At 67.6% G+C, this 55,822-nt stretch carries 55 protein-coding genes, 1 tRNA gene and 4 pseudogenes (1 of these 60 cut by a window edge); 32 read left to right on the top strand and 28 right to left on the bottom strand.

Annotation, left to right across the window (positions count from 1 at the left end):
• Positions 1-422: the 3' portion of a hypothetical protein gene (locus tag QR64_RS14440; RefSeq protein ID WP_019290078.1), read on the top strand. Its footprint begins 409 nt before the window's first position; 422 of the gene's 831 nt are visible here — the last part of the coding sequence; the start codon falls outside the window, past its left edge; the stop codon is at positions 420-422.
• Between the two features lie 17 nt (positions 423-439).
• On the opposite strand, the gene QR64_RS14435 is transcribed toward QR64_RS14440, so the two are convergent.
• Together QR64_RS14435 and QR64_RS14430 are read right to left on the bottom strand one after the other, a co-directional pair.
• Positions 440-1,309, bottom strand: coding sequence for a ribokinase (locus tag QR64_RS14435; RefSeq protein WP_006551877.1), 870 nt, complete (start codon positions 1,307-1,309; stop codon positions 440-442).
• Positions 1,310-1,380: 71 nt separating this feature from the next.
• On the bottom strand, positions 1,381-1,992 hold the full coding sequence (locus QR64_RS14430) for a TetR/AcrR family transcriptional regulator (RefSeq protein ID WP_006551878.1): 612 nt from the start codon (positions 1,990-1,992) through the stop codon (positions 1,381-1,383).
• Between the two features lie 134 nt (positions 1,993-2,126).
• Here QR64_RS14430 and QR64_RS14425 point away from each other — a divergent pair, with 134 nt between their 5' ends.
• The 4 genes from QR64_RS14425 (at position 2,127) to QR64_RS14410 (ending at position 3,746) form a co-directional block, all read left to right on the top strand.
• On the top strand, positions 2,127-2,600 hold the full coding sequence (locus QR64_RS14425) for a general stress protein (RefSeq protein ID WP_006551879.1): 474 nt from the start codon (positions 2,127-2,129) through the stop codon (positions 2,598-2,600).
• 180 nt (positions 2,601-2,780) lie between these two features.
• The gene (locus tag QR64_RS14420; protein WP_052227313.1) at positions 2,781-3,023 is read left to right on the top strand and encodes a hypothetical protein; all 243 of its coding nucleotides are present in this window, start codon (positions 2,781-2,783) and stop codon (positions 3,021-3,023) included.
• Between the two features lie 122 nt (positions 3,024-3,145).
• Positions 3,146-3,373, top strand: coding sequence for a hypothetical protein (locus QR64_RS14415; RefSeq protein WP_019290082.1), 228 nt, complete (start codon positions 3,146-3,148; stop codon positions 3,371-3,373).
• Positions 3,374-3,458: 85 nt separating this feature from the next.
• A complete protein-coding gene (locus QR64_RS14410; RefSeq protein ID WP_039585854.1) occupies positions 3,459-3,746 on the top strand; it encodes a hypothetical protein in 288 nt (95 codons plus the stop codon).
• A 32-nt stretch (positions 3,747-3,778) separates the two neighbouring features.
• Here the strand turns inward: QR64_RS14410 and QR64_RS14405 are convergent.
• A tRNA-Thr gene (locus QR64_RS14405) sits at positions 3,779-3,853 on the bottom strand.
• A 145-nt stretch (positions 3,854-3,998) separates the two neighbouring features.
• Between QR64_RS14405 and QR64_RS14400 the strand changes: the two are divergent.
• Positions 3,999-5,396: pseudogene (locus tag QR64_RS14400) on the top strand (threonine/serine exporter ThrE family protein); the annotation flags it as partial.
• 336 nt (positions 5,397-5,732) lie between these two features.
• On the opposite strand, the gene QR64_RS14395 reads toward QR64_RS14400, so the two are convergent.
• The 3 genes from QR64_RS14395 to QR64_RS14385 form a co-directional block, all read right to left on the bottom strand.
• Complete coding sequence (locus QR64_RS14395) at positions 5,733-5,969, bottom strand: MbtH family protein (protein WP_006551884.1); 237 nt, start codon at positions 5,967-5,969, stop codon at positions 5,733-5,735.
• Positions 5,966-7,357, bottom strand: coding sequence for a lysine N(6)-hydroxylase/L-ornithine N(5)-oxygenase family protein (locus QR64_RS14390; protein ID WP_039585850.1), 1,392 nt, complete (start codon positions 7,355-7,357; stop codon positions 5,966-5,968). Before QR64_RS14390 ends, QR64_RS14395 begins: the two co-directional genes overlap by 4 nt.
• Before the next feature lie 220 nt (positions 7,358-7,577).
• Positions 7,578-8,378 carry an alpha/beta fold hydrolase gene (locus tag QR64_RS14385; protein WP_006551886.1) on the bottom strand — a complete coding sequence of 267 codons (801 nt, stop codon included), beginning with the start codon at positions 8,376-8,378 and terminating at the stop codon, positions 7,578-7,580.
• A gap of 195 nt (positions 8,379-8,573) precedes the next feature.
• Here QR64_RS14385 and QR64_RS27060 point away from each other — a divergent pair, with 195 nt between their 5' ends.
• Together QR64_RS27060 and QR64_RS14375 are read left to right on the top strand one after the other, a co-directional pair.
• Positions 8,574-8,783: a hypothetical protein gene (locus tag QR64_RS27060; protein WP_016692417.1), complete on the top strand. Its 210-nt coding sequence runs from the start codon at positions 8,574-8,576 to the stop codon at positions 8,781-8,783.
• An 85-nt stretch (positions 8,784-8,868) separates the two neighbouring features.
• Positions 8,869-10,380 carry a trehalose-6-phosphate synthase gene (locus tag QR64_RS14375; RefSeq protein WP_039585848.1) on the top strand — a complete coding sequence of 504 codons (1,512 nt, stop codon included), beginning with the start codon at positions 8,869-8,871 and terminating at the stop codon, positions 10,378-10,380.
• Positions 10,381-10,390: 10 nt separating this feature from the next.
• Here the strand turns inward: QR64_RS14375 and QR64_RS14370 are convergent, their stop codons facing one another.
• The 12 genes from QR64_RS14370 to QR64_RS14315 all read right to left on the bottom strand — a co-directional run bounded on the left by QR64_RS14370 (position 10,391) and on the right by QR64_RS14315 (position 22,098).
• Entirely contained in the window at positions 10,391-11,032 is a 642-nt protein-coding gene (locus QR64_RS14370) for a hypothetical protein (RefSeq protein ID WP_039585845.1), read from the bottom strand.
• Positions 11,029-11,541, bottom strand: a complete 513-nt coding sequence (locus QR64_RS14365) for a hypothetical protein (protein WP_039585843.1) — start codon at positions 11,539-11,541, stop codon at positions 11,029-11,031. Before QR64_RS14365 ends, QR64_RS14370 begins: the two co-directional genes overlap by 4 nt.
• A complete protein-coding gene (locus tag QR64_RS14360) occupies positions 11,541-12,953 on the bottom strand; it encodes an MCE family protein (RefSeq protein WP_039585841.1) in 1,413 nt (470 codons plus the stop codon). The genes QR64_RS14365 and QR64_RS14360 overlap by 1 nt, the downstream gene beginning before the upstream one ends.
• Positions 12,950-14,167: an MCE family protein gene (locus QR64_RS14355; protein ID WP_039585839.1), complete on the bottom strand. Its 1,218-nt coding sequence runs from the start codon at positions 14,165-14,167 to the stop codon at positions 12,950-12,952. Before QR64_RS14355 ends, QR64_RS14360 begins: the two co-directional genes overlap by 4 nt.
• Positions 14,164-15,492: an MCE family protein gene (locus QR64_RS14350; RefSeq protein ID WP_039585837.1), complete on the bottom strand. Its 1,329-nt coding sequence runs from the start codon at positions 15,490-15,492 to the stop codon at positions 14,164-14,166. The genes QR64_RS14355 and QR64_RS14350 overlap by 4 nt, the downstream gene beginning before the upstream one ends.
• The gene (locus QR64_RS14345) at positions 15,489-16,547 is read right to left on the bottom strand and encodes an MCE family protein (RefSeq protein WP_019290089.1); all 1,059 of its coding nucleotides are present in this window, start codon (positions 16,545-16,547) and stop codon (positions 15,489-15,491) included. Before QR64_RS14345 ends, QR64_RS14350 begins: the two co-directional genes overlap by 4 nt.
• Complete coding sequence (locus QR64_RS14340; protein ID WP_039585836.1) at positions 16,544-17,563, bottom strand: MCE family protein; 1,020 nt, start codon at positions 17,561-17,563, stop codon at positions 16,544-16,546. The genes QR64_RS14345 and QR64_RS14340 overlap by 4 nt, the downstream gene beginning before the upstream one ends.
• 2 nt (positions 17,564-17,565) lie before the next feature.
• On the bottom strand, positions 17,566-18,744 hold the full coding sequence (locus QR64_RS14335; protein ID WP_039585834.1) for an MCE family protein: 1,179 nt from the start codon (positions 18,742-18,744) through the stop codon (positions 17,566-17,568).
• A 10-nt stretch (positions 18,745-18,754) separates the two neighbouring features.
• Entirely contained in the window at positions 18,755-19,603 is an 849-nt protein-coding gene (locus QR64_RS14330; RefSeq protein ID WP_024102955.1) for an MlaE family ABC transporter permease, read from the bottom strand.
• 16 nt (positions 19,604-19,619) lie between these two features.
• Positions 19,620-20,384 carry an MlaE family ABC transporter permease gene (locus QR64_RS14325; RefSeq protein ID WP_006551898.1) on the bottom strand — a complete coding sequence of 255 codons (765 nt, stop codon included), beginning with the start codon at positions 20,382-20,384 and terminating at the stop codon, positions 19,620-19,622.
• A gap of 469 nt (positions 20,385-20,853) precedes the next feature.
• The gene (locus QR64_RS14320) at positions 20,854-21,780 is read right to left on the bottom strand and encodes a 3-oxoacyl-ACP reductase (protein ID WP_039585831.1); all 927 of its coding nucleotides are present in this window, start codon (positions 21,778-21,780) and stop codon (positions 20,854-20,856) included.
• Positions 21,781-21,912: 132 nt separating this feature from the next.
• On the bottom strand, positions 21,913-22,098 hold the full coding sequence (locus tag QR64_RS14315; protein ID WP_006551900.1) for a ferredoxin: 186 nt from the start codon (positions 22,096-22,098) through the stop codon (positions 21,913-21,915).
• Positions 22,099-22,230: 132 nt separating this feature from the next.
• On the opposite strand from QR64_RS14315, the gene QR64_RS14310 reads away from it, so the two are divergent.
• From QR64_RS14310 to QR64_RS14295, 4 genes are all read left to right on the top strand, one after another.
• Complete coding sequence (locus tag QR64_RS14310; RefSeq protein ID WP_039585900.1) at positions 22,231-23,415, top strand: acyl-CoA dehydrogenase family protein; 1,185 nt, start codon at positions 22,231-22,233, stop codon at positions 23,413-23,415.
• A gap of 15 nt (positions 23,416-23,430) precedes the next feature.
• Positions 23,431-24,546 carry an acyl-CoA dehydrogenase family protein gene (locus QR64_RS14305; RefSeq protein ID WP_019290094.1) on the top strand — a complete coding sequence of 372 codons (1,116 nt, stop codon included), beginning with the start codon at positions 23,431-23,433 and terminating at the stop codon, positions 24,544-24,546.
• Between the two features lie 4 nt (positions 24,547-24,550).
• Complete coding sequence (locus QR64_RS14300) at positions 24,551-26,185, top strand: long-chain-fatty-acid--CoA ligase (RefSeq protein WP_039585829.1); 1,635 nt, start codon at positions 24,551-24,553, stop codon at positions 26,183-26,185.
• A 226-nt stretch (positions 26,186-26,411) separates the two neighbouring features.
• A complete protein-coding gene (locus QR64_RS14295) occupies positions 26,412-26,825 on the top strand; it encodes a DUF3253 domain-containing protein (RefSeq protein WP_235367149.1) in 414 nt (137 codons plus the stop codon).
• Here QR64_RS14295 and QR64_RS25905 read toward each other — a convergent pair.
• From QR64_RS25905 to QR64_RS14280, 4 genes and pseudogenes are all read right to left on the bottom strand, one after another.
• Positions 26,791-27,018 (bottom strand): annotated as a pseudogene (locus QR64_RS25905) (nitronate monooxygenase); the annotation flags it as partial. The gene QR64_RS14295 and the pseudogene QR64_RS25905 overlap by 35 nt on opposite strands.
• Positions 27,019-27,111: 93 nt before the next feature.
• Positions 27,112-28,332 (bottom strand): CaiB/BaiF CoA transferase family protein, encoded by a 1,221-nt coding sequence (locus QR64_RS14290; RefSeq protein ID WP_039585821.1) that lies wholly within the window; start codon positions 28,330-28,332, stop codon positions 27,112-27,114.
• Between the two features lie 275 nt (positions 28,333-28,607).
• Entirely contained in the window at positions 28,608-29,720 is a 1,113-nt protein-coding gene (locus tag QR64_RS14285; RefSeq protein ID WP_019290098.1) for an NAD(P)H-dependent flavin oxidoreductase, read from the bottom strand.
• Between the two features lie 8 nt (positions 29,721-29,728).
• Positions 29,729-31,396, bottom strand: a complete 1,668-nt coding sequence (locus QR64_RS14280; RefSeq protein ID WP_019290099.1) for an acyl-CoA synthetase — start codon at positions 31,394-31,396, stop codon at positions 29,729-29,731.
• 45 nt (positions 31,397-31,441) lie between these two features.
• Here QR64_RS14280 and QR64_RS14275 point away from each other — a divergent pair, with 45 nt between their 5' ends.
• Together QR64_RS14275 and QR64_RS14270 are read left to right on the top strand one after the other, a co-directional pair.
• Positions 31,442-32,329, top strand: a complete 888-nt coding sequence (locus QR64_RS14275; RefSeq protein WP_230826402.1) for a crotonase/enoyl-CoA hydratase family protein — start codon at positions 31,442-31,444, stop codon at positions 32,327-32,329.
• A gap of 141 nt (positions 32,330-32,470) precedes the next feature.
• A complete protein-coding gene (locus QR64_RS14270) occupies positions 32,471-34,000 on the top strand; it encodes an AMP-binding protein (RefSeq protein WP_006551910.1) in 1,530 nt (509 codons plus the stop codon).
• A gap of 48 nt (positions 34,001-34,048) precedes the next feature.
• Here QR64_RS14270 and QR64_RS14265 read toward each other — a convergent pair whose 3' ends face one another.
• The gene (locus QR64_RS14265; RefSeq protein WP_039585819.1) at positions 34,049-35,086 is read right to left on the bottom strand and encodes an LLM class F420-dependent oxidoreductase; all 1,038 of its coding nucleotides are present in this window, start codon (positions 35,084-35,086) and stop codon (positions 34,049-34,051) included.
• A 90-nt stretch (positions 35,087-35,176) separates the two neighbouring features.
• On the opposite strand from QR64_RS14265, the gene QR64_RS14260 reads away from it, so the two are divergent.
• From QR64_RS14260 to QR64_RS14230, 8 genes and pseudogenes are all read left to right on the top strand, one after another.
• Positions 35,177-36,148: a Zn-ribbon domain-containing OB-fold protein gene (locus tag QR64_RS14260; protein ID WP_039585816.1), complete on the top strand. Its 972-nt coding sequence runs from the start codon at positions 35,177-35,179 to the stop codon at positions 36,146-36,148.
• Between the two features lie 13 nt (positions 36,149-36,161).
• Positions 36,162-37,223: a thiolase domain-containing protein gene (locus QR64_RS14255; protein WP_006551913.1), complete on the top strand. Its 1,062-nt coding sequence runs from the start codon at positions 36,162-36,164 to the stop codon at positions 37,221-37,223.
• Positions 37,223-38,079 (top strand): annotated as a pseudogene (locus tag QR64_RS14250) (thiolase domain-containing protein); the annotation flags it as partial. The gene QR64_RS14255 and the pseudogene QR64_RS14250, both read left to right, overlap by 1 nt.
• Before the next feature lies 1 nt (position 38,080).
• The coding region (locus QR64_RS27900) for a thiolase C-terminal domain-containing protein (RefSeq protein WP_411908083.1) at positions 38,081-38,398 on the top strand (318 nt) is incomplete at its 5' end.
• A gap of 8 nt (positions 38,399-38,406) precedes the next feature.
• A complete protein-coding gene (locus QR64_RS14245; RefSeq protein ID WP_006551915.1) occupies positions 38,407-39,288 on the top strand; it encodes a TIGR03619 family F420-dependent LLM class oxidoreductase in 882 nt (293 codons plus the stop codon).
• Positions 39,285-39,698, top strand: a complete 414-nt coding sequence (locus QR64_RS14240; protein WP_006551916.1) for a nuclear transport factor 2 family protein — start codon at positions 39,285-39,287, stop codon at positions 39,696-39,698. Before QR64_RS14245 ends, QR64_RS14240 begins: the two co-directional genes overlap by 4 nt.
• A 9-nt stretch (positions 39,699-39,707) precedes the next feature.
• Positions 39,708-40,280: an NTP transferase domain-containing protein gene (locus QR64_RS14235; protein ID WP_039585812.1), complete on the top strand. Its 573-nt coding sequence runs from the start codon at positions 39,708-39,710 to the stop codon at positions 40,278-40,280.
• A gap of 60 nt (positions 40,281-40,340) precedes the next feature.
• Positions 40,341-41,606, top strand: coding sequence for a hypothetical protein (locus tag QR64_RS14230; protein ID WP_039585809.1), 1,266 nt, complete (start codon positions 40,341-40,343; stop codon positions 41,604-41,606).
• An 82-nt stretch (positions 41,607-41,688) separates the two neighbouring features.
• Here QR64_RS14230 and QR64_RS14225 read toward each other — a convergent pair whose 3' ends face one another.
• Positions 41,689-42,942 (bottom strand): cytochrome P450, encoded by a 1,254-nt coding sequence (locus QR64_RS14225; RefSeq protein WP_033096884.1) that lies wholly within the window; start codon positions 42,940-42,942, stop codon positions 41,689-41,691.
• A gap of 180 nt (positions 42,943-43,122) precedes the next feature.
• Between QR64_RS14225 and QR64_RS14220 the strand changes: the two genes are divergently transcribed.
• The 3 genes and pseudogenes from QR64_RS14220 to QR64_RS14210 all read left to right on the top strand — a co-directional run.
• Positions 43,123-44,286 (top strand): steroid 3-ketoacyl-CoA thiolase, encoded by a 1,164-nt coding sequence (locus tag QR64_RS14220; protein ID WP_033096885.1) that lies wholly within the window; start codon positions 43,123-43,125, stop codon positions 44,284-44,286.
• Between the two features lies 1 nt (position 44,287).
• Positions 44,288-44,761: a nitroreductase family deazaflavin-dependent oxidoreductase gene (locus QR64_RS14215; protein WP_006551921.1), complete on the top strand. Its 474-nt coding sequence runs from the start codon at positions 44,288-44,290 to the stop codon at positions 44,759-44,761.
• Between the two features lie 90 nt (positions 44,762-44,851).
• Positions 44,852-45,500: pseudogene (locus QR64_RS14210) on the top strand (GNAT family N-acetyltransferase); the annotation flags it as partial.
• Between the two features lie 37 nt (positions 45,501-45,537).
• Here the strand turns inward: QR64_RS14210 and QR64_RS14205 are convergent.
• Both QR64_RS14205 and QR64_RS14200 read right to left on the bottom strand, forming a co-directional pair.
• On the bottom strand, positions 45,538-46,452 hold the full coding sequence (locus QR64_RS14205; protein WP_024102934.1) for an SDR family oxidoreductase: 915 nt from the start codon (positions 46,450-46,452) through the stop codon (positions 45,538-45,540).
• The gene (locus QR64_RS14200; protein WP_006551924.1) at positions 46,449-47,225 is read right to left on the bottom strand and encodes an SDR family oxidoreductase; all 777 of its coding nucleotides are present in this window, start codon (positions 47,223-47,225) and stop codon (positions 46,449-46,451) included. The genes QR64_RS14205 and QR64_RS14200 overlap by 4 nt, the downstream gene beginning before the upstream one ends.
• Positions 47,226-47,419: 194 nt before the next feature.
• Here QR64_RS14200 and QR64_RS14195 point away from each other — a divergent pair, with 194 nt between their 5' ends.
• The 6 genes from QR64_RS14195 to QR64_RS14170 are packed head-to-tail and all read left to right on the top strand — an operon-like array spanning position 47,420 to position 52,370.
• On the top strand, positions 47,420-47,974 hold the full coding sequence (locus QR64_RS14195; protein ID WP_024102933.1) for a MaoC family dehydratase N-terminal domain-containing protein: 555 nt from the start codon (positions 47,420-47,422) through the stop codon (positions 47,972-47,974).
• Complete coding sequence (locus tag QR64_RS14190) at positions 47,971-48,378, top strand: Zn-ribbon domain-containing OB-fold protein (RefSeq protein ID WP_024102932.1); 408 nt, start codon at positions 47,971-47,973, stop codon at positions 48,376-48,378. Before QR64_RS14195 ends, QR64_RS14190 begins: the two co-directional genes overlap by 4 nt.
• Complete coding sequence (locus QR64_RS14185) at positions 48,375-48,785, top strand: MaoC/PaaZ C-terminal domain-containing protein (RefSeq protein ID WP_039585807.1); 411 nt, start codon at positions 48,375-48,377, stop codon at positions 48,783-48,785. Before QR64_RS14190 ends, QR64_RS14185 begins: the two co-directional genes overlap by 4 nt.
• Positions 48,782-49,966: a lipid-transfer protein gene (locus QR64_RS14180; protein ID WP_039585806.1), complete on the top strand. Its 1,185-nt coding sequence runs from the start codon at positions 48,782-48,784 to the stop codon at positions 49,964-49,966. The genes QR64_RS14185 and QR64_RS14180 overlap by 4 nt, the downstream gene beginning before the upstream one ends.
• A 39-nt stretch (positions 49,967-50,005) precedes the next feature.
• Entirely contained in the window at positions 50,006-51,238 is a 1,233-nt protein-coding gene (locus QR64_RS14175; protein ID WP_039585803.1) for an acyl-CoA dehydrogenase family protein, read from the top strand.
• 1 nt (position 51,239) lies between these two features.
• The gene (locus QR64_RS14170) at positions 51,240-52,370 is read left to right on the top strand and encodes an acyl-CoA dehydrogenase family protein (protein ID WP_039585801.1); all 1,131 of its coding nucleotides are present in this window, start codon (positions 51,240-51,242) and stop codon (positions 52,368-52,370) included.
• Between the two features lie 70 nt (positions 52,371-52,440).
• Here the strand turns inward: QR64_RS14170 and QR64_RS14165 are convergent, their stop codons facing one another.
• Positions 52,441-53,037, bottom strand: coding sequence for a TetR family transcriptional regulator (locus tag QR64_RS14165; protein ID WP_373922192.1), 597 nt, complete (start codon positions 53,035-53,037; stop codon positions 52,441-52,443).
• A gap of 256 nt (positions 53,038-53,293) precedes the next feature.
• Between QR64_RS14165 and QR64_RS14155 the strand changes: the two genes are divergently transcribed.
• Positions 53,294-53,812 carry a flavin reductase family protein gene (locus QR64_RS14155; RefSeq protein ID WP_039585795.1) on the top strand — a complete coding sequence of 173 codons (519 nt, stop codon included), beginning with the start codon at positions 53,294-53,296 and terminating at the stop codon, positions 53,810-53,812.
• A 376-nt stretch (positions 53,813-54,188) separates the two neighbouring features.
• Here the strand turns inward: QR64_RS14155 and QR64_RS14150 are convergent, their stop codons facing one another.
• A complete protein-coding gene (locus QR64_RS14150) occupies positions 54,189-55,766 on the bottom strand; it encodes an ATP-binding protein (protein ID WP_235367148.1) in 1,578 nt (525 codons plus the stop codon).
• Positions 55,767-55,822: the final 56 nt, after the last annotated feature.

Below are 55,822 nucleotides of genomic sequence, written 5' to 3'. Positions count from 1 at the left end.
CGGAAGGGGGTCTGCTCGATCGCCTCACCGCGCACGACGGCCCGCTCGAACGGCTGCTCGCCCAGGACGGCGCGGTGGAACGGCTCACCGCGCCGGGCGGCATCGTCGATGTGGCGATCCGGCCCGGTGGGGTCGTCGAGCGGGCCCTCGCCCAGGGCGGCGTCCTCGACGTCCTGCTCTCCGAACGGGGCGCCCTCGAACGACTGCTCGCCGAGGGCGGTCCGCTCGATCAGATCGTCTCGCTCTCGGAGACCCTCGCGCATCTCACGCCCGGCATCTCGCAGATGAACGCGAGCATCGACATGTTGCAGGAAACGGTCGAGCTGCTGCGCGGGGCCGTCGGTCCGCTCGGCGACCTCGCCGGCCGGCTTCCCGGGCGCTGGTTGCGCAGCGGCAAGGGCGAGCTGCTTCCGCCGCCCTGACGTAGTTCCTCGCCGTGTCAGCGATCGGAGCGGCGGGATGCGACCAGCCGGGCAGCGTCGGCCGATGCCCGGCGCGCTGCCGCGAACAGGTCCTCCCCCGTGCCGAGCAACGCGGCGAGCGTGCCGGCGAAATGATCGCCCGCCCCCGTCGTGTCGACGACCTCGACCTGCGGGACCCGCAGATGTTCGATCGCGTCCTCGGTTCCGACCACGACGTCCTCCCCACCACGGGTGATCACCACGGTGCGCACCTGTTCGAGCAGGCGGGTCACGATCGCGTCGAAGGGGGTCCCTGCGGGAAGACCCGCGTAGTGCAGGGCTTCCTGCTCGTTGAGTACGAGCGGATCGGCGCCGGCGAGGACGTATTCGTCCAGGTCGATCACCGGGCTCGGATTGAGCACGAACCGGCGGTCGTGATCGCGCGCCCACTGGGCGGCGGCCCAGGTCACTGCGGGGAGCAGCTCGAGTTGGGTGAGCACCACCGCGGGATCGAGGGCATCGAGTGCTGCGGTCACGTCCTCGGCCTCGAGCAACGAATTGGCCTCGGGTACGACGACGATCCGGTTCTGCCCGTCGTCGGAGACGAGGATGACGGCCCGGCCGGTCGGGCCCGGTGTGGTGCGCAGATGGGAGGTGTCGACCCCTGCCCTCTGTTGCACGCCGCGCAGTACGTCAGCGGCATGATCGCTGCCCACCGCGCCGACGATGGCGGTGGGAGCCAGGCGGGCAGCACCGATGGCCTGGTTCGCGCCCTTGCCTCCCGGATAGGTGCGCAGATGCCGGCCGAGTACCGTCTCACCTTCTTCGGGAGCACGTGCCACGACGACCGTCAGGTCGAGGTTCAGCGATCCCACGACCGCCACCACGCATCGACTCGACTCGGTCACGGGTCGAGCCTACGACCGATCGACCTGCGGGGCGGGCCTACGATCGATCGACCCGAAGGGCGGGCCTACGATCACTGCGCCTGCGGGTCCGGTTCCAGTTCGGGGCAGACGATGTGGACGACCTCGTCCGCCCAGGACTCCCCCACCTCGCCGTGACGCAGGTAGGCGCCGAGATACGCGCCGACGAGCATCGAGACGGCGGTGTCGACGTCGATGTCCTTGCGGATCGCGCCCGACTCGATCGCGGTGCGGAGCACGTCGGCGACGACCTCGCTCCGGGCGTTGATGATCTCCCGGATCGACTCGGTGAACTCGGGTTCCTGGTCGGTGAGCAGTGCGCCGACACTGCCCATGCCCACTTCGTTCGACAGTCCGCGACGGATCAGCTCGAGGGTCCATTTGACGCGGTCGTAGACGCACAGCCCGTCGGGCACGCACGGGGAGGCGACCTGCGAGTGCAATGCCGCGTCGAGGATCTCCTCACGGTTCGCGTAGCGCCGGTAGATCGTCGTCTTCGCGACGCCCGACAGCGCCGCGACCGCCTCGACGGTGACGCGGTTGGGCCCGTGAAGCCGCAGGATCTCGAGCGCGGCCTTCACGATGCGCGCGTCGGTCCCGGCACGCTCCTTGACGGGGCGCCGCGACGTCAGGGCCACGGATTCCGTCTCGACCTCGCCCACCATGTCTACATCCTCCTCGCGCGGGCATACACCCGCAGGATTCCCGAGTCTCCCCGACAAGGCGACCCCGAATCAAACACTACGAAACGATACGCTACGATGAGCGTATCGTTCCAATCGTCGACGAAGGGGAACGCATGACAGATATCTACGCACCGACACCCGGGCACTACACCGAATCCGAAACCGTCCTCGAGAGCTACCGCACCTACGACGCCGTCGAGAGGGCCATCGACCACCTGTCCGACGAAGGCTTTCCCGTCGAGTACCTGCGGGTCGTGGGCCAGGGAGTCACCACCGTCGAACACATCGAAGGCCGCATGACCAACGGCAAGGCCGCCCTTCGCGGCGCCGCCGCAGGCGTCTGGACGGGCCTGCTCTTCGGTCTGCTCCTGGCACTGCTTCTGCCTGCCACCGGCATGGCCACCGTGATCCTCACCGCTGTCGTCTTCGGCGCGGTGTGGGGCGGATCACTCGGCTTCTTCACCCACTGGAGCACCGGGGGACGCCGCGACTTCGTCTCGAGAAAGAGCATCGAGGCCTCGCGCTACGACCTCATGGTCGATTCCGAGTTCGTCGATCAGGCGCGCGAGAAGCTCGCACTGCGCTGACCGGCCATTGTTTCTCCGATTCGAGAACCTCTTCGCCCACGCCGACCGGCGTGGGCGAAGTCGTTTCTGGTGGAAAGAACAACACGAAAGGGATATTCCACCCGAATCGCCACATTCGTCCGATGCGGATAATCCGTGTTTGCCCGGTCGATTCTTTCCACTGATGGCATGATTCGAGTTATGGCCGGATCGTCGAATACTCCCCCGAAGCCTGCTGTGGGCTCGAAGGTCGTCGTACGCGCGGGTGTCGCGGGCACCAGGGCCTGTCCCGGCACGATCGTCGAAGACTTCGGTCCAGCACAGGAAGCCGTGGGCGACAAGCTGGGTCGCGACTGGGCGCGCGTGCGCCGCTGGGCTGTGGCGCTCGACGACGGACGGCTGATATTCGTCGATATGGACGCATTCGAATCCTCGAAGTCCTGATATCCGATCCATTTCGTCACTTCCGTATTCACACGCCCCTGCAGTGACATGCGGAGGGTGAACAACCGGGTGAACTGCGGCGGATCCGTTGACGCTCCGTGCGCCCGAACCGTTCTCCGGATATGACCTGGATCGGTTGGCCGCTGCTCGGATGGCTCACGGCATCCCCGGTGGTCGCCCTCGTATTCGGGCGCGTCGCCGCGGCGCACGACCTCCACGAGGCGCCGCACACGATTGCGCCGGTGATCGACCTGTCCGAGCGCCGAGCACGCCGCCTCGGTGAACACCACTGGCCGGAGCAGGACGGCAACGGCCCGGCAACCCTCCCGGAGCCCCGTCTTCCGATGTAAATTGTCCTTCTCGCCTTCGACGGGACAGGGATCCGGTCCGGGCGAACACCCGCCCGTGCATGTGTGCCTCCCGGATCGAGGGACGATGACCGCAGACCGCTTGACCCCGGTCCCGCCCCGCAACGGCGCCGGAAACACGGCACTGACCGCAGGGATCGTCGCGCTCGTCTTCGCCTTCGTACCCGTCATCGGCGACTTCGTCGCGATCCCCGCAGGTCTGGTCGCAGTGGTGTGCGGATGGATCGGTCTCGAACGGGTCGACAGGGGCACGGCGACGCATCGCCGCGAAGCTCTGATCGGTGCGTGCCTCGGCGTCGCGGCACTGTTCGCCGTGTTCGTGGTCTTCGCAGCGGTTCACAGCAGCACCGGATGAAACAGGCCCGCGCGGTACGCGACGGGCCCTACTGGAGCCCCCTGTCAGGATTGAACTGACGACCGCTCGCTTACAAGGCGAGTGCTCTACCACTGAGCTAAGGAGGCACAGAACTCGACGGTCGCGGACGACGCGTGAGCGACGCCATCATATAGCGCGTCACACTCTCGGCGCGCACCCACCCGCCTTCGTTACGGTGGATTGCATGCCCACCCTCCCCGTTTCCCCCAGCCGTACCGGAGGCCGCGGACGGTGAGCCGCTTCGACGACTTCCTCGATCGGGTTCTCGGTACCCGCCGCGCGACCATCGACGCGGTCACCGAGGCGCCGGCGCCACTGCAGCCGATCGATCTGACCGACGATGCAGTGGTCGCCGAGGCGCTCGACGTCGCCGTGCGTGTCGGTGAGGTCCTGCTCGCCTCGGGCACCGGCGCGATCGACACCGCCGAACAGGTGCGGTTCGTCGCTGCCACCTACGGTCTGGCGCAGTGCGACGTCGACGTCACCTACAACTCGATCGTGCTGTCGGCCTATCGCGGACCGACCATGCCGCCGTCGAGCACGATGCGGGTGGTGCACTACCGCTCGATGGACTTCACGCGGCTCGCGGCCGTCGACCGTCTGACCCGCCGCGTCCGCCGCGACGCGATCTCCCCGGCGCAGGCGCACGAAGAACTGCTCGCCATCACCACCAAGGCGCATCCGTACAACCGTTGGGTGGCGACGATCGCGTGGTCGGCGATGGCCGCCTCGATCTCCGTGCTCCTCGGCGGCGACGCGCTGGTTGCGCTCGTCGCCTTCGGTTCGACGTTCGTGATCGACCGCGTCAACCGCAAACTCAACGCGGCCGGGTTGCCGTTCTTCTTCCAGCATCTGGTGGGCGGCATCGTCGCGACAGCCCCGGCGATCACGCTGTACGGGATACGGGAGACGATCGGGATCGAAGTGTCACCGGGACTCATCATCGCGGCCGGCGTGACGGTGCTGCTGTCCGGTCTGTCGCTCGTGGGTTCGGTGCAGGACGCCATCACCGGGGCCCCCATCACGGCGTCGGCGCGTTTCTTCGAAGTGCTGATGATGACGGGCGGCATCGTCGCGGGTGTCGCGACGACCCTGCGGGTCGCGTCGGTGTTCGGCGCCGAACTCCCTCTCATCAGTTACGAGGCACTTCCCGACCTCACACAGCTGCCGACGAAGATCCTCGCCGGTGCCGCGGCGGCGTTGTTCTACGCCGTCGCCTGCTACGCCGAACGTCGCGCTCTCACGGTCGCCGCGCTCGCCGGCGCCACCGGCAGCCTCGGCTACCAGCTCGCGCTCGGGTTGTCGCTCGGTCCGATCATCTCGTCGGCGCTGGCCGCGACCGTCATCGGTTTCGCCGGTGGTCTGATGGCCCGCCGCGCGCTCACGCCACCGCTGGTCGTCGCGGTCGCCGGCATCACGCCGCTGCTGCCCGGTCTCGCCCTCTATCGCGGCCTGTACGCGATGCTCCGCAATCAGATGGCTACCGGCATGACGGCGCTGTTCTCGGCGTTCGGTATCGGGTGCGCGCTCGCCGCGGGTGTCACGCTCGGTGAATGGCTCGCCCGCCGCACGCGCAACCCGCGCGGTGTCCTCCGCGTCGGCGCGCTGCGTCGCCCGCAGCTGCGGCGGATCCCCCGGATCCGGCTCGACAAGAGCCGCCCGGTGTGGCGTCCGGCGCCCGGCCCCGCCACGGGCCCCATCCCGGTGGGATCGCTGCACACCGGCCCGATACCCACAGCTCCCGGGACGGGCCCCATCGCGACAGGACCGATCGCCACCGGTCCGATCGCCACCGGCCCGATACCGACGGGCCCGATCGCGTCGGGTCCCCTGGCCACGGGCCCGATACCTCTCGACCCACACGGGTCGTCGTCGGGCCGGGAGGCAGGATCGTCCGTACAAACGACGAGAGCCACGCTGCGCTTTCGGCGCGGGCGTGACTCTCGGCGGATCTGACGGAAGCGTTCAGCTGCCCTGGCGGGCCTTCTCGTCGGCTTCCATTGCGTCGCGAAGGCTCTTCGGACGCATATCGGTCCAATTCTGCTCGACGTACTCGACGCAAGCGGCGCGCGACTCTTCGCCGAATACCACCCGCCACCCCTGCGGAACCTCGGCGAAGGTCGGCCACAGCGAGTACTGCTCCTCATCATTGATGAGGACGTAGAAGCGGCCGTCTTCGTCGTCAAATGGATTCGTGCTCATCTCGCCTCACTTGTTGCGTAGGTGTGATGGTCCGATATCCTACCAAGCTCGTCGATTCCTCCCCCGGCTCCGGGCAGACGGAGCTCTCGGCGTTCGACGATCGAGGTCAGGATCTCACCCGCGCGGATCGCTGCGTTGGACAGCAACGACGCGGTCAGACCGTGTGTCTTCTCGGTTCCGCCCTGCAGGTAGACGTCGGCCGTGACGTTCTCGGGCAGCGGCAGACGGTAGTCGCGGGCGACGGACAGAACGGGTGCCTCGGGCGCGAGATCACCCAGCAGCGGCGCGAGAGGCGTGGGCTCGAAGCCGGTCGCGAGGACCACCGCATCGCACTCGAGGGTCTCGGTGTCGCCTTCGAGATTGTCGCGGATCTCGACGGTGACTCCCGCCTCGCTCTCGATCGCCGACACGACCTCCGAGGCACGACGCATGAACAAGCGGCGACGACCGCTCACCCGTTCGCGGTATTCGGTCGCGTAGAGCGCCTCGATGAGTTCGGGCGAGACGACCGAGTAGTTGGTGCTGCGGTGCAGGGCGAGCAGACGCTCACGCTCGGACAGCGGGGCCGCGTGCAGTTCGTCGACGACCTGCGGGTCGAAGATGCGGTTCGCGTACGGGCTGTCGTCGGCCGGGCTGTACCCGAAGCGGTTGAAGACGTTGTGGACCTCGGCCTGCGGGTAGTGCGTGTGCAGGTACTGCACGACCTCGGCCGCGCTCTGCCCCGCACCGACCACCACGAAGCGCTGGTGCTGCGGCTCCGGCATGTCCTCGATGTGGAAGAGGAAGTGGTGGTTGTGGAAGCAGCGGGCGGACTCGGTCGCCCACTTCGGGAGCCGGGCACGCAGTCCGACTCCGACCACGACGCTGTGCGCGTACACGACGGCGCCGTCGGCGGTCCGCACGGCGAACAGATCGGCGACCCCGTTGTGGTTGCGGACGGTCTCGACCGAGACGACCTCGAGTCCGTAGCGGACGTCGGCGTCGACGCGCGTGGCCGCCCACTGCAGATAGTCCTGGAACTCGTGACGTGTGGGGAAGAAGGTCTGGTGGTTGACGAAGTCCACGAGACGGCCACGGTCGTGCAGGTAGGAGAAGAAGCTGTACGAGCTAGCGGGGTTGCGGAAGGTGACCAGATCTTTGGGGAACGCGATCTGCATCGTGGCGCCCTCGAGCAGCATGCCCGGGTGCCAGGCGAAGGCCGACCGACGTTCGAAGAAACGTGCCCGGATCGCCGAGGAGCGGTTGTCGGTGTTGTGCTCCTCGACGGCGATCGCGAGCGCCAGGTTCGAGGGGCCGAAACCGATACCGACGAGGTCGAAGACGTCTCCTTGCGAGTTGCCCTCCGACCTCCCCGCGTCATCGGCGACAAGGCTGGAACGGTCGGTCATCACTCAACTTCCGTACTAGGGGGTCCGGAGGGGCCCGTGATCGGTTCGTACGAGACTCGAAGGTAGCTCAGGCTAACCTTTGTTCGGTGAGCGTACCAGTGCCCGACGGTCCGCGGGACGTCCCGATCTCCCGGATCACAGGGACCTTCGTCGNGGGCGCGGTGGATCGTCGCCGATCCCACCGCGCCCGCCTGCCGATTTCCCGTGTGAAGGGACTCCTCTAGGAAGCCAGGAAGTCCACCAGGATCTTGTTGACCGCCTCGGGCCGCTCGAGATAGCCGTAGTGCCCCGCGTCCGGGATCTCCTCGTAGCGCGCACCCGGAATGGCGTCCGCCACCTCGCGCGACAGATAGGCCGGGATCATCCGGTCGTCGGCGAATCCGACGGCCAGGCACGGCACGGTGATGCCGCGGTAGGCCGCGCGCCGATCGAACTCCCGGTCCATGCCGAGCTGCGCGCGCACGCCCGCCGACACCTTTCCGCCGCTGAACTCGAAGACGTCGAGCCAGTCGCGGGCGGTGTGCTCGTCGGCCAGCGAGGCCGGCGACAGATTCATCACGGCCGTGACGGCGGCCTGATACTTCGGCGGCAGTTCGACGCCGCTGTCGTAGAGCTGCCGCTCGCCCTCGGTGAGCGTCAGCTGGAACTGGTCCATGCGGGCGTGACCGGCCAGGAAAACGGCCTTGCGGACGAGTTCGGGACGGGCGAGCGTCAGCTCCTGCGCGACACGCGCACCCATCGACGTGCCGATCACGTAGGCGGGGCCGCCGAGCAGTTCGATCAGGCCGGCGGTGTCCTTCACCAGGTCGTCGATGGTCATGCCGCCGAGGCTCTCGCCCGACGGTGCGATGCCGCGGTTGTCGAAGGTGGCGACCCGGTAGCCGGCCTCGACGAGCGCGGGCACCTGGTGCAGATCCCACACGCGCCCCGGACTACCCGTTCCCATGATGAGGACGACGAGATCGCCCGTTCCCTTGACCTGGTAGTTCAGCGGGATGCCGTTCACGGTGGCAATGGGCATGAATACCTTCCTCGACGAGAGCGCGGTTGTGCGCCGCGGGTCGGCGCTGTGACGTCGTGCGCCGGAAACACACACGGTGTACCTACTGCACGACCGTCCTACGGTACCGCGACGTAGACGTGCAGGACCGTGCCAGGACCGCCCTCGGAAGGCGGGTGGCGGCGAGCTGTCCGATTCTCCTAGAGTCGAAGGACGATGCGTGCTCGCACAGAGCAGCGACCCCGGGAGGACATCATGGCCGCGGACCCGACCACCGCGAACGACATCGCCGACGAGGATCTCGAACCCGTCGCCGACGAAACCGCACGACAGGCGCAGCGAGTCGTCGCTGCCTACGCAGAGAACGCGGACGAGTGCCGCATGCTGCTGTCGATGCTCGGCATCGGTCCCAGCGACAAGCACTGACGAGCTCGACACCCATCCCGGTGCCGATGTCGGCACCCACACTGCCGGGCCGGCGACGGCACCGGCCCCGAAAGAGGACCACAACGTGACAGCAGGCGAAGCGGACGCAGCGGGGAACCACGACTCGCACGCCGGGTCGGACTTCGTGGTCGTCGCCAATCGCCTGCCGGTCGACCTCGAACGGCTTCGCGACGGCACCACCCGCTGGAAGCGCAGTCCGGGCGGGCTCGTCACCGCACTCGAGCCGATCCTGCGTTCGAACAACGGCGCCTGGGTCGGCTGGGCCGGCGTGGCCGACGCCGAGTCAGGCGTCATCGTCGAGGACGGGCTGACCCTGCACTCGGTGCGGTTGAGCACCGAGGACATCGCCGAATACTACGAGGGGTTCTCCAACGCCACGCTGTGGCCGCTCTACCACGACGTGATCGTGCGTCCGGAGTACCGGCGCGAGTGGTGGAACTCCTACGTCGAGATCAACCGCCGCTTCGCCGAGGAGACCGCGAAGGCCGCCTCGGAGGGCGCGACCGTCTGGATCCAGGACTACCAGCTGCAGCTGGTGCCGAAGATGCTGCGGATGCTCCGTCCCGATCTGACGATCGGCTTCTTCCTGCACATCCCGTTCCCGCCGATCGAGCTGTTCATGCAGCTGCCGTGGCGCACCGAGATCGTGGAGGGTCTCCTCGGCGCCGACCTCATCGGCTTCCATCTTCCCGGGGGTGCCCAGAACTTCCTGTATCTCGCCCGACGTCTGGCAGGTGCCCAGACCTCACGCGGTAACATCGGCATCCGGTCCAAGCTCGGCGTGGTCCAGGTCGGCTTCCGCTCGGTGCGCGTCGGCGCTTTCCCCATCTCCATCGAATCGGGCCGGCTCGACCAGCAGTCGCGGAGCAAGGCCATCCGCGATCGCGCCAAGGCGTTGCGCAAGGAACTCGGCAACCCGAAGAAGATCCTGCTCGGCGTCGACCGGCTCGACTACACCAAGGGCATCGACGTGCGGCTCGACGCGGTGCACGAACTCCTCGCCGAGGGTCGCATGGACCCGAAGGACACCGTGATGGTGCAGCTCGCGACCCCGAGCCGGGAACGCGTCGATTCCTACGTCCACATGCGCGGCGAGATCGAGCGGACGGTCAGCCGCATCAACGGCGAGTACGCCGAGGTGGGGCGTCCGGTGGTGCACTACATCCACCGGCCGGTCCCCCGCGACGAGCTCATCGCGTTCTTCGTCGCGGCCGACGTCATGCTCGTGACCCCCTTGCGCGACGGTATGAATCTCGTCGCCAAGGAGTACATCGCGTGCCGCAGCGATCTCGGCGGCGCGCTGGTGCTCAGCGAGTTCACCGGTGCCGCAGCCGAACTGCGACAGTCGTTCCAGTGCAACCCGCACGACCTCGAGGACGTCAAGGACAAGATCCAGGCCGCGATCGAGGTGCCGCGCGAGGACGGCCGCAAGAGGATGCGTGCGCTGCGCCGTCAGGTGCTCACGCACGATGTGGACCGCTGGGCCCGTTCGTTCCTCGACACTCTCGCCAACACCAATGCCGCCGGGCGCGCGCTGATCGCGCCGGGTGAGGCCGGCGAACCCGACCCCACCTGACGGCTCTCTCCTAGATCGGCGTCAGCCGGCTGACGAGCCAACGCCCGTCCTGCTTTTCGAGTTCGACGCGCACCCGGCTGCCGCTGCTCACCGCTTCGGGGTTCTCCGAACTCGTCGTGATCTGGTTGAGGAACAGCAGGGTCACGGCACTGTCGGCGTCGGCGGAGACCACCGACGACGCCTGCACGCTCACCTGCACGCTGATCGCCTTCTCCTTGGCGCCCGGCGCGATGATGTTCTTCATCAGATTCGTGTACTCGTCGCGGAAGTCGCCGGTGAGGCCTTCCGCAGCGGCCTCGGTCTGCGCGTCCACCTGATCGTGGGTGTAGGCGAGCATCGCGACCGCCTGTTCCTCCGCAGCGACCCGCGCGTCGGTCCGCGCCGTCTCGGCGGCGGACTGCTGGACGGTGCCGTAGGCGAGCCACCCCACCAGGACCGCGAAAACCAGTGCCACGATCGACAATCCGATCGCGATGTGCGGCAGGTACGAGGCCTTCGGATCCGAAGTCGCGTCCGGGACCGAGGCGGCGGCGGCCGAGGTCTCGGCGGCGGCGGTGGATCCGCCCGTCTCCTCGGTCTTGTCGGACACAGTGCCGGACACGGCTTCGTCGGTCTTGTCGAGCGTCACGCGATCGTCCTTCTCGTCGGTCACGGCACGAACTCCACCTTCGACGCCAACAATCTGCCGTTCTCGTCGCAGATCGTCACCCGCAGACGGAAGTCGCGCGCTTCGGGTTCGGTCTGGTCGGCGTTGCTCACCATCGCGCGGGAGGCGACGAGCGACGACGCGCACGTGCCGTCCTCGTTCTGGATCCCCGCCTCGAGGACCTCACCGGTGGTGTCGACACCGGCCTGCTGCACGACCTCCACGAAAGGTCCTTCGCGGCCCTCGAACTCGGCCTTGAAGTCACCCGTCGCGCCTTCGAGCAGACGTGCGACGTCGGCGTCGGCGGTATCGGCGTTGATGGTGGTCAGGTTGAGCACCGTCTGCCGCGCGGCCTGCAGGTACGCCTCCCGCTTCTCGTCGCGTTCGTTCGCGGACTGCCGGTCGACGATGAGCCAGGCCCCGACCGCCACGAGTGCGATCACCAGAACGGACGCGATGATCGCGATGGGCTTGGCCCATCTCGGCTTCGTCTTCTTGTCGATCTCGTCTGCCATCAGCCCTGCTGCGCCTTCATGTAACTCTCCAAGCTCCGATCTCCACCGAGATCGGCATGCGTGTACACGGTGCCGTCGGGACCAATGTACGTCCCGGTCTGCGGATCGATCCGTCGCGCCGCGACCCCGGCGGGAGCCGTGTCGTCTCCCCCGCCGTAGGAGGCGGGTGTGGGTGCGACGTTCTCCGAGGCCACCGGCGTGGGCGGCCCGGTCCACGGATTGTCCGAATAGGTAGGGCTGTACCCGGTGCGGCACATGTCGGGCGTCGGTGCGCGACGGCCCGGGTACTCCATGCACGGCAGGTTCCGGGCGCCGCGGACCGCGTTCGGATAGTCCTGTGGCAGTTGACAGAAGACGTCGCCCGGGGTGTCGACCATGGACGTGTCGGCCGGGCTGCGCCACTGTTCCGGCGGCACGAAACCGGCCAGGCACGGCGGCGGATCGTGCAGCTGCAGATGGAAGTCCACCACGGCACCGTCCTCCGGTGGGCCGTCGCCGGCCGCGGTGATCAGGGCCGTCGTCATCGGCGGGTACAGCACCAGGATCTGCTCGATGCCGGCGTTGTAGATGACGCCCACCTCGCCGACGCTGACCAGATTCGCGAGCAGCAGCGGCAGTGTCGGTTTCAGGTCCTGCAGCAACGATTCGGCTTCGGCGGCGGCACCCGGTCCGACGTCGAGCAGGGCCCGCAGGTCGGGATCGCTCTCGCGCAGACGATCGGTGAAGGTCACCATGTCGCGTGTCCACGACCGGATCGCGTCGCTCGTGACCACCTGCGTGTCGAGCAGCGGACCGATCTGGTCGATCAACTGCCGTGTCTCGGCGCTGTTCGCCGAGGCCTCCTGCACGAACAGGCGTGTCGAGTCGATCAGTTCCTGCAGTTCGGGTCCGGAGCCGTTGAACGCGTCGAACGCCTCGTCGACCACCGTCTGCAGTCGCGTGTCACCGATGGAGGCGAGCAGCACATCGGCCTGGTCGAGCAGGGCACCGACCTCCTGAGGCACCGTCGTGCGGTCGATCGGGATCACGTCGCCGTCGGCCAGACGTTCGCCGCCCGAGCCGTCGGCCCGGGGCACGAGATCGACGTACTGTTCGCCGACCGCCGACACGCTGCGCACGGCCGCGTCGACGTCGGCGGGGATCTTCGCGTCGCTGTCGATGGACAACTTCGCCTCGACGCCCACCGGCGACAGCGAGACGCTCCGGACGGTGCCGACGGTGTTGCCGCGGTAGGTGACGTTCGAATGCGGGTACAGGCCGCCGGTCGACTGGAGTTCGACGACCACCTCGTACCGCCCGACCCCGAACAGGGCGGGCAGCCGCACGTACATCAGCGACATCACGACGAGTCCGACGACCGTGAGGATCGCGAAGATCGTGAGCTGGATGCGGACGAACCGCGTGAGCATCATGGTGCGGGCACCCCCAGAGGCAGGCCGGGAATGGTGATCTCACCGATGCCGGGGATCGTCAGTTTCCCTTCGGGACCGGGAGGCGGCGGCGGGGGTGGTTCGAGCGGTGCGCGGAACGGGTCCGTCGCCTGTGCGGCGAGTCCCGCGTCGCGGCCGAGGATGCCTTCCGGGCCGGCGAGGCGTCCCGCGAGCGGCGTCCCGGACAGGAAGTTCAGGTCGAGGCGGTCGAGGGTGAGGTCGATCGTCATCGCGAGGTTCGCGTAGTCGCCGCGGATGATGTTGTTGATGCCCGCCTGCGGGAAGGGATAGGTGAGCAGCACACCGAGCACCTCGGTCAGGGCACTGCCCGAATCGGCCAGGGCCTTCAACGTCGGCGCGAGCCCCTCGAGATTCGCCTTCAGGTCGTCGTTCGAGGTCTCCACGACCCGGCTGGCCACGGTGCTCAGCTCGCCGAGCGAACTCATCGCGGCCGTGAGGTTCGAGCGCTGATCGGCCAGCACCTCGATCGCGGGCGGCAGTTCCTCGAGAGCCCGGACGAGTGTCGCGTTCTGGTCGTTCACGGTCGCCGCCAGACGGTCCATGCCCTCCAGCGCGGCGATGATGTCACCGCGCTGCGTGTCGAGGGTGGAGACCAGTTCGTCCAGGCGCGGGAGCAGGTTCCGGATCGAGTCCTCCCGGCCGACGAGCGCCGCGTTCAACTCGGTGGTGATGTCGTTGATCTGCGCGAGTCCACCACCGTTGAGCACCACCGACAACGACGAGAGCGTCTGTTCGGTGGTCGGATACGCACCGGCGCGTTCGAGCGGGATGACGTCGCCGTCCTCGAGCCGGCCCTCCGGGGGTTCGCCGACAGGCGGAATCAGTTCGAGGTGCTGCGATCCGAGCAGGCTCGTCTGCCCGATCCGGGCGAGCGAGTTGGCCGGAACGATCACGCCTTCGTCGAGCGAGACCGTCACGAGCGCGTGCCAGCCGTCGAGTTCGATCCCCGAGATCGACCCGACGGTGACGTCGTCGATCCGCACGGGCGAGTTCTGGGTCAGGGTCGTCACGTTGGGCATCTCGATCTGCACCTCGTAGGCACCCTCCCCGCGGCCGGCGCTGCCGGGCATGGGAATCGAGTTGAGTCCGTCCCACTCGCAGGCGGTGAGCGTCGTGCTCACCGCGACCGCGGTGGCCGCGACGCCCAGGCGGCGGAACATCGAGCGGCCGGTCATCGCACTCCTCCCGGCTGCAGCAGAGAACCCAGATCCTGCGGGACCTGCAGCGACGGCAGGCCGCCGAGGATCCCGTCGAGCGGCGACGCCGCTTCCGACAGCGACGGACCGGGTGCGGTGCCGCGTCCTTCCGACGCCCCTTCGAGCCAGGGTTCGGAGTAGACGATGTCGCCGTCGAAGGCCTGCACACCGGCGAGCGGGTTGACCAGCAGCGGAAGGTAGTTGGCGTTGATGGACGACAGCACCGGTCCGAGCTGCTGGCGGCACAGTTCCTCACTGCGTTCGGAGGTCGCGTTGGCGGCGGCCGCGACCGACCCGCACATCCACTCCACGGGGTTGGCGAGGTTGTTGATCGCGAGTGCGCCCGTGAGCGAACCCTGCGCGGGCTTGTAGATGTTGTAGAAGTTCGCGAGGGAGGTCGGGCCCGAGTGCAGCACCCGCTCGATCTCGGGACGTTTGCGGACCAGCACCTCGGTCACATCGGCCAGCCGCTCCACCGATTCGGTGAGCTCGGCCCGGTTGTCCTGCACGAACCGCTGTACGTCGCCGACGGCGATGTTCAACTCGGACAAGGAGACACCGAGCTGGTCGGAGCTCTGCGCGAGCACGTCCGAGACCGACGCGAGACGACCGCCGAACTGCACGATCTGTTCGTTGCTCGACGAGAGGACCGACACGAAGGTCTGCAGGTTGCGGATCGTCGAGAACAGATCGGTGCGTCCCTCCGAGAGCGTGCGCATCGTGTCCGACAGCTCCCGAAGGGCCTCGCGCACGGTCTGCCCGTTGCCCTCGAGATTCTCGGCCGCGGTGTCGATGAACCGGCCGAGAGATCCCTGCGGATCGAGTTCCTCGGGACCGAGCGCTTCGGACAATCGCATCAGTTCGGTCTTGATCTGGTCCCACTCCACGGGAGAGGCCGTGCGCTGCATCGGGATCGTCGCGCCGTCCTCGATCGTCGGGCCACCCGAGTACACAGGGGTGAGCTGGACGAAGCGCGCCGAGACGAGACTCTGCGCGATGACGACGGCACTCGCATCGGACGGGATCTCGACGCCGTCGTCGACCTTCATCGTCACCTGTACGAGGTCGTCGCGGGGTTCGATGTCGCTGATGCGCCCCACCGAGACGCCGAGCACCCGCACGTCGTCGCCCTCGTACAGGCCGCTGGTGGACGCGAATTCGGCGTGGATCGTGCGTTTGCCGAGGTCCGGCAGGACGAACACGGCGAGGGCGCCGAGCACGAGCACGACGACGGCGCCGATGATCACCGGCACCAGCAGGGGTGGGCGACGGCGGGCGGTCGTCGGGGCGGTATCGGTACTCATTCGCCGTCCCTCTTGATAGTCGGGGGCCCGTCCGGGATCACGTCCTGGAGATCCTCGGGGAGAAGATCGGGCGCGACCTGGCTGTCCACGATGGCCTTCCACCACGGCGCCGGCAGGATGTTGGACACGTAGGCGTTGAAGAACGGTCCGCTGGCGACGGATTCCCCGAGTGCGCTGATGTACGGGCCCAGGCCGTCGAGCGCCCCGGCGATGTTCTCCTTGTTCGCCTGCAGGTTGGCCGTCACGAGGTTGAGCTTCTCGAGTGTCGGTGCCATCTGCGCCTGGTTGTCCTGCACGAGCCCGGTGAGCTGACGTGAGACGGAGGAGATGTTCGCGATCAGTTCGGTGATGGCGTCGCGGCGCAGGCTCAGTTCGCCGAACAGGGCGTTCGCGTCGACGATGAGCGCGTTGACCTGGTCGCTGCGCTCGGCCAGGATGCCCGTCACGCTCTCGGCACGCTCGAGCAGTTGGTGCAACGACTCGTCGCGGGCGTTGATCGACTGCGACAGGCGGGTCATGCCCTCCAGGGCGCCCTGGATCTCGGGCGGGGTGTTCTCGAGGGTTTGCGACAGCGCGTCGAGCGAGTCGTTGATGCGATCTGTGTCGAGTTCGGAGACGGTCGTCGTGAGATCGCCGAGTGCGTCGGTCAGTGAGTACGGCGAATTGGTGTGCTCGATACCGATGATCGAGTTCGGGCGCATCACACCGTCGCCACCGGGGCGCAGCGCCAGCGATTTCCGGCCGAGCACGGTGTTGGTCTTGATGTCGGCTCCGGTGGTGTCGCCGAGCCCGATACCGTCCCGGATGCGGAAACTCACCAGCACGGCCTGACCGTCGAGGCGCACCTCGGTGACGTCGCCGACGTTCACGCCGGCGAGCATGACGTCGTCGCCGGGCACCAGACCGCCGGCGTCCTGGAAGCGCGCCGAGTAGCTCAGGCCCCCGGAGAGGAAGTGCAGCTGGTCGTACTGCAGACCGGCGAGAACGATCGCGGCGGACACGGCCAGGCCGATGATGCCCGTGCGGATGTAGTTGGGGTCACGGGGTGCACTCATTCGACCTTCGCACACCTTCCCGTGTCGTGGTTCGCCGTGGTGTACCGGATGGTGGTGCCGTCCGGTCCGGAGAACTTGAAAGTATTGGCACAGAGGAAGAATTGGAAGAAGTTTCCGTATGCACCCACGCGGATGAGTTTCTTGTAGTCGGAGGGCAGGCGTTCGAGCGTGCGGTTGATGTCATCCTTGCCGAGGTCGAGCTGGGTCATGGTGCGGTTCGTCTCGGCGATGACCGTCTGCAAGTCGGGCCGGTTGTTCTGCAACAGCGCGGCGAGATCCGCGGTGCCGGAGGCGATCGGCGGGATCGACGCGCCGATGGGATCACGATCGGCGGACAGCCCGCCCACCAGGGTGTGCAGCTGTTCGATCGTGTTCTCGAACTCGCGGTCGTGATCGTCGATCGTGCCGAGGACGGCGTTGAGGTTGTCGATGACGTCGCCGATCAGCTGGTCGCGGTCGGCGAGTGAGTTGGTGAACGAGTTGGTGTTCCCCAGCAGCGACACGAGCGTGTCGCCCTGCCCCTGGAAGACCTGCAACAGAGCTCCGGAGAGGTCGTTGACCTGCTGCGCGTCGAGGCCCTGCAACAGCGGCTTGAACCCGCCGAGGAGCAGGTCGAGATCGAGGGCGGGTTCGGTCTGCTCGATCGGGATGTTGCCACCGGCGGGCAGGACGTCGACGCTGCCGGCACCTTCGAGCAGTTCGAGATACCGGTCGCCGACGAGGTTCTCGTATCGCACGGTGGCGCGGGTGCCGGTGAACAGCGTGTGCTTCGCATCCACGTCGAACTCGATCTCGGCGGTGTTGTCGCGGCCGATGTCGATCTTCTTCACCGAACCGACCTGCACCCCGGCGATGCGGACCTTGTCGCCGGCACCGAGACCGGAGACGTCCGTGAAGGTGGCCCGGTAGTTCTCGGTGCCGGTGAACCGCGCCTGGCTGAACACGACGGCCAGCCCGGCGAAGATCAACGTCATCGTGACGGCGAAGATCAGGAACTTGACGGTGGTCGCTCTCATGGTCACCGCCCGCCCGCGAGATGGTCGCCGAACAGGTACTGGAAGATCGTCGGGTAGCGGATCCAGGCTTCCGTTGCGGGCTTGTAGGGCGTTTCGCCGGTGTTCGACACGACGAACGGCGCGTGACCGTCGCGGCGCGGGTCGAAGTTCGGCAGGCCCCAGCAGTTCGGTCCGCCGGTCGCGCCGACCACGGGCAGATCCTGGGCGTCGTTGTACGGCGTCGCGCCACCCATGAAGCTGGTGCTCAGCATCAGCGCGGCGTACTCCCCGGTGCCGGCCATCGGTTCGAACGCCACCCGGGCGTCGTTGAGACCGACGATGAAGCAGGTCAATTGCGGCGAGTACTCACCGAGCAGACCGGTGGTGCGGCTCAGGCTGTCGAGTGCGGTGGTCAACTGTGTTTCGTTCTCCCCCAGGACGTCCCGTCCGGTGTTCGCGAGACCGGTGAGGTTCATCAGTAGCAGATCGAGTTGCTGTTGTTCGTCGACGACGGTGTTGCCGACGTCGGTGGCGTTGCCGATCGTGGTCATGAGGTCGGGGGCCGTGTCGGCGTAGACGTCGGTCACCTGCGCAGCCGAGACGAGGTCGGCCTGCAGTTGCGGCAGCGACGGATTCATCTCGGCGAGATACGCATCGGCCTCGGCCAGGGCGGCACCGAGGGCGTCGCCGCGTCCGTTGAGCGCTTCCGACAGCGCGCCGAGGGTGGCGTTGAGCTTCTCGGGCTGGATCTGGGCGAGCACGTCGGACAGGTGCTCGAAGACCGTGTTGAACTCGACGGTGACGTTGTCGGCCGCGATTACGGCGCCTTCCTGCATCGGAACAGAGGACGGATCGTCGGGGACGACGATGTCGACGAACTTGGCACCGAAGACGGTGGTGGATTCGATCGCCACCCGTGCGTTCGACGGGATGAGCTGCATCTGCCCGGGCTGCATGTCGAGATGCAGGACCGCACCGGCCGGTGTGTGCTCGATCGACGCCACGCGGCCCACCTCGACGCCGCGCATCGTCACCTTGGCGTCGGGTTCCATCACCAGACCCGACCGGGTCGAGGTGACGGTGAGCGGGACCGTCGAGGTGAACCCACCGGCGAACATCGTCAGTGCCACCGCGACGATCGCGGCGAGGCCGCCCACGAGACCGAAGGCGGCGAACTTCTTCTTCCACGAAGGAGTGTCCATGTCGCGCGCCCTACCCCGACAGGTTGAAGTTGCCGGTCGCGCCGTAGACGGCGAGCGAGATGAGCAGGGTGACGGTGACGACCGCGACGAGCGAGGCCCGCACCGCGTTGCCGACCGCGACACCCACACCGACGGGGCCGCCACCTGCGGTGAAACCGTAGTAGGTGTGGATGAGCATCACGGCGATCGCCATCACGATGGCCTGGACGAACGACCACAGGATGTCGGTGGGTATCAGGAAGGTCGTGAAGTAGTGGTCGTACACGCCCGCCGACTGGCCGTAGAGCACCACCGTCGCGAAGCGGCTCGCGACGAACGAGGCGATCACGGCGAGCGAGTACAGCGGGACGATCGCGATCATCCCGGCGAGCACGCGCGTGGACACCAGATACGGGATGGACGGGATCGCCATGGTCTCGAGCGCGTCGATCTCCTCGGAGACACGCATGGCGCCGAGCTGGGCGGTGGAGCCGGCGCCGATGGTGGCCGCCAGCCCGATGCCGGCGATCGTCGGGGCCGCGATACGCACGTTGATGAAGGCCGCGAAGAAGCCGGTGAGCGCTTCGACACCGATGTTGCCGAGTGAGCTGAAGCCCTGCACGGCGATGATGCCGCCGGTGAAGAGCGTCAGGAAGCCGACGATCACGACGGTGCCGCCGATGACGGCGAGTGCGCCGGTGCCCATGCTGATCTCGGCGACCAGACGCACCGTCTCCTTGGGGTAGTGCATCAGCGCCCGGGGGACCGTCGCGAGGGCGCGCCCGAAGAACAGCGCCTGCTCCCCCACCCGGTCCACGGTGGACGACGCACGTGTCATGCGCCGAACCGCACGGGGGAAGCGCCAGGACATCACTGCCATGAAATCTCCGCTCCCCTCATCCCGCGGTCAGCTTGATGCCGACGGCCGTGACGAGGAGGTTGACCACGAACAGCGCCATGAACGCGAACACGACCGTCTGGTTGACGGCGTCGCCGACACTCTTCGCTCCACCCTTGACATTGAGACCGAGATAGGACGCGACCAGCCCCGCGATCATGCCGAACAGCCCCGCCTTGACCTGGGAGATCATCAGTTCTCCGAAGCCGGTGAGCAGGGTGATGCCGTTGATGAACGCGCCGGGGTTGACGTCCTGGAGGAAGACCGAGAAGGCGAACCCGCCGAGGATGCCGATCGTGCACACGAGACCGTTGAGCAGTAGGGCAACGACGGTGGACGCGAGCACCCGGGGCACGACGAGACGCTGGATCGGATCGATGCCGAGCACACGCATCGCGTCGATCTCCTCGCGGATGGTGCGCGCCGCGAGATCGGCGCAGATCGCGGTGGCGCCGGCACCGGCGACGATGAGCACCGTGACCATGGGACCCACCTGCGTCACCGCGCCGAGGGCCGCACCCGCTCCGCTGAGGTCGGCCGCGCCGATCTCCCGGAGCAGGATGTTGAGGGTGAAGCTCACCAGAACCGTGAACGGCACCGCGACGAGCACGGTGGGCACGAGCGAGACGCGTGCGACGAACCATGCCTGGTCGATGAACTCGCGCCGTTGGAAGGGGCGACGGAAGGCCGCCCGGGCGGTCTCGCCGGTCATGGCGAACAGTCCGCCGACGGCCCGTAAGGGAACCTCGAGGAGGTCTACCATCGTGTACCCCCTTCGATCCTCACGTCGTCGGCGCGCGGCCGATCGATGGCGTGTGCTGTGACCCGGGTCATATTAACTAGAACGTGTTCACCTGTCAAAGATCCGTCGAGGGGCATCTCGATCCATTTCCGTCCGAACGGACACACGGGCGTCGACCGACGCGCATCGACACGCTCATAAGTGGTTTTACCCTGGGGTTTCGGTGAGATTCTCGACGCCGGGCCCGAGCTCGATCACCTCGGCACGAGAGGCCGTCACGGCCCGATCGGGTCGTCGCAGGAGGGGAAAAAATTAGAACACGTACCAGGCCAAAACGCGGGGCCGGGCGAGAGCCGGAGGAACGGCCCGAGTGGGCGTGACGCTACCGGAACCCCGGTGTCCGTCACCCGTAGTTGCAGGATCCCGGCCCGGAGACGAAGACACGGCATCCCCTGCTGTCCCCGAACAGGAACAGCAGGGGATGCCGGAACTACAGATCGAGAGCCGCCGAGGCCGAGAATGTCCGGCCCGGATCACGATCGGCGAAGTAACCGCCGAGCTCGTCGGCGAGCGCTGCGGGGGTCCACTGCCCGTCGGCGTCGAAACGCTGCTCGACGACCGGCGCGGCCATCAGGGCCACCATGGGTCCGTAGACGATGAAGACCTGCCCGTTGACGCGATCGGCCGCCGGGGAGGCGAGATAGGCGACCAGATTCGCGACGTGGTCGGGCGAGAGCGGATCGATGCCGTCGTCCGGCGCGTCGCCGAAGACCGCCTCGGTCATCGACGTGCGCGCGCGGGGGCAGATCACGTTCGCCCGGACCCCGTACCGCTCGAGACCCCGGGCGGCCGAGAGGGTGAGCGCGGTGATGCCGGCTTTGGCGGCACCGTAGTTGGGTTGCCCGGGCGGCCCGAGCAGACCGGCCTCCGAGGACGTGTTGACCAGACGCCCGTAGACGGGGTCACCCTCCTGCTTCGACCGGTCGCGCCAGTAGGCCGCGGCATTGCGGGACAACAGGAAGTGACCACGCAGGTGCACGGCGACCACCGAATCCCACTCGTCGTCGGACATGTTGGGCAGCATCCGATCCCGCGTGATGCCTGCATTGTTGACGACGATGTCGAGACCACCGAACTTGCCGTGCGCCGCGGCGAGCATCGCATCGGCCGTCTCACGCTCGGCGACGCTGCCGGGCACGAACTCCGCCTCGGCACCGAGATCGCGGATCCGCGCGAGGGTGTCCTCCACCGCGTCGTTCTCCACGAGATCGTTGACCACCACCGATGCTCCGGCCCGCGCGAGCGCGAGCGCCTCGGCACGTCCGAGTCCCGCTCCGGCTCCCGTGACGACGGCGACCCGCCCTTCGAGAGACACCCGATCGTCGTTCTCCGCGCCACCGTTGGCGTCCGCACTCATCCACGTACTCCTCGAGATTCGGGCCGATTGCCGGCCGCACGCCGGTACTCTCCCCACCAGGACCCGGGGGCACCGAGAATGTAGAACTTGTTATTTTCCCGACAAGGGTCGGTGCCGGTCACCGTCCGACGCTCATGCCTCGGCGAGGGCCGCACGCGGGCACTGGGCGACGGCCTCGCGGACGACGTCCTCGCTACCCTCGGGTACGGGATGCGTGACGATCAGCTCGTCGTCGTCGTTGAGATCGAAGACGTCGGGCGCCAGCCCGACGCACACGCCGTTCGCTTCACAGCGGTCGAAGTCGACCTTGACATCCATTCCGGGACCTCGCTTCACATTCGCGCCGACCGATCGAGTCCAGACTAGAACGCGTTCCAATTCTGTGCAATGATTCGCGATGATCCCACAGAGACGATTCGCGGGGACACGCAGCGACGAAACGGAGCGTTCGTGGATATCTCCTACACCCCCGGGCAACAAGCCCTCCGCGAGGAATTGCGGGCCTATTTCGCACAGATCATGACACCCGAGCGCCGCGAGGCGCTCGCGGCCACGACCGGGGAGTACGGCGTCGGCAACGTGTACCGCGAGGTCGTGCAGCAGATAGGCAAGGACGGATGGCTCACCCTCGGCTGGCCCGAGGAGTACGGCGGCCAGAACCGTTCCGCGATGGACCAACTGATCTTCACCGACGAGGCGGCCATCGCCGGCGCGCCCGTCCCGTTCCTCACCATCGATTCCGTCGCGCCGACGATCATGCATTACGGCACGGACGAGCAGAAGGAGTTCTTCCTCCCCCGCATCTCCGCGGGCGAACTGCACTTCTCGATCGGCTACTCCGAGCCGGGCGCCGGCACCGACCTCGCCTCCCTGCGCACCACCGCGGTGCGCGACGGCGACGAGTGGGTCATCAACGGGCAGAAGATGTGGACGAGCCTGATCGCCTACGCCGACTACGTCTGGCTCGCCGCGCGCACCAACCCGGATGTCAAGAAGCACAAGGGGATCAGCGTCTTCATCGTGCCGACCGACACTCCCGGATTCTCGTACACCCCCGTGCACACCATGGCCGGTCCGGACACCAGCGCCACCTACTACCAGGACGTACGCGTCCCGGCGTCCGCACTCGTCGGCGAGGTCGACGGCGGCTGGGCGCTCATCACCAACCAGCTCAACCACGAACGGGTCGCGCTCACCTCCGCCGGCCCCGTGCGCACCGCACTGACCGAGGTCCGGCGCTGGGCGCAGGAGACGCATCTGCCCGACGGGCGACGGGTGATCGACCAGGAATGGGTCCAGATCAACCTGGCACGCGTCCACGCCGAGGCCGAATACCTGCAGCTGATGAACTGGGACATCGCCTCGAGCGCCGGCACGACCCCGCTCGGCCCGGAGGCCGCCTCCGCCAACAAGGTGTTCGGAACCGAATTCGCGACCGAGGCCTACCGGTTGCTCATGGAGGTCCTCGGACCCGCGGCGACTGTACGGCAGAACTCGGCCGGCGCGCTGCTCCGCGGACGGATCGAACGCATGCACCGCAGTTCCCTCATCCTCACCTTCGGTGGCGGCACCAACGAGGTCCAGCGCGACATCATCGCGATGACCGCTCTCGGCCAGCCGCCCGCCAAGCGTTAGAAAAGGACGCGCACCGTGGACTTCACCCTTACCGAGGCCCAGCAGGATCTCGCAGAACTGACCCGCAGCATCGTCGCGGACATCGTCACCAACGAGCACCTGCGCACACTCGACGCCTCCGAGGACCGCCTCGACCGCACCCTGTGGGACACGCTCGCATCGTCGGGCGTGCTCGGCGCCGCTCTTCCCGAGTCGCTGGGCGGAGACGGTTACGGCCCGCTCGAGCAGGCGAGCATCCTGCGCGAACTCGGCCGCGGCGTCGCCGCCGTCCCGTACATCGGCTCGATCGCCGCGTGCGCGTCGGCGATCGCGGAGTTCGGCGCCGCCGAGCAGCAGGCCGAGTGGGGACGCCCTGCGGCGACCGGCGAGCAGATCCTCTCCGCCGCGCTCGCCGAGGAACTGAACCCCGATCCCACGACCCCGGCGACCCGGGCGCAGGCCACGGGCGACGGTCACGTGCTCGACGGCGTGAAGATCGTCGTCGACTCGGCGCCGGTCGCCGACGGTTTCCTCGTCCCGGCCACCATCGGCGACTCGGTGTCGGTCTTCCTCGTGCGACCCGACGATCCGGGTGTCTCGATCACCCGTCAGCAGACCACCGACTTCGACAGTCGCGGCATCGTCACCCTCGAGCAGGTCGCGCTCCCGGCCGATCGTGTCCTCGGCACCGACGGCCTCGCCGTGGCGACGTGGTTGCGCGACCGCAGCCTGCTCGGCTCCGCCGCCTACCAGTGCGGCGTCCTCGAGCAGGCGCTCGAGCTCACCGCGCAGTACGCGCGCGAACGCGTCCAGTTCGACCGCCCGATCGGCAGTTTCCAGGCCGTCTCCCAGCGACTCGCCGACGCCTATATCGACGTCAAGGCGGTGCGTCTGACGTTGTGGCAGGCCGCCTTCCGCATGGTTTCGGGTGAGCGTCACGACGACGCCCTGCGCACCGCGGCCTTCTGGGCTGCCGATGCGGGACACCGTGTCGCGCACACCACCGTGCACGTGCACGGCGGTGTCGGACTCGACGAGGACCATCCGGTGCACCGCTACTTCCTCGCGGCCAAGCACCACGAGTTCCTGCTCGGCTCCGCCACCGACCAGTTGCGCGCGCTCGGACGCGAACTCGCCGACGTCCCGGCCTGATCGCATGACCGCCTTCACCGTCACCGAACTGCTCGAACGACTCGCCGACGTCGACGATCGAGGACTGCGCTTCGAGGAGACCGAACTGTCCTGGCGCGAACACGTCGCACAGTCCCGGCGACGCGCCGCATTGCTGCGCGACCTGCTCGACGGCCCGGCACCGAAGCACATCGGGATCCTCATGGACAACGTCCCGGAGTTTTCGTTGCTGCTCGGCGCCGCGGCCTTCTCCGGTTCGGTGGTGGTGGGCCTGAACACGACCCGGCGCGGTGCGGCGCTCGCCCGCGACATCGCGCTCGCCGACTGCCGGGTCGTGTTCACCGAGGCCGCACATGCGTCCCTGCTCGACGGTGTGGATCTCGGCGACGTGCGGGTGATCGACGTCGACTCCCCCGAGTGGACGGCGATGCTCGCCCCGTTCGCCGGCACGGTCGTGGAGACTGCCGCGCATTCCCCCGACGACCTGTTCATGCTGATCTTCACGTCGGGCACGAGCGGCGACCCGAAGGCCGTGCGGTGCACGCACCGCAAGTTCACCGATCCCGCGACGATGCTCGCCACGCGGTTCGGTCTCGGCTCCGACGACACCGTGTACGTGTCGATGCCCCTGTTCCACTCCAACGCGATGATCGCCGGCTGGTCGATCGGACTCGCCGCGCGCGGCAGCATCGCCCTGCGTCGCCGGTTCTCGGCGTCGGGTTTCCTTCCCGACGTCCGCCGTTACGGTGTGACCTTCGCGAACTACGTCGGCAAGCCGCTGTCGTATGTGGTGGCGACTCCCGAACACCCCGACGACCACGACAACCCGCTGCGCATCATGTACGGCAACGAGGCGTCTGCCACCGCCGTCGCCGAGTTCACCCGCCGTTTCGGCGCGCGGGTGGTCGACGGCTTCGGCTCGACCGAGGGCGGCATCGCGATCGCCTCGGCTCCCGACGCCCCGGCCGGATCCCTCGGCAGACTTCCCGAGGGCATCGAGATCCTCGATCCCGAGACGGGGCAACGCTGCCCGGCAGCGGTGTTCGACGCGAACGGCAGGATCACCAACGCCGACGCCGCGACGGGCGAGCTCGTCAACGTGCGCGGTGCCGGTCTGTTCGACGGCTACTACAACAATCCCGAGGCCGACGCCGAACGCCTCCGCGACGGGCGCTATCACAGCGGCGACCTCGCCTACCAGGACGAGAACGGTTTCGTGTACTTCGCCGGGCGCAGTTCGGGCTGGCTCCGGGTGGACGGTGAGAATCTCGGTGCGGCGCCCATCGAGCGCATCCTGATGCGGTACGAGGGCTTCGCTCAGGTCGCGGTGTACGGGGTGCCCGATCGCAACGTCGGCGACCGGGTGATGGCCGCGGTGATCCCTGCGGCGGGCTCCGACTTCGACCCGGTCGCGTTCGCGCGTTTCCTCGATGCACAGACCGATCTCGGCCCCAAGCAGATGCCCGGTCTGATCCGTGTCTGCAGCGAGTTCCCCCGCACCGCGACCTTCAAGGTCCTGACCCGTTCTCTGGCCGCCGAACGCTGGTCCTGCAGCGATCCGGTGTGGCTTCGGGAACGTGGCGATTCCGAATTCCGGTTGTTGTCGGACGAACTGGTGCAGCTTCTCGAACCGGCCTCCCTCGGCACTTCTGCGCGATAGCGTCGTCGCCCCTCGGCCGACGCGCTCCCGCGCGTACAGTTGTGCCGCGACGGTGGTTGTTCGGCGACAAGTCCGGAAGGACTTCCGTCGCCGTCGAGTCGAGTGACGGGCGGGACCGATGGACACCGACGGGTCATCCGGAGGGGCGGAGCGCACGCCGGACGGCAGATATGTGGTGGTGAACGGGCGGCGCTGGCGTGCCACCGATCCCACGATTCCTGAACCGTTGCAAAAGCAACTCGTGGCGGAGTTGATGCGCGCTCGGCGTCTCGTGAAGAGCGACGGCGACTCCGCACGGCACCGCGTCCAGGACGCGAAGGTCGCGCTCGGTGAACGCGGGCATCCGTGGTGGGAACCACGCGACGAGTATGCGGATCGTGAACGGCTGGCGGCCACGATCTGCGCGCTGCTCCGGGAACGGGATCCGTCCACCATCTGTCCCAGCGACGCCGCGCGGGTCGCGGGTGGCGACTCGTGGCGCGACCTCATGGACGCCGCACGCTCGGTGGCCGCCGAACTCGAACGCAGCGAACACGTGGTGATCACGCAGAAGGGCGAGCCGGTGGACATGGAGACGGCACGAGGTCCGATCCGGATTGCACCCGGACCGAACCTCGAGCACCCTCGTCCCTCCCCGTGAGACGAATCCGAGCGATGATGATGTCGACACCGGCGTCGGCGTGCTTGCGGGCCTGGTTCGGCGAACCGCACAGCGCCGCGACCTTGCGACCGGCTGTGTGGATGTGCTCGATCATGTCGGCCGGCGGGGTGCCGAGTGCGTTGGCGATGAGCGTGACATTCGGATGCTGCAGCGCCACCTCCACCTGCGGGGTGACCTTGCGCGGAAGGTACGCAACAACGGACGAAGGCTTGCAACACCGGTAGTGACTGCCGACGTTGCGAGCCTTCGCCTCGCGTTGCGTACCTCAGATGATTCCGCGCTCGCGCAGTTCCTTCTGCTCGATGTCGCTCAGTCCGAGGATCTCGCCGTAGACCGCCGCGTTGTCGTATCCCGCGACGGGCGGGCCGGCACGACGCACCGAACCCGGCGTCCCGGTGAGCGTCGGCACCACACCGGGGCCGAGTACGTCTGCGCCGGTGCGCTCGTCGTGATGCGGAACGATCATGTCCCGTGCCTGGAACTGCGGATCGGCGACGACCTCCGCGACGGTGTTCACCGGCCCGGACACCACACCCGACGACGACAGGTGCGCCAGCAGGTCGTCGAGCGTCCACGTCGCCGCCCACTCGCCGATGAGGGCGTCGAGCTCGTCCTGGTTCACGCCGCGCGCGAGGTGGTCGGCGAAGCGCGGGTCGTCGGCGAGCTCGGGGCGCTCCATCGCCGCGCACAGGCGACGGAAGACGGTGTCCTGGTTGGCGGCGATGACGATCCACATGTCGTCGGACGTCCGGTACAGGTTCGACGGGGCGATGCCCTCGAGCCGGGTGCCGGAGGGGCCGCGGACGACGCCTGCGACGTCGTAGTCGGGGATCACCGATTCCTGGATCGCGAGGCACGCCTCGGTGAGCGCCACGTCGACGACCTGCCCGCGTCCGGTCCGTTCGCGGCCGAGCAGCGCGGCGAGGATGCCCTGCACGGCGAACATCCCGGCGAGGGAGTCGCCCAGGGAGAGCGCGAGTCGCGGGGGCGCCTGCCCGGGATAGCCGTTCAGGTGCCGCAGACCGCTCTCAGCCTCGGCCACGGACGCGTAGCCGGCCTGCCCGGCCTTGGGACCGGTCTGCCCGTATCCGGAGACGCGAGCCAGCACGATGCCCGGATTGATCTCGGAGAGCAGGTCGTAGCCGAGCCCCCACTTCTCGAGCGTGCCGGGACGGAAGTTCTCGACCACCACGTCGGACTCGGCGACGAGACGCCGGAACAGTTCCTGCCCGTCGGGCGCCCGGAGATCGAGGGTGACGCAGCGCTTGTTGCGCGCGTGCACCGTCCAGAAGAAGCGATGCCCGCCCCGCTCGCCCTGCCCCCAGGTGCGGAGCGGGTCGGGCCGCTTCGGGTCCTCGATCTTGATGACGTCGGCGCCCATGTCGCCGAGCAGGCGTCCTGCATACGGCCCGGCGATCAGGGTGCCCAGTTCGAGCACCCTGATGTCCGCGAGCGCTCCGGTTGCCTGCGACTCGGCCTGTGTCACTGCGTCTTCCGTCCTCTGCTCGGTAACCGAGGTGAACGGCCTCCCCCTCGGTGAACGCTTCGAGTCCGCTGCGGTGCGGTTCACGACCGGTACCGCTCGCGTCACGTCCACCCCAGGGTAGTGCCGGATCGGGCACACCTCAGCCGTCGACCCCCACCCCCGACCGCCGCTGCCCCCCTGTCCGGCGACACCCCGGCCGACGCAGATCCCGGAAAGGGACGGTGCCCGGGGCGGATCACTCCACCCCGGGCACCTGCCACCCCACCACTGTGGTCCTATCGCGCCTCGTTCAGCCGATCGACGGCCTCGTCGTAGCCCCGCACGAGGTCGGCCATGATCTCCGCGACGGGACGGATCTCGTTCATCCGCCCCACCACCTGCCCGACCGGCATCGCGACGGCCTCGGGGTCATCGGCCGCCGACATGCGCTGATGCGCCTCGCTCACCAGGATGTTCTGTAGCGGCATCGGCAGCGGTTCGGGCGCACCGGGTTTCGACCACGCCTCCGTCCACTTGGTCTTGAGCAGACGCGCGGGCTTTCCCGAATAGATCCGCGACCGCACGGTGTCGGACGAGCTCGCTCCGAGCAACGCGCGCTGGATCGACGACGGACCGTGCGCGGCCGCCCCGAGCTTGTACTCCGAGGTGGTGAGCCAGTACGAACCCATCCACACACCGGAGGCGCCGAGGGCCAGCGCCGCCGCGACCTGCCGTCCCGATCCCACACCACCGGCGGCGAGCACTGCCGCGGAATCGCCGAGCGCATCGACGATTTCGGGCCACAGCACCATCGATGCGATCTCACCCGTGTGCCCGCCGGCCTCGTAGCCCTGCGCGATCACGATGTCGACACCGTTCTCGACGTGCCGCTTCGCGTGCTCGACCGCACCCGCGAGTGCCGCGACCGGCACTCCCTTCTCGTGCGCGAGGTCGATGACGTCCTTCGGCGGTGACCCCAGGGCGTTGGCGATCAGGGCGGGCCGGTGTGCGAGTGCCACGTCGACGTGCGAACGCGCGACCGAATGCAGCCAGCCCAGAACACCGCTCGCCTTGCCGACGTCGTCGGACAGCGGCGGCACACCGAGTTCTTCGAGCGTGCGGTTGACGAAGGCACGGTGTTCGGCGGGGATCAGTTTGTCGAGGTCCACCGCGGTGCCTTCGGTGGGCACCTTGGCGGGCATCACGATGTCGACGCCGTACGGTTTGCCGTCGGTGTTCTCGTCCATCCAGGTCAGGACGGCGTCGAGTTCCTCCGGGTCGTTGAACCGCACACACCCGAGGACACCGAGTCCACCCGCGCGGCTGATCGCCGCCGCGACGTGTTCGGAAGGCGTGAATCCGAAGATCGGATACTCGATACCGAACTTCTTGTTGAGGCCGGTCTGCATGCGTCCTTCTATCCCGTCGCCGCGGCGCCGTTGCCGTCGCCGTTGTTGTAGACCTCGTCGGCCGGACGCAATCCGGTCTGGTCCTTGGCCCACCGGTAGTCGGGCTTGCCGGCCGGCGACCGCTTGATCTCGTCGACGAACCACACCGCGCGCGGCACCTTGTACCCTGCGATCTTCGACCGTGCCGTCGTCATGAGTTCGTCGAGCGTCGTCTGCTCGCCCTCGCGCAGGGCGACGACGGCGCAGACCCGCTCGCCGAAGCGCTCGTCCGGCACACCGACCACCAGGGCGTCGAAGACCGCCGGATGCTGCTTGAGTGCGCCCTCGACCTCTTCGGGGTAGACCTTCTCGCCGCCGCTGTTGATCGAGACCGAACCGCGGCCGAGCATTGTGACGGTGCCGTCACCCTCGACGCGCGCGTAGTCACCGGGGATCGAGTAGCGGATCCCGTTGTACTCGCGGAAGGTCGCCTTGGTCTTGGCTTCGTCCTTGTAGTAGCCGAGCGGGATATTGCCGGTGCGCGCGACCATGCCGACCTTTCCGGAACCCGGTTCGATCGGGTTGCCGTCGTCGTCGAGGACGGTGGTCGACTCGTCGATCTTCACCGTGGGGCCGCCGCCGAGGGTCTTGCCCTTCTCGGCGATGCCGATGCCACCGAAGCCGGTCTCGGACGAGCCGATGGAGTCGGTGATGATCTTGCCGGGCAGCAGGTCGAGGAAACGGTCCTTGATGGACGGGGAGAACAGGGCCGCACTCGATGCCATGGCGAACAGGGTCGAGAGGTCGTAGGGCTGACCGGTTGCCGGGTTGCCCTCCTCCAGTGCGTCGAGCATGGGGCGGGCCATGGCGTCGCCGGTGATGAAGATGACGTTGACCTTGTGGTCGTCGATGATGCGCCACACCTCGTGGCCCGAGAACTCGGGGTGCATGACGACCTTGCCGCCGCTGAACAACGACTGGAACAGCGCCCACTGGGCGCCACCGTGGATCATCGGCGGGATGGGATAGCGCACGAGACCGGGATTCTCGGCGCCCTCCTTCGCCAGCTGCCATTCGTCCTTGACCCATTCCCCGGTCATGAAGTTGATACCGCCGCCGAGGACGCGCCACACGTCCTCGTGACGCCACATCACGCCCTTGGGGTGACCGGTGGTGCCGCCGGTGTAGAGCATGTAGATGTCGTCGGCGCTGCGGTCTTCGAAGTCGCGTTCCGGGTTGCTCTGCGCCAGTGCCGCTTCGTATTCGATGCCGCTATAGGCCGAGAAGTCGACGTCGGTGCCGTCCTCGACCACCACGACGGTCTTCACCAGCGGAGTGTTCGGCAGGACGTTCGCGACCTTGTCGGAGTAGCGACGTTCGTGGACGAGCGCGACCATGTCGGAGTTGTCGAAGATGTACTGCAACTCGTTCTCGACATAACGGTAGTTGACGTTGATCATGATCGCGCGGATCTTGAAGACCGCGATCATCGCCTCTACGGCCTCGATGGTGTTGCGCGAGTAGATGCCGACCTTGTCGCCCGGCTTCACACCTTGTTCGCGCAGGTAATGAGCAAGTCGGTTGGCTCGTTCCTCCAGCTGTGCGTAGGTGACCTCACGTCCGTCCGAAGCCAGCGCGACGCGCTCGGGAACGAGGTCGATTGCGTGTTCGACGAGGTCTGCGATGTTTAGGGCCACACTGACAAAAGTAGAACGTGTTACCGTTTCTGACAAGACCTGAATATGATCCAGTTCACAATCCTGCGAGGAGTCCCGCCAGTGTCCGCTACCGAAGCCCCCGGCGCAGCCGATTCGGACATTTCGTCCCGCGAACCGCATTGCCTCGTCGAGCAACGCGGCCACGTTCTGATCGTCACGCTCAACCGCCCCGAGGCACGAAATGCGCTGTCCGGCGAAATGATGGCGATCATGAACGAGGCCTGGGATCGCGTCGACAACGATCCCGAGATCCGCGTCGCGATCCTCACCGGCGCCGGTGGAGCGTTCTGCGCGGGTGCCGATCTCAAGGCCATGAATGCAGCGCCTCCCGGAGACAAGTTCGAGCAGGGCGAGCGGAGCAACGGCGGTGGGTGGGATCTCAGTCGGCTCCCCGCACTACTGAAGGGCCGCCGTCTGACGAAGCCACTCATCGCGGCCGTCGAGGGTGCCGCCATCGCCGGTGGCACCGAGATCCTGCAGGGCACCGACATCCGTGTCGCCGGCGAGAGCGCGAAATTCGGCGTCTCCGAAGCGAAGTGGGGATTGTTCCCGCTCGGCGGATCCGCCGTGCGCCTCGTCCGGCAGATCCCGTACACGATCGCCGCCGACATCCTGCTCACGGGCCGCCACATCAAGGCCGCCGAGGCCAAGGAGATCGGGCTCATCGGCTACGTCGTCCCCGACGGCACCGCACTCGACAAGGCCCTCGAGATCGCCGAGACGATCGCGAACAACGGCCCGGTCGCCGTGCAGGCCATCCTCCGGACCATCCGCGACGCGGAAGGTCTGCACGAGGAGGAGGCGTTCCGGATCGACGCCGAACTGGGCGCCGCCGTCTTCAAGAGCGCCGACGCCAAGGAGGGGCCGCGGGCGTTCGCGGAGAAGCGCGCCCCGAAGTTCTCGGGTTCCTGACCTGCGCCACTGTGGACCGCACTCCCACCCGTGAGAGCACGGTCACAACCATCTCCTTAGCTCTGCTACATTGTCGGCCGTGATCCAGACCACAAGATCACAGTGTTCGTCGAGGCGATGTCGAGGCAATGAGGAGCCCCCATGTATCCAGGAGTCCACGCCCGCACCGCCCCGGACAAGCTCGCCGTCGTCCTGGCCGACAGTGGCCGGAGCCTGACCTACCGCGAACTCGACGACCGGTCAGCGGCGCTCGCCCGAGTGCTGCACGATGCCGGGCTCCGCCCCGGCGACGTCGTCGCCCTCCTCACCGACAACCGGCCGGAGGCATTCGAGGTGTTCTGGGCCGCAATGCGGTCCGGGCTGTACATCACGGCGGTCAACAGCCACCTCACCGCCGGCGAGGTGGCGTACATCGTCGAGGACAGCGGCGCGAAGGCCCTGATCGTCTCGACGACGCTGGGTGAGCTTTCCGAACAGGTCGGCGAGAAGGTCACGATCGGTTCCGCGCGACTCGCGTTCGGCGGCGCCGTGCGCGGTTTCGAGTCGTACGAGGACGCCCTCGCCGGGGCCGGTCCGCGGCTCGAGGAGGAACCGTGCGGCGCCATCATGCTGTACTCGTCCGGAACCACGGGCTTCCCCAAGGGAATCCAGCCGGATCTCCCGGAACGTCGCGTCGACGAACCCGGTGAGCCGCTGGTGACGGTGGCGCAGTTCCTCTTCGGCCTCACCGACTCCGACGTCTACTACTCCCCCGCCCCGATCTATCACGCAGCGCCTCTGCGCTGGGGTGGGGCGATCCACGCGCTCGGCGGCACGGTGGTCCTGGCCGAGAAGTTCGACGCCGAGACCGCGCTCCGGCACATCGAGGAGCACAAGATCACCGCCGGGCAGATGGTGCCGACGATGTTCGTCCGCATGCTCAAGCTCGACGACGAGATCCGTGCCCGCCACGACCTGTCGAGTCTGCGCGTGCTCGTCCACGCCGCCGCGCCGTGCCCGCCGGAGGTCAAGCGGTCGATGATCGACTGGCTCGGACCGGTGATCTACGAGTACTACAGCTCCACCGAGGCCAACGGGATCACGTTCATCAACAGCCAGGAATGGCTCGAACACCCGGGTTCGGTCGGCAAGAGCGTGCTCGGGCCCGCGCACATCTGCGACGAGGAAGGGCGGGAACTCCCGGCCGGTGAGGTGGGGACCATCTACCTCGAGTACGAGAAGGTTCCGTTCTCGTACCATAACGATCCCGAGAAGACCGCGGCGTCGCAGCATCCCGAGCATCCCACATGGACTACGGTCGGCGACCTCGGTTACCTCGACGAGGACGGTTATCTGTATCTGACCGACCGCAAGTCGTTCACGATCATCTCCGGCGGAGTGAACATCTATCCGCAGGAGATCGAGAACGTGCTCGCCCTGCACCCGGCCGTCGAGGACGTCGCCGTCATCGGCGTACCCCATCCGGAGATGGGCGAGGAGGTCAAGGCCGTCGTGCAGGTGTCGTCCGGTGCCACCACATCACCCGATCTCGCCGACGACCTCATCGCGTACGTCCGCGAGCGGGTCGCCCACTTCAAGGTGCCGCGGTCGGTGGACTTCGTCGACGAACTGCCCCGCACCCCCACGGGCAAGCTGGTGAAGGGCAAGCTGAAGGCGGCCTACGCCTCCTGACGCCNGCGGAAACCGTCCTCACGGAAGGGTTTCCGCCCGCGGCGGCATCTAGCGCAGCACCACCTCGGCGATCGTGCGCACCTGGTCGACGTCACGGCATCCGGCCAGGAGCATCGTCACGCCGGCCTCCTCCCACCGCTTCACGCCTTCGCGTACCTCGTCGGCATTGCCGACGATCATCGTCTCGGTGACCATCTCGTCCGGGATCGCTGCCGCCGCTTCGTCCTTACGGCCGGCACGGAACAGCGCGGTCACCTCGTCGACCACGGCCTCGTATCCCATCCGCCGGTAGACCTGCGCGTGGAAGTTCAACTCCGGCGCGCCCATTCCCCCGACGTACAGTGCCGTCACCGGTTTCATCGCCGCGATCGTCCCTGCGCGGTCGTCCGTGATCACCACCTGGCAGGTCGCCGCGATCTCGAAGTCCTCGCGGGTGCGCCGGGCGCCCGGCCGGGCGAACCCCTCGTCGAGCCACTCGTCGTACATCGGCGCCAGGCGCGGGGTGTAGTAGATCGCGAGCCAGCCGTCGGCGATCTCGGCGGTGAGCGCGACGTTCTTCGGACCTTCGGCACCGATCCAGATCGGGATGTCCGACCGCAGCGGATGCGTGATGGGCTTGAGCGGTTTACCGAGCCCGGTTGATCCGGTGCCTGCGTAGGGCAGCGGGAAGTGCGGTCCGTCGCCGGTCACCGGCGCTTCGCGCGCGAGCACCTTGCGGATCACGTCGACGTACTCGCGGGTCCGTGCGAGGGGCTTGGCGAACGGTTGCCCGTACCAGCCCTCCACCACCTGTGGCCCCGAGACGCCGAGGCCGAGGATGTGCCGGCCACCCGAGAGGTGATCGAGCGTGAGCGCGTGCATCGCGCAACTCGTCGGAGTACGCGCGGAGATCTGCACGACGGACGTGCCGAGCCGCACCCGTTCGGTGGACGAACCCCACCAGGCGAGAGGAGTGAATGCGTCGGACCCCCACGATTCGGCAGCGAAGACGGCGTCGAATCCTTCGGCCTCGGCCGCAGCAACAAGTTCCGGCGCGTTCGGAGGTGGCTGGGCACCCCAGTAACCGAGTTGCAGTCCCAGTTTCATTGGACGCCTTTCCTGTCGGACGAATTGTGGCGAGGTGCAGTTCGCGTGCCGCTCTTGCCAGCACCACTAGAACCTGTTCTACTCGAAATTGTGAGCCTGGGAAAGAGCGCGGTTGCCGAGCCACCGCTGAGCGCACCGCTGAATCTGAAGTTCGACTACACACGATCCACCGGGCCGACCGTCGGAGCCTTCGTCACCGGGCTGCGCGACGGCCGCATTCTCGGCGCGCGCGGATCCGACGGACGGACCCTCGTCCCGCCCCCCGAATTCGACGCGGTCACCCATGAACCGCTCACCGATTTCGTCGAGGTCGGGCAGACCGGCACCGTGGTGAGCTGGACGTGGAACGCCGAGCCGTTGCCCGGACAGCCCTTCGACCGGCCGTTCGCATGGGCGCTGATCCGCCTCGACGGAGCCGACACGACGCTGCTACACGCGGTCGACGTCGCGTCGCCGGACGAGATCGCGACGGGTCTGCGTGTGCGCGTGCGCTGGGCGGCCGAGCGCACCGGCGCGATCCACGACATCGAGGCCTTCGAACCCGGCGAGTCGACCCTCACCGTGGAAGCGGCCGAGGGTGAACCGGTCACCATGATCACCACTCCCGTCGACCTGGACTACCGGCACTCCGCCTCCCCCGAGGAATCCTGGTACCTGCGAGGGTTGAAGGACGGCAGGATCATCGGTGGCCGCACCGGCCCGGGCGGGAAGGTCTACGTGCCCCCGCGCGGTGCGAGCCCCACCGACGGTGTACCGACGAAGGAACCCGTGGAAGTGTCCGACAAGGGCATCGTCACCACCTTCTGCATCGTGAACGTGCCGTTCCTCGGCCAGCAGATCGAGCCGCCCTATGTCGCCGCCTACGTACTGCTCGACGGTGCCGACATCCCGTTCCTGCACCTGATCCTCGAATGCGATGCGTCCGAGGTGCGGATGGGCATGCGTGTCGAAGCGAAATGGCGTCCTCGCGAGGAGTGGGATCACACGCTGCGCAACATCGAGTACTTCCGTCCCACCGGCGAACCCGACGCCGACTACGACACCTTCGAACACCACCTCTGAGAGCGGCGGACACATGACAGACATCGCAGTCGTCGGCTTCGCGCACGCTCCGCACGTGCGCGAGACGTTCGGCACCACCAACGGCGTCGAGATGCTCGTCCCGTGTTTCCAGGAGCTGTACGGCAAGCTCGGCATCACCAAGTCCGACATCGGTTTCTGGTGTTCGGGTTCCTCCGATTACCTTGCCGGACGAGCATTCTCGTTCATCTCGGCGATCGATGCGATCGGCGCCGTCCCGCCCATCAACGAATCGCACGTCGAGATGGATGCGGCCTGGGCGCTCTACGAGGCGTGGGTCAAGCTCATCACGGGTGAGGTCGACACCGCCCTCGTGTACGGCTTCGGCAAGTCCTCGGCCGGCACTCTGCGCCGAACCCTGTCCCTGCAGCTCGATCCGTACCTCGTGGCACCGCTCGGCGTCGACTCCGTCTCGCTCGCCGGTCTGCAGGCCCGCATGGGTCTCGACTCCGGCAAGTGGAGCGATCGCGAGATGGCCGAGGTCGCGGTGCGCAGTCGCGCGGCCGCGAAGAACAATCCGAAAGCCCAGCTCTCGGGCGATCTCGACATCGAGGGCCTGCTCTCGCAGCCGTACATCGCCGACCCGTTGCGTAAGCACGACTGCGCCCCCGTCACCGACGGCGCGGCCGCGATCGTCCTCGCGACCGGCGACCGGGCGCGCGAGCTGTGCGAGAACCCGGCGTGGATCACCGGGATCGAGCATCGCACCGATTCACCGAACTTCGGCGCACTCGATCTGACCGTCTCACCCTCGACCCGGGCCGCAGCGCAGGCCGTCACCGGCGGGGACACCGCCTTCGACGTCGCCGAGTTGCATGCACCGTTCACGCACCAGGAACTCATCCTGCGCGAGGCGATCGGCCTGGGCGAGTCGACGACGATCAACCCGTCCGGTGGGCCGCTGACGGGCAACCCGATGTTCTCCGGCGGTCTCGAGCGCATCGGTTACGCAGCGCAGGCGATCATGGACGGCACGGCCGGACGTGCACTCGCGCACGCGACGAGCGGTGCTGTGCTGCAACAGAATCTGGTAGCCGTTCTGGAGGGACGCAACTGATGGCGAAGCAACCCGCAGCTGTCCTCGGAACCGGGCAGACCCATTACGTCGCCAAGCGGCACGACGTGTCGATGTCCGGCCTCGTCCGCGAGGCGATCGACCGCGCCATGACGGACGCCCAGGTGGGCTGGGACGACATCGACGCCGTGGTGATCGGCAAGGCCCCCGACCTGTTCGAGGGCGTCATGATGCCCGAACTGTCGATGGTCGACGCCATCGGCGCCACGGGCAAGCCGATGCTGCGCGTGCACACCGCCGGGTCCGTCGGGGGCTCGACGGCGAACGTCGCGGCAAGCCTCGTCCAGGCCGGCGTGCACCGCCGGGTACTCGCGGTGGCCTGGGAGAAGCAGTCCGAGTCGAACGCGATGTGGGCGCTGTCCACACCGGTCCCGTTCACCATGCCGGTCGGTGCCGGCGCGGGCGGCTACTTCGCGCCGCACGTCCGTTCGTACATCCGCCGGTCCGGTGCGCCCGAGCACATCGGGGCGATGGTCGCGGTCAAGGACCGCCTCAACGGCGCGAAGAATCCGTACGCGCATCTGAAGCAGCCCGAGATCACCCTCGAGAAGGTGCAGGCCTCGCAGATGCTGTGGGATCCGATCCGGTACGACGAGACGTGCCCGTCGTCCGACGGTGCGTGCGCGGTCGTGCTCGGCGACGAGGACACCGCGAAGGCCGCCGAGCAGGCCGGCCGCCGGGTGGCGTGGATCCATGCCACGGCGATGCGCACCGAACCCACCACCTACGCCGGGCGCGATCAGGTGAATCCGGAGGCCGGACGGGTCGCTGCCGCAGCACTGTGGAAGCAGGCCGGTATCACCGATCCGCTCGGCGAGATCGACTGCGCCGAGATCTANGTGCCGTTCTCGTGGTTCGAGCCGATGTGGCTCGAGAACCTCGGTTTCGCGTCCGAGGGGTCGGGGTGGAAACTCACCGAGGCCGGCGAGACGGCGATCGGCGGTCGGCTTCCGGTCAACATGTCCGGCGGCGTGCTCTGCTCCAACCCCATCGGGGCATCGGGCATGATCCGGTTCGCCGAAGCCGCGATCCAGGTGATGGGCACGGCGGGAGATCACCAGGTCGACGGCGCCCGCAAGGCACTCGGACATGCCTACGGCGGTGGATCCCAGTACTTCTCCATGTGGGTGGTGGGCTCCGACCGGCCCACGAATTAGGAGGCATCATGGTCTCGTTCACCGTCGGGGTCGCGATGACCCCACTCGACCAGCTCACCGGCATCGCGCAGACCGCCGAGGAGTGCGGATACACCTCCATCGCACTGCCCGACTCCCTGTTCTACATGGAGAAGCAGACGGTCGACTATCCGTACACCCCCGACGGTTCGCGGATGTGGACGCCCGACACCCCGTGGGTGGATCCGCTCATCGCCGCGGCGTCGATGGCGGCGAGCACGTCGACGATCCGGTTCTACACCCAGGTGCTCAAGCTCGGCTCCCGCAATCCGGTGCTGCTGGCGCGGCAGGTCGGATCCGTTGCGAACCTCACCGGGAACCGGTTCGGACTGGGTGTCGGAATCGGCTGGGCGCCGGAAGAATTCGAGTGGTGCGGTGTGCCCTACGCGAAGCGCGGCAAGCGCGTCGACGAGATGATCGACGTTCTGAAGCTGATCCTCGACGGCGGCATGGTCGAACATCACGGCGAGTTCTACGACTTCGACCGGCTGCAGATGAGTCCCGCGCCCACCGCACCGGTACCGCTCTACGTCGGTGGGCACACCGAGGTGGCACTGCGTCGTGCGGCCCGGGTCGGTGACGGTTGGACGTCGGCGATGATCGGGTTCGACGATCTGGTCGGGGTCATCACCCGACTGCGCGAATTGCGGGCCGAGTACGGCCGCAGCAACCTGCCGTTCGAGATCCAGACGGTGTGTGTCGACAGGTTCGGTGGTTCCGGTTACGCCGAACTGGCCGACGCCGGGGTCACCGACATCATCGTGGTGCCGTGGATCTTCGACGGCCACGGTTTCGACTCCCCGCTCGAGGCGAAGCAGGAATCGCTGCGGAAGTTCGCCGACAAGTACATTCCCGGAAGGGATGCCGCATGAGCGAGGAACACCCGGCGCGTATCGCAGCGAAGGCGTCGCAGGCGGCGGCGAGCGGGAAACGCAAGGACGAGTGGCTCGCGCTGTTCGCGGAGAACGCGTGCGTCGAGGATCCGGTGGGTCCGTCCGGCTTCGATCCGGAGGGCAAGGGGCATCACGGTGCCGAGGCGATCGCGAAGTTCTACGACATGACCATCGCGAACACCGACAAGCTCGAATTCCTCGTCGACGACGTGCTGGTCTGCGGCGACGAATGCGTCAACATCGGCACTATCCGTACGACGATGGCAGGCAATCTGATCGATGCGGAGGGCGTGTTCGTCTACCGCGTGGACGACGACGGGAGGATCGTCTCGCTGCGTGCGTTCTGGGAAGTGGACCGCGCGATGAAAACCGTGCGCCCCGTCTCGTAGAGTCGGGCCATGGGCACAGCCGGGATCGTTCTTGCGGCAGGGGACGGCTCGCGACTGGGCGGACAGGCGAAAGCGCTGCTCCCCCACCGCGGCCGTCCCCTGCTGCATACCGTCGTCGAGGCACTGCTCGAAGGTGGTTGTGACGACGTGATCGTGGTCGTGGGCGCATTCGGCGACGAGGTGGCCGCCGCGTGCCCTACCGGAGCGACAGCGGTCTACAACCCCGACTGGACCGTCGGCATGTCGACATCCCTGCGCTGCGGGGTCGACGCGGCACGAGCCCACCACAGGGTTGCGCTCACCGTCGTCGATTTTCCCGGCATCACAGCCGAATTGGTCCGCCATCTCCTGGATGTGCACCACACGGGGACGGTGACGCTCCCCGTCTTCGGAGATCACCCCGGTCACCCGGTGGTCTTCGACATCGCCGATGCGCTGGGCGCCGCCGCCGACGCCACCGGCGACGAGGGCGCGCGGTCCTTCCTCGCCCGCAATCGTGAACGCGTGCGGCGTCTCGACTGCACCGGGCTCGCCGACCCCGGAGACGTCGATACCCCCGAGGATCTTCGCCGCCTGACCTGATCGCATCGTCGCCCGGCGTGTCGGCGCCGCGTCCCGGTGACCGCTCGGAGAAGGTAGGGGGTGCCCTCCTGGATTCTCTACGCACTCGCAGCCGTCGGCAGTTTCACCGCCGGAACCGTCCTCGCCGCGCCGAGCGTCGACACCTATCCACTCGATACCGGGTTCAGTTTCGGTGCCGTGGAGACTTCGGGTATCACCGCGTCTGCCACGGGAGCGCTCGTCGCCGCGTCGATCGCGCTGTGGTTACGCCACCGGGTGGGCGCGCTCGGCGCCGTCGTGGCCGGAGCCGCACTCGTGGCGGTCGTCGCCCTGCCGGGTGCGTGGCGGTTCGACATGTACGTCTCGGCGGTCGGTGCAGGCCTGGTGCTCGGTGCCCTCGTCGTCTGCTGCGCCCGAACTGCGGGCACCCGGCTCCCCGCGGTGATGACCGGTGGCGTCGTTGCCGCGCTGCTCACCGCGGAACCCGTCGCGGAATACCGGGAGTTCGCGGCCTCCTCGTCCGGAAGCGCCGTGTACCTCGAGGTGTCGGCGCAGCCCGCCAACACAGTGTGGACGGTTCTCTCGGTGACTGTCATCGCGGTGGCAACAGCGGCTCTCGTGATGCGTGCCGGTGCTCCCGATTCGGTCGACGAACGACGATGGGATGTGAGGGAAACGGTGGTCGGTATCGGCCTACCGCTCGTCGCCGTCGTGCTGTATCGGTCTCTTCACAGTGCCGTGTGGTCTCCGGATGCGAGTCCCGGCGGGAACGGGCGATGGCTGTGGGGCATCGTCGCTGTCCCACTCGTGATCGGTGCTGCCCTGTGGCTGCGCGAGAGAAGCGGAGCGGTCCTGCTCGCCGCCTTCGCGGTGGCCGTCGCCGCGGGTACCGCTCCCTCGTGGATTCCCGGCGGATGGTTCCTGCCGGCCGTGATGGTCGTGCTCGCCGCCGTCGGCGCGTGGCTGGGCCGTCGCGCGCCGAGGCCGACGGCCGGAGTGGGCGTGCTCGCGTTCGTCACGATCACGGCGATCTTCACTCGTGCGCCCTGGGACAACGTCCACCTCCTGGCGACCTTCTTCGTTCTTCCGGTGGCAGCCGCGTACACGATCAGCGCGGCACTACCGTCGACGAGCGCAGTCACCGCCGCGTCCTTCTCGCTGCCCGCCGTGATGGCGTTGCCTCTGCTCACCCGATTCGGATGGACCGCCTACACGCCTCTCACCGATTCTCCGTCCGGGTGGACGCCGGACTCGTGGACGGTTCTCACGACCGGTGTATCGGTAGCCGGTGTGCTCGCGGCGGGGGCCGCGATGTGGTGGATCGGCCGCAGGTCCGAGGTCCTGTAGACGACACGGGATGTGCGAGGTCCCCGGGCGCGCAGGGGCGGCCGGGGACCTCGATGTTCGGTTCGGTCGGTGTTCGGTTCGGTCAGTGCTGGACCGGGCACCCACCCGAGGTCTTGTAGTCGACCTGGAATTCCTTGATGCCGTTGAGCCAGCCCGACCGCAGACGGTGCGGGTCGCCGATCTTCGTGATGTCCGGGATGTGATCGGCGATCGCGTTGAAGATCAGGTCGATCTCCATACGTGCGAGGTTCGCGCCCAGGCAGTAGTGCGCGCCCGTTCCACCGAATGCCAGGTGCGGGTTGGGATCACGAAGGATGTCGAACTCGCGGGGGTTGTCGAACACTTCTTCGTCGTTGTTGGCCGACGCGTACAGCATGACGACGCGATCGCCCTTCTTGATCGTCTGCCCGCCGAGTTCGGTGTCCTCGAGGGCTGTGCGCTGGAACGACGTGACCGGGGTGGCCCAGCGGATGATCTCGTCGGCGGCGGTCTTCGGCCGGTCGCGCTTGAAGATCTCCCACTGCTCCGGATTGTCGAGGAACGCCGCCATGCCGTGGGTGATCGCGTTGCGGGTGGTCTCGTTGCCGGCCACCGCGAGCACGATGAAGAAGAAGCCGAACTCCTCGGGAGCGAGTTCGTCACCGTCGATGTCGGCCTCGATGAGGGTGGTGACGATGTCGTCGGCCGGGTTCTCCTTGCGGGCCGCGGCCATCTGGTAGGCGTACCCGAGGACTTCCATGGACGCTGCCGCCGGATCGGCGGTGTTGTCCGGATCGTCGTAGCCCGTCATCTGGTTGGACCACTCGAAGAGCTTGGCGCGATCCTCCTGCGGCACACCGATGAGGTCGGCGATGGCCTGCAGCGGCAGTTCCGCGGCGATCTGCGTGACGAAGTCGCCCCGACCGGCCTGGCAGGCCTCCTGGACGATCATCTTGGAGCGACGGTCGAGCTCGTCGCGCAGGCCGTTGATCGCACGGGGCGTGAAGCCTCGGGCGACGAGTTTGCGCAGCTTGGTGTGCTCGGGGGCGTCCTTGTTGAGCAGGACGTGACGTTGCAGCTCGACGGCCTCACGAGGAATGTCGTCGTTGAACCGCGGAATCGCAGTGTTCTCCCAGTTGGAGAACACGTCGCTCCGGCGGGAGACCTCTCGGACCTCCTCGTGCCGGGAGACAACCCAGAAACCCTCGTCGTGGAAACCACCGACGTCGGGAGACTTCTTGTTCCACCACACCGGTGCCGTCTTACGCAGTTCCGCGAACTCTTCGAACGGCATACGGTCTGCGTACAGATCGGGGTCGGTGAAGTCGATGTCTTCGGGGATGTTCGGCTGCGCCACTGATATCTCTCCTGCCCTGGCGAGTACCGCTCGCGTGATTTGTAACACGTTCTAGAACCATTCAAACACAGGCGCGCCGCGCGACCAAGAGATCTGCACGTCCCGTGGATAATCGAGTTCTGTTGCCTCTCGGAGAAACCTGTTCTATTTTGCGAAGAACGTAGGAGAAAGGAGCCCGAAGTGGGCACACCAGTCATCGTCGAGGCCGCACGGACCCCGATCGGCAAGCGGGGTGGATGGCTCGCGGGCCTGCACGCTGCCGAGATCCTGGGCGCCGTCCAGGCCGGACTCGTCGAACGCGCCGGCATCGACGCCGAGCTCGTCGAACAGGTCATCGGTGGCTGCGTCACCCAGGCGGGCGCCCAGTCCAACAACATCACCCGCACCGCATGGCTCAACGCGGGGCTGCCCTGGCAGGTCGGCGCGACCACCATCGACGCCCAGTGCGGATCGGCGCAGCAGGCCAATCACCTCATCGCAGGCCTCATCGCCACCGGCGCCATCGACGTGGGCATCGCCTGCGGCATCGAGGCGATGACCCAGGTGCCCCTCGGCGCCAACGTCGGCGACCAGGCGGGCCCGCGCCGGCCGGAGTCCTGGAGCATCGACATGCCCAACCAGTTCGAGGCCGCCGAACGCATCGCGCGGCGCCGCGGCATCACCCGCGAGGACGTCGACGCACTCGGCGTGCGCTCGCAGCAGCTCGCGAAGCAGGCCTGGGACGAGGGCCGGTTCGACCGCGAGGTGCTGCCGGTCGTCGCACCCGTCGTCGACAAGGAGGGCAACCGCACCGGCGAGAAGGCGACCGTCACCCGCGACCAGGGTCTGCGCGAGACGTCGGCCGAGTCGCTGGCGAAGCTGAAGCCCGTGCTCGAGGGTGGCATCCACACCGCCGGCACCTCGTCGCAGATCTCCGACGGAGCCGCGGCCGTGCTGCTCATGGATTCCGACCGCGCGAAGGCACTCGGACTGAAGCCGCGGGCGCGGATCGTCGCGCAGGCTCTCGTCGGCGCCGAACCCGAGTTCCACCTCGACGGCCCGGTCCAGGCCACCGCGAAGGTTCTCGAGAAGGCGGGCATGAGCGTCGGCGATCTCGACCTGTTCGAGGTCAACGAGGCGTTCGCGTCGGTGCTGCTGTCCTGGGCCCAGGTGCACGGACCCGACATGGACAAGGTCAACGTCAACGGTGGCGCGATCGCGCTCGGCCACCCCGTCGGATCCACCGGCTCCCGCCTCATCACCACCGCGCTGCACGAGCTCGAGCGGCGTGACGCGTCGACCGCTCTGATCTCGATGTGCGCCGGTGGAGCGCTGGCGACGGGCACCATCATCGAGCGCATCTGACATGGGCACCGAAGCGGCGCCGAAGGGCCTCGACTCGAAGGCCACGATCTCGATCATCAAGTGGATGTCGCGGTTCAACGTCGCGGCGTACCGGGCGACCGGCGGTCGCATCGGCGGGAAGTGGCGCGTGGGAAGCGCCTTCCCGTGGGGCATCCCGGTGTGCCTGGTGACCACGATCGGGCGGAAGACCGGGCAACCGCGAACGGTCCCGCTGCTGTTCCTCGAGGACGGCGACAAGGTGGTCCTCGTCGCCTCCCAGGGAGGACTGCCCAAGCACCCCTTGTGGTTCCGCAACATCCAGGCGAACCCGGAGACCACGGTGCAGATCAAGTCGCGCATCCGGACCATGCGGGCGCGGGTCGCGAGCGACGAGGAACGAGCGGCCTACTGGCCACGTCTGACGGCGATGTACCCGGACTTCGACAACTACCAGTCGTGGACCGACCGTGTGATTCCCGTCGTCGTGTGCGAGTGAGCGTCCCTCCCGGCACGGCTCGCCGGGACGGTCCCGTGCGGGAATACTGAGTCTCGTACGTCCAGGTTCTCGACGAAGGGATGTCGCACGATGGAAACCACCGATCACGACAAGGTGCTCGACCGGCGGGAAATCGCGGCCGCGCTGCTCCGGGCGCTCGAACGACGCCACGAGGTGCTCGACGTGATCGTCGAGAGCAAGGATCGGGGCGACGCGGTCGCGAAGCTCGCCTCGCTGCTCGACACCGACGAGTTCTGCGCGGAGGCCGTGCTGAACCTTCCGTTCCGCCGTCTGACCCAGGCGGAGCGGAAGAAGATCCGTGAAGAACTCGACGATCTCGATGCGGTGCTGCAGTGGACGACGGCGGCGCGTCCGTACGCGACCGGCGCGCATTTCCGGTTGCGGCCCATTTCCCACAGCGCGGCCGACACGGCGCTGTTCAAGCAGCGCTGCGCCGACCAGCTGGGTGACGACAGCGACGAACAGGTCGAATCCGAGCGGCAGCGCGGCAGCGAGCTGATGGACGACGAGTCCGGCATGTGGCTTGTGGCCGAAGATCTTTCGGGCGACGAGCCGAAGGCCATCGGGTTCGCGTTCGGCGAGCTGACCGGCAACGAGGTCGAGGTGCGGATCTGGGTGCATCCCGAGTTCCGCAAGCAGGGTTACGGCACCGCCACGCTCAAGCAGGCACGTTCCGAACTCGCTGCCTACTTCCCCGGCTCCACCCTCATCGTCCGCANGTTTCCGGTGATGACCACCGGAAACGCGCGGGGACATCACGCTCCGTAGACCGGCGTCGGCGGCTGCGACGCTGCGATCAGCTTCTCGACGACGGGACCGAGTTCCTTCGGATCCCAACGGTCGCCCTTGTCGATCGCCTCACCGTGGCGCCACCCGTCGGCCAGCGACACCTTGCCGCCCTCGGCCTCGAACACGCGACCGGTCACGTCCTTCGCTTCGGCACTGCCGAGCCACACGACCAGCGGCGAGACGTTCTCCGGCGCCATGGCGTCGAAACCCTCTTCGGGTGCGGCCATCATCTCGGCCATCGCGCCACCGGCCCCGACGGTCATGCGGGTGCGCGCCGAGGGTGCGATCGCGTTGACGGTTACCCCGTAGCGGCCGAATTCGGCTGCGGCCTGGATCGTGAGCGTCGCGATACCGGCCTTGGCGGCGGCGTAGTTGCCCTGGCCGATGCTGCCCATCAGGCCGGCACCCGAGCTGGTGTTGATGATGCGGGCGTCGACGGGGTTGCCGGCCTTGGCCTCGGCGCGCCAGTAGGTCATGGCGTGACGCATCGGCGCGAAGTGCCCCTTGAGGTGCACGCGGATGACCGCGTCCCACTCCTCTTCGCTCATGTTGGCGAGCATGCGGTCGCGCAGGAATCCGGCGTTGTTGACGAGCACGTCGAGCCGGCCGAAGTTGTCGAGGGCGGTCCTGACGAGGTTCTCGGCGCCGGCCCAGTCGGCGACGTCGTCGCCGTTGACGGCGGCCTCTCCCCCGGCCGCACGGATCTCCTCGACGACCAGCTCACCGGGGCTCTCCCCCGTGGCGGTTCCGTCACTGCCGACACCGATGTCGTTGACGACGACTTTCGCACCCTCCGCGGCGAATGCCAGGGCATGCGCGCGACCGAGGCCGCGTCCGGCGCCGGTCACGATGACGACGCGCCCGTCCATCAGTCCACTCACTTCGTCTCCTTCGTTTCGGCCGCTGCCATGTAGGCAGGGCGTTCACCGCCGCCGTGGACGGTCAATGTCGATCCGCTGACGTAGGCCGACAGCGGAGAGGCCAGGAATGCGGCGCAGTGGCCGATATCTTCGGGCTGGGCCAGCCGTCCCAGCGGAACGGTCTCGCCGACTGCGGCGACGCCGGCCTTGTCTCCGTAGAACAGGTGCGACTGTTCGGTTTCGACCAGGCCGACCACCACCGAGTTCACCCGTACCTTCGGGGCCCACTCGACGGCGAGCGACTGTGCGAGGCTGTCGACGCCTGCCTTGGCCGCACCATATGCCGCGGTGCCCGGCGAGGGGCGGGATCCGCTCACGCTCGAGATGTTGACGATCGAGCCGCCGGTGTCCTGCTTCTGCATCACCGCGTTGGCGGCCTGCGCGACCAGCAGCGGGGACAGCAGGTTCAGTTCCACGATCTTGGCGTGGAACTTCGGGCTGGCATCGGCCGCCAGCGCGTACGGTGACCCGCCGGCATTGTTCACCACGGCGTCGAGCCGCCCGTGGCGGTCGACGATGGTCTCGATCAGCGCGGCCACCTGATCGGCATCGCGGACGTCGCACGTCAGGAACTCCGCGGTCCGCCCGTCCACCTCGAGAGGCTGTTCGGGCTCGTTGCGAGCGCACGTCACGACGGTCGCACCGGCACGCAGGAACACCCTGGTGATGCCTGCACCGACTCCCCGTATTCCCCCGGTGACGAGCACGACCGCGCCGTCGAGTCCCAGATCCATTCGCTGCCTCCACGTCATTCATCCCGCGGGATGCGCGGGTCTCACGTCGACAACTTACCAAGCAATCGCTTGGTTCGGTACCGGCTCCCCCTCACCCCGCCACTGCTCCTGCTCAGTGGGAATCACGGGAACTCGCTTGTCGGCCCCACTTAGCGTGACGACGAACGCGCGCGTCGAAGAGGAGTGACTGGGCCATGCAGACCGTCGAGCAGGATTACGAGAAGTACGTCGGGCAGGTGGCCGAACCACCCCGCGTGGCCCGATACGCCGTCAACGACGCCATGATCCGCAACTGGGTCGAGGCCCACGACGACTTCAACCCGATCTACGTCGACGCCGAGGCCGCGCGCGAGACCGGACGCGACTCCGTCGTGTGCCCGCCCGCCATGATCTCCACCTGGATCATGGCCGGCTACCGCCGCTGGCGTGACGTGCAGCGCAAGCGCGCCGAGGGCGTCGTGGAGGACTTCGCATACTCCCGGATGCTTGCCGACCTCGATCGGGAGGGTTTCACCTCCGTCGTCGCGACGAACGTCGAGCAGGACTACCACCGCGAACTCGTCCCGGGCGACCACATCACCGCCCACTACACGATCGAGTCCGTATCCGAGGTCAAGCGAACGGGTCTCGGCGACGGCCGATTCTTCACGCTGTACAAGCGCTACGAGGACCAGAACGGCGAAGTCGTCGCCGAGGAACGCTTCCGGATGCTCCGGTTCAACCCGAACACCGACAAGGAGACGCGATGACCGCCGTCCCCCGGCTCACCATCACCCAGGACAACCAGTTCTGGTTCGACGCCGTCCGTGAGGGCCGACTCGAGATCCAGCAGTGCAGCGAGTGCGGCACTCTGCGCCATCCTCCGGGCCCGGCATGCCCCGCGTGCCGCTCGTTCGAATGGAAGACCGTCGAATCCTCACGGCGCGGAACGCTTCACAGCTGGACGGTCATTCACCACCCGCAGGATCCGGCCTTCGAGTACCCGCTCGCCGTCGGACTGATCGACCTCGACGAGGGGATCCGCATCGTCGCCGACATCGCGGGCGTCGACCACGACACCCTCGAGATCGGCATGGAACTCGAGGTGGGATTCGCCGAGCACGCACACGGCGAGATCCTGCCTCAGCTGCGCAAGCCCGGAGGAGACGCATGAGCCTCGCCGAATGCACTGTCGGACAGGAACTTCCCCAACTCGCCCTGCCTATGGATCGCACCACCATCGTGGCTACCGCGATCGCGTCGCAGGATTTCGAGGATGTGCACCACGACCCGGACGCCGCACTCGGACGCGGCACACCGGACGTCTTCATGAGTATCAATGCCACCAACGGTTTCGTCGACCAGTACGTCACCGACTGGACCGGACCGTCGGCGCGGGTGCGCCGCGCGTCGCTGCGCCTGGGCGTGCCCTGCTTCCCCGGCGACCCCATGCACATGAACGGTGAGGTGACCGCCGTCGACGGCGCAGCCGTCACCCTGAAGGTGCAGGGCCGCAACAGCAGAGGCGTCCACGTCACCGCGGAGGTCGTGGTGGAGCCGTACGAGAGGAAGAGCCGATGACCGTCAAGGGCTTCTCCGGAGCCGCCGCCATCGCCGGTATCGGAGCCACCGAGTTCTCCAAGAACTCCGGCCGCAGCGAATGGCAACTCGCGTGCGAGTCGGTCCTCGCCGCTCTCGAGGACGCGCAGATCGGCGTCGAAGAGGTCGACGGCTTCGCGCTGTTCACCATGGAGACCAACCCCGAGATCGCCGTCGCCCGCGCGCTCGGCATCCCGGAATTGAAGTTCTTTAGCCGGATCCCGCACGGCGGTGGCGGCGCCTGCGCACCCGTGCAGCAAGCCGCACTGGCCGTCTCGAGCGGTGTCGCCGACGTCGTGGTCGTCTACCGCGCCTTCAACGAGCGCTCGGGTCACCGTTTCGGCGCCGGGCCGCCGCCCTTCGCATACAACTCGAACACCGACCAGGAATACCGGAACTGGATCAACCCGTACGGCCTGCTCACTCCCGCTCAGCAGGAGGCCTTCCTGGCCCGCACCTACATGCACAAGTACGGGGCGACCAGCGCGGACTTCGGGCAGATCTCGGTGCTCTCGCGCAAGCACGCGGCGAACAACCCCAAGGCCTGGTTCTACGAGCGGCCCATCACTCTCGACGACCACCAGAACTCGCGGATGCTCGCCGACCCGCTGCGTCTGCTGGACTGCTGCCAGGAGAGCGACGGCGGACAGGCACTGGTCATCGTGAGTGCCGGACGCGCACGGGATCTTCCGCACCCGCCGGCGATCATCACCGCTGCAGCGCAGGGTGTCGGTCCTCAGCAGATCTCGATGAGCAGCTACTACCGCGAGGACATCGACGCGATGCCCGAGGTCGAACTCGTCGCCCGGCAGATGTGGGCACAGGCCGGCTTCGGTCCCGAAGGTATCGACGCCGCGATCCTGTACGACGCCTTCACCCCGATGGTCCTGCTCCAGCTCGAGGAGTACGGCTTCTGCGGTCACGGTGAGGCGAAGGACTTCATCGCCGACGGCAACCTCGAGGTGGACGGGCGACTGCCGATCAACACCCACGGCGGTCAGCTCGGCGAAGGCTACATCCACGGCGTCAACGGCATCGCCGAAGGCGTCCGGCTCATCCGCGGCACCTCCGTGAACCAGCCGGCGAAGACACTCGACAACGTGCTCGTCACGGGCGGATCGCCGGTGCCGCACAGCGCGATCGTCCTCTCGGCCGACCGTTAGGCCCGCAACCCGGGCCCCGACCACCTCTCAGGAGACCACATGCATCCCGAGCTGTCCGACACGTCACGGCGGCTGCGCACCGAACTGCGGGAGTATTTCGCCCGCATCATCGACGACGACGATCGACGCGCCCTGGTCGATCAGACCGAGGGTGGACCGGTCTTCGACAAGATCTACCGGCAGATGGGCGCCGACGGCTGGCTCGGTCTGGGGTGGCCCGAGGAGTACGGCGGACGCGGGGAGGATCCCGAGGCGCTGTACGTTTTCTACGACGAGACGATCCGCGCCGGCGCGCCGGTCTCGCTGGTCACGCTCAACACCGTCGCCCCCGCACTGATGAAGTACGGCACGCAGGAGCAGAAGGACTTCTTCCTTCCCAAGATCCTCACGGGTGAACTGAAGTTCGCGATCGGGTACACCGAGCCCGGTGCCGGCACCGACCTCGCTGCACTTCAGACGCGGGCACGCATCGACGGTGACGAACTCGTCATCGACGGCAACAAGCTGTTCACGAGTTCGGCCATCTTCGCCGACTGGATCTGGCTCGCCGTGCGCACCGATCCGGACGCGCCTCGCCACAAGGGGATCTCGGTCGTGCTCGTGCCGACCTCGTCGCCGGGCTTCTCCGCCACCGAGATCCAGACCGTCGGCGGAATCAGCACAGCGGTCACGTACTACGAGAACATCCGCGTTCCGCTGAGCAACGTCGTCGGCGAGCTCAACGGCGGCTGGACCCTCATCACGAGCCAGCTCAACCACGAGCGTGTCGCGCTGGCCGCCCGCGGTGGCATCGCCAACGAGATGTACGACGAGGTCCTCGCCTGGGCGAAGCAGGAGCCCTTCGGCCCCGGTGTGCTGTTCGACGTCCCGTGGGTGCGTTCGACTCTCGCCGAGGTCTACGCGCTGCTGTCGGCAGCCGACCTCGTGAACCTGCGCCTGGTGTCGGACATCGCGGCCAACACCCTCGACGGTGGCGACTCCGCCGCAGCGAAGGTGTTCGGAACCGAGGGTGTCGTCGCGGCCTACGGAATGTTGCAGGAGGTGCTCGGCGCCCGCGGTCTGCTGCGTCCCGGTAGCCACGGCGCCGTGATCGAAGGCCGCGTCGAAGCGCTCGGTCGACGCGCGCAGAACAACACCTTCGGTGGTGGCAGCAACGAGGTGATGCGCGAGATCGTGGCGGCGAAGACCCTCGGAATGACCCTGGGCGCCCGTAGGCGCCCCGACGCGACGGCACAGGCTGCGGTGAAGACGCCGGCCGAGACGAGGAGCTGACATGGAATTCGAACTCGATGACGACCTGATCGCGGTCGAGGACCTCGCGTCGCAGGTCTTCGGTTCGCTGGCCAAGGTCGAGCGTGTGGTCGAGGTGGAGCGCAAGGAGGGCGGTTTCGACGCCACCCTGTGGCAGGCACTCGCCGACGCCGGGATCCTCGGACTCGCTCTGCCCGAGTCCGTCGGCGGCGCCGGCATGGGCATGCTCGGGCTCACGACGATCCTGCAGCAGCAGGGCCGCCGCGTCGCACCCGTTCCCGTGTGGTCCACCGTGGCCGGTGCGGCTCTTCCGCTCGCACAGTTCGGCACGGAAACCCAGGTCGAGCGTTACGTTCCGAAGCTCATCGACGGGTCGGTCGTCCTGACCGGCGCATTCGACGACACCCCCGGCGCGAGCCCCACGGTGACAGCGATCCGCAAGGGCGACGATCTCGTCATCAGCGGTGAGATTCCGTCCGTTCCGTGGGCTCCCATCATCGCCGGCGTCGTCGTCCCGGTCCGCTGCGACGACGACTCGGTCGCCGTGGTGGTCGCACCGGTGGACGCGACCGGCGTCGAGGCCGTCCCGGTCGCCGTGACCGGACGTGGCGCCGAAGCCGCGGTGCGCTTCACGGACGTGCACATCGGAGCCGAGGACGTCCTGCCCGGTGACGGTGAGGAGATCGCGACCTGGACCCGTCGTCGTATCCGCATCGCTCTGGCTGCCGTTCAGCTCGGGGTGTGCGAGGAGACGCTGCGGGCAACGGCGAAGTACACGTCCGCGCGCGTACAGTTCGGCCGCCCGCTGTCGACGAATCAGGCTGTCGCATTGCGCGCGGCCGATGCCTACCTCGACACCGAAGCGATCCGACTCACGGTGCGGAAGGCCGCGTGGTTGATCGACGTCGGACGCGAGGACGAAGCCGACTCCGCGGCCCTGGTCGCCAAGTGGTGGGCGTCCCGCGGCGGTGTGCGGGTGGGCTTGACCGGCCAGCACCTGCACGGCGGCATCGGCGCCGACATCGACTACCCCATCCACCGCTACTTCCTGTGGGGCCGGCAGCTTGCGTTCACCTTCGGCGGCGCCGACGCGACGGCAGCTGCCCTCGGGGACGTCCTGGACACCGCACCCCCGATCGGTGCGGCCGGATAGTCTTCTCGCACCGATGACGTGAGTCCTTCTCCGCAGACCGCGGAGGGGGACTCGCGTCGTTTCCGGTGCCCTACTCCGACAGGTGCGCGAGCAGCAGGTCGCAGCTCCTCCGCACATCGGCCTCGGTCTCCTCGAGGGTCGCTCCGCCGTTGAGATAGGTCACCAGCAGTCCGGACCACAACATCGACAGCAGCCGCACGGCGTTGCGATCCTCCTCTGTCGGCTCGTCGAGGCCTGCCCTCTCGAACAGGATTCGGTGGAACGTCCGCCTCACCTCGGTGGAGTCCGGAACCACCGAGGCCGGGGCGGTGCTGTTGGACAGCAACATCGCGGAGGCCAGGCGTGGTCGGTCGACGAACCGGCGGGTCATCTCGACGAGCGTCTCGGTGATCGCCTCGCGCGCGCTCGTCCCCGGTTTCCGTTCGGGCAACCGGTCGGCGCCGAGCTCGAGCCGGTGGAGCAGCAACGCCACGAACAGGTGCGTCTTCGACGGAAAGTATCGGTACAGGGTGCCGATCGCGACCTCGGCGTTCTTCGCCACCTCGGTCATCTGCACGCGGGCCAATTCGTGCTCGGACCCCAGCCGCGCTGCAGCCTCGAGGATCCGCACATGGCGTCGCCGTTGTTCGACCGAGGTCGGCTCGGCTCCGTCCCGCGCCTTACCGATTCTGGGCACCGGTCCCCCTTTCCACGATGACGACCCGTCGATTCTGCACCGAACCGCCCGGCAGATTGTCGCATCGCGGATCGTCCACGGTCCCGAACGGTGGGAGCACGGGCACCGGACGTCGTGCTGGGACGGCATCGGATCCGAGCGTCCACTGAGCGAGAAGCCGGTCCGTCCCGACTTTCTCGGGCCGTAACGTCGGAGTCGGAGAAGGACGGTCGGAGTCGACCTCCACGATCGAATCGGAGTGAGCCACATGCAGACCCGGATACCGACCCGCGACACCGACCACAGGATCGAACTGCCGGGCCCCGACGAGATGCGACGTGCCATGGGACGGTTCGCGAGCGGCGTCACCGTCGTGACCGGTCTCGACGAGGACGGGCCCACCGGCTTCGCATGCCAGTCGTTCGCGTCGGTCTCGCTCGAACCGCCCCTCGTGTTGTTCTGCGCGGATCACCGCGGGCGCGCGTGGCCGCGGATCCGCCGCGTCGGCCGGTTCACCGTCAACGTGCTCGGTGCCGACCAGAGTGATCTGTGCGCGCGTTTCGGGTCGAGCCGCGGTCCGAAGTTCGACGGTCTCCACTGGGAATTGTCCCGCTGGGGCACTCCGTCGCTGCCGGATGTCCTGCTGCGGGTGCACGCATCGGTGGAGGACGTGCACGTCGCGGGTGATCACGACGTCGTCATCGGCCGGGTCGCCGAACTGGAGTGCGTCGGCGACCGGAGTCCGATGGTGTTCTACCGCGGGGCGTTCGGGCTCGACGCGCGGTAACTCCGCGGATACTTCCTCCGTCCGCCGCTACCGACGGGCGGAGGAAGTCGTCGTCACACCCTCACGGAGGGCGTCGCGCCGGCGGCAACCTTCGCGAGACGGGCCCGGCGCGACTGCGGACCGGCGACGGTGAGGACAGCCGCGAGAAGCGCGAACGCTTCAACAACGACATCGAACGCTTGACGGGGCATCCGTGGCCGCGACCCCCCGGGTCCGCAGTGCATCTTCCCGACGGGTCCGTCGGGGGGATGTGAGCCGGGGGTACCGTGCGAACACGGTTCGGTGGCCGGCCGAGACCACCGGCAGACCGGAACACCCGCGGTACGAGTGATGCCACCGCCGTCGAGACGGCGGTGGCATCACTTCCGGTCACACGTCAACCACGATGCTTTCCGTGGGCAATACCTCCGGCGGGCGTCGTCGACGGCACCAAGGACGGAAGTTCCTCGGTCCTGAGCCGGCGGGGGCGTTCCGTCATCACGGTGGGCTGGACCGTGTGCACCTCGCTGAGGAGAGCGGCCGGGAAGTAGACCGACGCCGTGACACCGGCGTTCGTCTCGGTGTCGAAGGTCGGCCTCAGACGCACGCTCATGCCGTTGCGGGCCGCCAGACGCCCGATCACGAACAATCCCAGTTGACGCGGGGCGTCGACATCGGCATTCTCACCCGCCGCGAGACGGATATTGATCTCCTCCATGGCATCTCGGGGAATTCCGATTCCGCGATCGGCGATATCGAGAAGCAGGCCACCCTCCACGGCGGAGGAGAACTCGAACCTGACGGGAGTGGTGGGCGGGGAAGCCCGCAGCGCGTTGTCGACGAGTTCGGCCACCAGATGCACCACGTCGTTCACCACCTTACCGACGAGATATCCGCGCGGGGTGTTCCCGATCTGCACCCGCTGGTAATTCTCCACCTGGGACACCGCACCGCGGAGCACGTCGCCGAGCGGTGCGGGACCGCTGCGAGTACGCGGGCGCGTGCCCGCGAGAACCAACAGGGATTCGCCGGTACGCCGCATGCGCGTCGCCAGATGATCGAGAGCGAACATGCTCTGCAACCGGGCGGGATCCTTCTCCTCGTATTCGAGAGATTCGATCAGCGAGAGTTGCTGTTCGACAAGGGTCTTGTTGCGGCGTGCCAGCGTCTCGAGCATCACGTTCACCTGTTTCCTCAGGTGGGCCTGCTCGCCGGCGAGACGCAGCGCCTGCGTGTTCATCGAATCCACCGCTCGGGAGAGTTCGCCGATCTCCTCGTCCGTATCGGTGCCGACGGGAGCGAGACGGACGGTGTCGATGTCGGCCCCGTCCTTGACCGCCGCGATGGCGGCGGGAAGCTCGGTGTTCGCCGCTGCGAGAGTGTTGTCTCGCAGCCGTCCCAGGGGCACCGACAGGGAACGGATGACTGCTATCGCGAGGAGCAGGGCGAGTACGAGTGCTGCCGTGACGAAGAGCGCGTCGCGGGTGGCCGCGGTACGTGTCTCGTCCGCCAGTTCTTCGAGCGTCCCGATGATACGCGCGCTGGCGCTGTCGATCCCTTCCGCATAAGACCGAGACGCCGAAAGTACGGCGTTGCGAAGGTCTTCCCCGAATTGCCTGCTCGGCGTGAAGTTCTCGATCAACCTACGGCGCGCTTCGATATCGCCGAGCATCCCGTCGATCTGCCCGGTATCGAGCCCCGATCCTCGAAGGAGCCGCAGCGTCGACTCTTCGGTGTTCATGGCGCCGGTCGCCAGGATCCGGGCGGCTTCGGGGTTGGTGGCCAGCAGCCGGAAGGACTCCATCTGGTCGAGGAGGTTGAGCTGCGCGTCCCACATCAGGAGCAGGTTCGTGGCGTCGACGAGAGCGTCGTGGTTCTCGAACTGATCGAACAGATCTCGGAAGATATCCCTGCACCGCACCAGGAAGTCGGTGGTCAGGCGACCGAACTCCTCGGCTCCGAGGGAGGAGTTCATGACCGCGGCGTAGTACTACAGCCGTAGATCGCTGATCTGTCGGGATTGCGGCGCGT

Origin of the sequence: Rhodococcus sp. Chr-9 (assembly GCF_000801125.1) — a bacterium.
In the GTDB taxonomy this organism is placed as follows: Bacteria; Actinomycetota; Actinomycetes; order Mycobacteriales; family Mycobacteriaceae; genus Rhodococcus; species Rhodococcus pyridinivorans.
This window is presented reverse-complemented; position numbering and strand designations above follow the sequence as displayed.

Coding starts and splice junctions, on each gene's coding strand:
- QR64_RS14420 (WP_052227313.1), top strand. CDS start 2,781: ATGGCCGGATCGTCGAATACTCCCCCGAAGCCTGCTGTGGGCTCGAAG.
- QR64_RS14360 (WP_039585841.1), bottom strand. CDS start 12,953: ATGATGCTCACGCGGTTCGTCCGCATCCAGCTCACGATCTTCGCGATC.
- QR64_RS14215 (WP_006551921.1), top strand. CDS start 44,288: ATGGGCACCGAAGCGGCGCCGAAGGGCCTCGACTCGAAGGCCACGATC.
- QR64_RS14325 (WP_006551898.1), bottom strand. CDS start 20,384: ATGGTAGACCTCCTCGAGGTTCCCTTACGGGCCGTCGGCGGACTGTTC.
- QR64_RS14320 (WP_039585831.1), bottom strand. CDS start 21,780: ATGAGTGCGGACGCCAACGGTGGCGCGGAGAACGACGATCGGGTGTCT.
- QR64_RS14265 (WP_039585819.1), bottom strand. CDS start 35,086: ATGAAACTGGGACTGCAACTCGGTTACTGGGGTGCCCAGCCACCTCCG.
- QR64_RS14180 (WP_039585806.1), top strand. CDS start 48,782: ATGACCGTCAAGGGCTTCTCCGGAGCCGCCGCCATCGCCGGTATCGGA.
- QR64_RS14150 (WP_235367148.1), bottom strand. CDS start 55,766: ATGAACTCCTCCCTCGGAGCCGAGGAGTTCGGTCGCCTGACCACCGAC.
- QR64_RS14200 (WP_006551924.1), bottom strand. CDS start 47,225: ATGGATCTGGGACTCGACGGCGCGGTCGTGCTCGTCACCGGGGGAATA.
- QR64_RS14425 (WP_006551879.1), top strand. CDS start 2,127: ATGACAGATATCTACGCACCGACACCCGGGCACTACACCGAATCCGAA.
- QR64_RS14390 (WP_039585850.1), bottom strand. CDS start 7,357: ATGACCGACCGTTCCAGCCTTGTCGCCGATGACGCGGGGAGGTCGGAG.
- QR64_RS14385 (WP_006551886.1), bottom strand. CDS start 8,378: ATGCCCATTGCCACCGTGAACGGCATCCCGCTGAACTACCAGGTCAAG.
- QR64_RS14285 (WP_019290098.1), bottom strand. CDS start 29,720: ATGCAGACCGGCCTCAACAAGAAGTTCGGTATCGAGTATCCGATCTTC.
- QR64_RS14410 (WP_039585854.1), top strand. CDS start 3,459: ATGACCGCAGACCGCTTGACCCCGGTCCCGCCCCGCAACGGCGCCGGA.
- QR64_RS14245 (WP_006551915.1), top strand. CDS start 38,407: ATGGTCTCGTTCACCGTCGGGGTCGCGATGACCCCACTCGACCAGCTC.
- QR64_RS14240 (WP_006551916.1), top strand. CDS start 39,285: ATGAGCGAGGAACACCCGGCGCGTATCGCAGCGAAGGCGTCGCAGGCG.
- QR64_RS14190 (WP_024102932.1), top strand. CDS start 47,971: ATGACCGCCGTCCCCCGGCTCACCATCACCCAGGACAACCAGTTCTGG.
- QR64_RS14170 (WP_039585801.1), top strand. CDS start 51,240: ATGGAATTCGAACTCGATGACGACCTGATCGCGGTCGAGGACCTCGCG.
- QR64_RS14430 (WP_006551878.1), bottom strand. CDS start 1,992: ATGGTGGGCGAGGTCGAGACGGAATCCGTGGCCCTGACGTCGCGGCGC.
- QR64_RS27060 (WP_016692417.1), top strand. CDS start 8,574: ATGCGTGCTCGCACAGAGCAGCGACCCCGGGAGGACATCATGGCCGCG.
- QR64_RS14185 (WP_039585807.1), top strand. CDS start 48,375: ATGAGCCTCGCCGAATGCACTGTCGGACAGGAACTTCCCCAACTCGCC.
- QR64_RS14415 (WP_019290082.1), top strand. CDS start 3,146: ATGACCTGGATCGGTTGGCCGCTGCTCGGATGGCTCACGGCATCCCCG.
- QR64_RS14255 (WP_006551913.1), top strand. CDS start 36,162: ATGACAGACATCGCAGTCGTCGGCTTCGCGCACGCTCCGCACGTGCGC.
- QR64_RS14315 (WP_006551900.1), bottom strand. CDS start 22,098: ATGGATGTCAAGGTCGACTTCGACCGCTGTGAAGCGAACGGCGTGTGC.
- QR64_RS14235 (WP_039585812.1), top strand. CDS start 39,708: ATGGGCACAGCCGGGATCGTTCTTGCGGCAGGGGACGGCTCGCGACTG.
- QR64_RS14350 (WP_039585837.1), bottom strand. CDS start 15,492: ATGAGTACCGATACCGCCCCGACGACCGCCCGCCGTCGCCCACCCCTG.
- QR64_RS14340 (WP_039585836.1), bottom strand. CDS start 17,563: ATGAGAGCGACCACCGTCAAGTTCCTGATCTTCGCCGTCACGATGACG.
- QR64_RS14270 (WP_006551910.1), top strand. CDS start 32,471: ATGTATCCAGGAGTCCACGCCCGCACCGCCCCGGACAAGCTCGCCGTC.
- QR64_RS14155 (WP_039585795.1), top strand. CDS start 53,294: ATGCAGACCCGGATACCGACCCGCGACACCGACCACAGGATCGAACTG.
- QR64_RS14335 (WP_039585834.1), bottom strand. CDS start 18,744: ATGGACACTCCTTCGTGGAAGAAGAAGTTCGCCGCCTTCGGTCTCGTG.
- QR64_RS14275 (WP_230826402.1), top strand. CDS start 31,442: ATGATCCAGTTCACAATCCTGCGAGGAGTCCCGCCAGTGTCCGCTACC.
- QR64_RS14175 (WP_039585803.1), top strand. CDS start 50,006: ATGCATCCCGAGCTGTCCGACACGTCACGGCGGCTGCGCACCGAACTG.
- QR64_RS14300 (WP_039585829.1), top strand. CDS start 24,551: ATGACCGCCTTCACCGTCACCGAACTGCTCGAACGACTCGCCGACGTC.
- QR64_RS14395 (WP_006551884.1), bottom strand. CDS start 5,969: ATGAGCACGAATCCATTTGACGACGAAGACGGCCGCTTCTACGTCCTC.
- QR64_RS14365 (WP_039585843.1), bottom strand. CDS start 11,541: ATGGCAGACGAGATCGACAAGAAGACGAAGCCGAGATGGGCCAAGCCC.
- QR64_RS14195 (WP_024102933.1), top strand. CDS start 47,420: ATGCAGACCGTCGAGCAGGATTACGAGAAGTACGTCGGGCAGGTGGCC.
- QR64_RS14355 (WP_039585839.1), bottom strand. CDS start 14,167: ATGACCGGCCGCTCGATGTTCCGCCGCCTGGGCGTCGCGGCCACCGCG.
- QR64_RS14345 (WP_019290089.1), bottom strand. CDS start 16,547: ATGAGTGCACCCCGTGACCCCAACTACATCCGCACGGGCATCATCGGC.
- QR64_RS14330 (WP_024102955.1), bottom strand. CDS start 19,603: ATGGCAGTGATGTCCTGGCGCTTCCCCCGTGCGGTTCGGCGCATGACA.